A 56,387-nucleotide genomic window follows, 5' to 3' on the forward strand; every position below is an offset into this window, starting at 1 on the left:
GCGGGGGGACAGCGGGGCGTGCCATTCGGGGCGGGCGGCAGAGGCGTCACTGTCCGTGGCGGGGGCTAGTCTCGGCGTATGGCTGTGAACACGTCCGCGGAGGCGCCGATCCCGGTCGGCGAGGTGTCCCGGCTGATCGGCGGCTGGATCGACAAGCTCGGCCCGGTGTGGGTCGAGGGGCAGATCACCCAGTTGTCACGGCGCCCGGGCGCCGGCGTGGTGTTCCTGACGCTGCGCGATCCGTCGCACGACATCTCGCTCAGCGTCACGTGCCGCCGGGCGGTCTTCGACGCCTTCGACGGGGCGGTCGGCGAGGGCGCGCGGGTCGTGGTGCACGCCAAGCCGGAGTGGTACGCGCCGCGCGGCCAGCTCTCGTTGCGCGCGGCGGAGATCCGTCCCATAGGCGTCGGCGACCTGCTGCTGCGACTGGAGCAGCTGAGGAAGCGGCTGGCGGCCGAGGGCCTGTTCGCGCTGGAACGCAAGCGGCCGCTGCCGTTCCTGCCGCAGCTGATCGGGCTGGTCTGCGGCCGGGCCTCGGCCGCCGAGCGGGACGTGCTGGAGAACGCGCGGCTGCGCTGGCCCGCGGTCCGCTTCGAGGTGCGCAACGTGCCCGTCCAGGGTGCGTACGCGGTGCCGCAGGTGATCGAGGCGGTGCGCGGCCTGGACGCCCACCCCGAGGTCGACGTGATCATCGTGGCGCGGGGCGGCGGCAGCGTGGAGGACCTGCTGCCGTTCTCGGACGAGCGCCTGGTGCGGACGGTCGCGCAGTGCCGTACGCCCGTGGTGTCGGCGATCGGGCACGAGCCGGACATCCCGCTGCTGGACCTGGTGGCCGATCTGCGCGCCTCGACACCGACGGACGCGGCCAAGCGCGTCGTCCCGGACGTGGGCGAGGAGCTGGCCCGGGTCGAGCAGTTGCGGCAGCGGTCGCTGCGGGTGATGCGGGGGCTGCTGGACCGGGAGGAGCGGGGGCTGGCCGCCGCGGTGAGCCGGCCGTGCATGGCGCGGCCCCATCTGATGGTGGACGAGCGCGCCGAGCAGGTCGCGGCGCTGCTGGAGCGCTCCCGCCGCCATCTGCGGCACCGGCTGGACCGGGCGGACGACGAGCTCGCGCACACCCGGGCGAGGGTGGTGGCGCTCTCCCCCGCCGCCACGCTGCAGCGCGGGTACGCGGTGCTGCAGCGCGAGGACGGGCAGGTCGTGCGCGCCGCGGACGAGGTGGCCGCGGAGGAGAAGCTGCGCGCCCGGGTGGCCGAGGGCGAGTTCACCGTCCGCGTCACACGCTGACCGCCGGCGCCCGGTCCCGGGAGCGGGTGCCGCGCGCCCGGCCGCCGTGTCGGAGGGCGGCCCTAGGCTGGTGCCATGGCAGATCAGGACACGCTGGGGTACGAGCAGGCCCGCGACGAGCTCGTCGACGTCGTTCGCCGCCTGGAGGCCGGCGGCTCCACACTCGAGGAGTCCCTCGCCCTGTGGGAGCGGGGGGAGCAGCTCGCCAAGGTGTGCCGCGACTGGCTGGAGGGCGCCCGCGCCCGGCTGGACGCGGCCCTGGCGGAGGAGTCCGGCGGCGGGGAGGGGCCGCAGGCCCCGGAGGAGGAGTGACGGGGTGAGCCGGGTGCGGGCGGCGTGAGCCGTCTCACGGCGTAGTAGTTGAAAGTTTAGTTGAAAATTCATCTATACTCAGGGGAGTGTTCCGACGCGCCTCCCCCAGGGCGCGGTTCCGCATCCCCACAGAGGTACCGATGACCCTCCAGCTCGACGCCGCCGCCCAGAACCTCCTGTTCCGCCACGCGCGCACCGCCAACGCCTTCACCGACGAACCGGTGACCGACGAGCAGGTCCAGGCCGTGTACGACCTGGTCAAGTACGCCCCGACCGCCTACAACCAGCAGCCGCTGCGCATCGTGCTGGTCCGCTCCCCCGAGGCCCGTGAGCGCCTGGTGGGCCACATGAACGAGGGCAACCGGGCGAAGACCGCCGCCGCGCCGCTGGTCGCGATCCTGGCCGCCGACAACGAGTTCCACGAGGAGCTGCCGGCCCAGTTCCCGGCCTTCCCGCAGGCCAAGGAGGTGCTCTTCGGCGAGCGTCCGGTGCGTGAGGCGTCCGCGGCCTTCAACGCCGCGCTCCAGGTCGGCTACTTCATCCTGGGCGTGCGGGCCGCGGGCCTGGCCGCCGGCCCGATGACCGGCTTCGACGCCGAGGCCATCGACAAGGAGTTCTTCGGCGACGGCGAGCACTCGGTGCTGGCCGTGGTCAACATCGGCAGGCCGGGCGAGAACGCCTGGCGCGAGCGCGGACCGCGCCTGGCGTACGACGAGGTCGTCACCACCGTCTGACGACGACCGCCACCGCCACGTCACCGCCGCCGGCCCCGGGCCGGCGGCGGTGACGTGCTTCAGCCCTGCGGGCCGCCCCGCTCCTCGAGCGCCGCGGCCAGTTCCGCGAGCCGGGCCATCGGGGCCGTGCCGGTGACCATCGTGGTCACCCCGCCCTCCTCGCGCACCAGCGCGTCGTACTTGTGGCCCTCATAGCGCTGCCAGGTCTCGCCGTCGACGGTGCGGGTGCCCACCCGCCTCGCCTCGTGGCTCTTGACCGCGACGAACTTCTCCGCGGCCTCGTTGCTCTGCTCCACGGCCGCGTACTCGTTCTTCGGGTCGACGAAGCCCAGGTGCCACCGGACGGCCTTCGGGTCGGTGGACTCGTACGTCACCGAGGTCGCCCGCCAGTCCTCGCCGAGCCCCTCCGGGGCCGCCACCCGGTACGGGGCGTCGCGCCGTGCCTGGTCGAGCTCGACCCGGTAGCCGACCACCTTGACGGGGTCGTGGTTCTCGTCGTGCGGGATGAAGAGCCAGATGCCTCCGGCGACGACGCCGATCGCCGCCATCGAGAGCACCATGTCCCGCAGTGTTTCCGTGCCGCGCTTCTTAGCCACGCCCCCTATGGTCCACCATGCCCCGGACCGTCCGGCCGCCCGGGGTCGCACCCGGCGGGACATCCGCTCATGTGACGGGTGCCCTGCTCATCCTGGCAGGGTCCGGATAAGGTCGTAACACCCTCTTATCCCGGCCGTCCTCGTACAGAAAGGTGCGCTGTGATGACCGAGCAGCACGAACACCACAATCTGCCGCCGCAACTCGAAGTGGATCCCGAGGCCCCCGACCGCAACCTCGCCCTGGAACTCGTCCGGGTGACCGAGGCCGCCGCCATGGCGGCCGGCCGCTGGGTCGGCCGCGGCGACAAGAACGGCGCGGACGGCGCGGCCGTCAAGGCCATGCGCACCCTCGTCTCCACCGTGTCGATGAACGGCGTCGTCGTCATCGGCGAGGGGGAGAAGGACGAGGCCCCGATGCTCTTCAACGGAGAGCGCATCGGCGACGGACACGGCGCGGAGTGCGACATCGCCGTGGACCCGATCGACGGCACGACCCTGACGGCCAAGGGCATGCCCAACGCCATCGCGGTGCTCGCCGCGGCCGACCGCGGCGCGATGTACGACCCGTCGGCCGTCTTCTACATGGACAAGCTGGTCACCGGCCCCGAGGCCGCCGACTACGTCGACATCACCGCCCCGCCCTCGGTGAACATCCGCCGGGTCGCCAAGGCGAAGGGCAGCACCCCCGAGGACGTCACGGTCGTCATCCTCGACCGCCCGCGCCACGAGGGCATCGTCAAGGAGATCCGGGAGACCGGCGCGCGGATCAAGTTCATCTCCGACGGCGACGTGGCCGGCGCGATCATGGCCGTCCGCGAGGGCACCGGCGTCGACATGCTGATGGGCGTCGGCGGCACGCCCGAAGGCATCATCGCGGCCTGCGCGATCAAGTGCCTGGGCGGCACCATCCAGGGCAGGCTCTGGCCCAAGGACGAGGCGGAGAAGCAGCGCGCCCTGGACGCGGGCCACGACCTGGAACGCATCCTGCACACCGACGATCTGGTCCAGGGGGACAACGTCTTCTTCGTCGCCACCGGCATCACCGACGGCGAGCTGCTGCGCGGAGTGCGCTACCGCGCCGAGACCGCGATCACCCAGTCGCTGGTCATGCGCTCCAAGTCCGGCACGATCCGCCAGATCGACTCCACGCACCGGCTGTCCAAGCTGCGCGCCTACAGCACCATCGACTTCGACCGCGCGCGCTGAGTCGCCGCGGCAGCCGCCGCGTACCGGCCCACGAGAACCCGGGACCCCGCCGTGACGGCGGGGTCCCGGGTTCTTCCGGTCGTTCAGCCCGCCGCGGCTATCCGCGTCCCGGGGCGCTGCAGTTCCGCCTCCCGGCGGCGCCGCCGGGCCAGGACGACCCGGCGCTCCGCGGCGGTCATCCCGCCCCACACGCCGTACGGCTCGGGCTGGAGCAGCGCGTGTTCGCGGCACTCCAGCATCACCGGGCAGCGCGCGCAGACCCGCTTGGCGGCCTCCTCCCGGGACAGTCGCGCCGCGGTCGGCTCCTTCGACGGCGCGAAGAACAGACCCGCCTCGTCACTGCGGCACGCCGCCTCCGAGTGCCATGGGCCGCCCAGGTCCCGGGGGTGACTCAGGGAGGACCTGGAGGCTGCCGGGGGCTCGATCGGTTGAAGCACGGGATACTCCTGACGACGGCTCGGCTGGTGTCACCCTTGCCCGTCGCTGTGGCGCCTGTGCGTCTCCACGGGTCTGTCGGCGTGAGGAGTGCTACGGCGAGCGACGTGTCTCCTTGCCCTACCCGCTGTGCGCGGGTTCATGCGCACGGTGCCGGGCGCGCGCCGCACGCCGGCCCGGTGATGTGTACCGCCGACCCCCGTGCGCGGCACGCCAGTTGGCCTTCGGGAACGACACGGCGGCGGCCCGGCCGGCGTGCGCCGGGCCCGGGGACGCGGTCAGCCGTCGAGCTCGGCGGGGCCGAGTCCCTTCTTCTTCACGCGCTTGCCGCGGCGCGGCTTGGCCTCGACGCCACCCCAGAAGGCGAAGCCCTGCACCTTGATGACGGGGGCGCCCGGGTCGGGCGCCTCGTACGCCTTCACGTCGGAGCCGCCCATGATGCCCACGACGCCGCCGCCGCGGAGGGTGACGTTCTCGGGGACCTTGATCTCGATGCCGCCCATGATGGCGGTGCAGTTGATGACGAGTTCGGGGCTGGTGAAGGTGGCCTCGGTGAGGTCGATGACGACGCCGCCCATGATGGCGACGGCGTTGATCTTCGAGCCGGCCCGCCAGCGTCCCTTGCGTTCGGCGCCGCCGAGGATGCCGATCAGGTTGGGGTTCTCCCCGGACCCGTCGGGCACCCAGTGGTGCGCCCCCGGCGACGGCGCGGGGGCGCTCGCGGTGCGTCCCGCGGGGAGGTCGCGCACATAAGGCTCCAGTTCGCCGACGGTCTTGGCCGCGTACACCCCGTCGAGCCGCTCGGAGTGCTCCTCGGCGGTCAGGCGGCCCTCCGCGAGGGCATCGCGAAGGATGTCGGCCACCCGGTCGCGGTCCGCGTCGGACGCGCGGATATCGGCTTCGGCCACGGGGCGCACCGGGTGCTGTTCACGCTTCTGGAGCGACGACTCATCCACCCGACTACCGTACACAAACGCGATAGATCGCGACTAGGCCCGGTGAGGGTCACCTCACACATCCGGCAGCCCGCGAACGTTCTACGCTTGGTGGGCTTCTATGACGCAGCGCCAGTGAGGATGTCCACAAATGCCCCCTTCCTCCCACCCGACCGGCCCGGAGTTCGCCTATACCGACTTGCTCCCCCTCGGTGAGGACACCACTCCGTACCGCCTGGTCACCTCCGAGGGCGTCAGCACCTTCGAGGCCGACGGCCGGACCTTCCTCAAGGTGGAGCCGGAGGCGCTGCGCAGGCTCGCCGCCGAGGCGATGCACGACATCTCCCACTACCTGCGTCCCGCGCACCTCGCCCAGCTGCGCCGGATCCTGGACGACCCGCAGGCGTCCCCCAACGACCGCTTCGTCGCGCTGGACCTGCTGAAGAACGCCAACATCGCCGCGGCCGGCGTCCTGCCGATGTGCCAGGACACGGGCACCGCGATCGTGATGGGCAAGCGCGGCCAGAACGTGCTGACCGAGGGCGGCGACGAGGCGGCCCTGTCGCACGGCGTCTTCGACGCGTACACCAAGCTCAACCTGCGCTACTCCCAGATGGCCCCGCTGACCATGTGGGAGGAGAAGAACACCGGTTCCAACCTTCCCGCGCAGATCGAGCTGTACGCGACCGACGGCGGCGCCTACAAGTTCCTGTTCATGGCCAAGGGCGGCGGCTCGGCCAACAAGTCCTTCCTCTACCAGGAGACCAAGGCGGTCCTGAACGAGGCCTCCATGATGAAGTTCCTGGAGGAGAAGATCCGTTCACTCGGCACCGCCGCCTGCCCGCCCTACCACCTGGCGATCGTGGTCGGCGGCACCTCCGCCGAGTTCGCGCTGAAGACCGCCAAGTACGCCTCCGCGCACTACCTGGACGAGCTGCCGGCCGAGGGCTCCCCGGCCGGTCACGGCTTCCGGGACAAGGAGCTGGAGGAGAAGGTCTTCGAGCTGACGCAGAAGATCGGCATCGGCGCGCAGTTCGGCGGCAAGTACTTCTGCCACGACGTGCGCGTGGTGCGGCTGCCCCGGCACGGCGCCTCCCTGCCGGTCGCCATCGCCGTGTCCTGCTCCGCCGACCGCCAGGCCGTAGCGAAGATCACCGCCGAGGGCGTCTTCCTGGAGCAACTGGAGACCGACCCGGCCAAGTACCTGCCGGAGACCACCGACGAGCACCTGTCGGACGAGGACGTCGTGCGCGTCGACCTCAACCGCCCGATGGACGAGGTGCTGGCGGAGCTGTCCAAGTACCCGGTCAGGACCCGGCTGTCGCTGACCGGCCCGCTGGTCGTCGCCCGCGACATCGCGCACGCGAAGATCAAGGAGCGGCTGGACGCGGGCGAGGAGATGCCGCAGTACCTGCGCGACCACCCGGTCTACTACGCGGGCCCGGCCAAGACCCCCGAGGGCTACGCCTCCGGCTCCTTCGGCCCGACCACGGCCGGCCGCATGGACTCCTACGTCGAGCAGTTCCAGGCCGCGGGCGGTTCCAAGGTGATGCTCGCCAAGGGCAACCGCTCCAAGCAGGTCACCGACGCGTGCGCCGCGCACGGCGGCTTCTACCTCGGCTCGATCGGCGGCCCGGCGGCGCGCCTGGCCCAGGACTGCATCAAGAAGGTCGAGGTCGTCGAGTACGCCGAGCTCGGCATGGAGGCGGTCTGGAGGATCGAGGTCGAGGACTTCCCGGCCTTCATCGTCGTCGACGACAAGGGCAACGACTTCTTCAGCGACCCGGCGCCCGCCCCGACGTTCACCAGCATCCCGGTGCGCCCGGGGGCGTGACCCGTCCGGGACGGCCCGGCACCGCTTGCGCGGTGCCGGGCCGTCCCGTTTCCCCGGTCCGTGCGGGCCGCTTCCGGGGGCTGCTCCCGGGGAATGAAACGTGCCGCGCCACTGTCCTAGCGAGGGGTTCTACTGGGAAGTACCCGGTACGCCCGACGATGTCCGCGATGGAAGGGGTTCCGGCCATGCCCGAGCAGGACGCAGGGGAGCAGCGCGAGTACCGCACCGAGCACGACTCGATGGGCGAGGTGCGCGTCCCGGCCCACGCCAAGTGGCGCGCGCAGACCCAGCGCGCGGTGGAGAACTTCCCCATCAGCGGACGCGGGCTGGAGCGCGCGCACATCGAGGCGCTGGCCCGGATCAAGGCGGCCGCGGCCAAGGTCAACGCGGAGCTGGGCGTCCTGGACAAGGACGTGGCGGAGGCGGTCCAGGAGGCCGCCGCCGAGGTGGCCGAGGGGCGCTGGGACGCGCACTTCCCGATCGACGTCTTCCAGACCGGGTCCGGCACCTCGTCCAACATGAACACCAACGAGGTCATCGCGACGCTGGCGAGCGAGCGGCTCGGTCGCGACGTGCACCCCAACGACCACGTCAACGCCAGCCAGTCCTCCAATGACGTCTTCCCCTCCTCCCTGCACATCGCCGCGACGGCCGCGGTGACCGGCGACCTGATCCCGGCGCTGGAGCACCTGGCGGCGTCGCTGGAGCGCAAGGCCGCGCAGTTCGCGGACGTCGTGAAGTCCGGCCGTACGCATCTGATGGACGCCACGCCGGTGACCCTGGGCCAGGAGTTCGGCGGCTACGCGGCCCAGGTCCGGTACGGGGTGGAGCGGCTGCGGGCCTCGCTGCCGCGGCTGGCGGAGTTGCCGCTGGGCGGCACCGCGGTCGGCACGGGGATCAACACCCCGCCCGGCTTCTCGGCGGCGGTGATCGCCGAGGTGGCGCGGACGACCGGGCTGCCGCTGACCGAGGCCCGGGACCACTTCGAGGCGCAGGGCGCCCGTGACGGCGTCGTGGAGACCTCCGGGCAGCTGCGCACGATCGCGGTGGGCCTGACCAAGATCGCCAATGATCTGCGCTGGATGGGCTCCGGCCCGCGCACCGGTCTCGCCGAGATCGCCCTGCCGGACCTGCAGCCCGGTTCGTCGATCATGCCGGGCAAGGTGAACCCCGTGATCCCCGAGGCGGTGCTGATGGTGGCCGCGCAGGTCATCGGGAACGACCTGACGATCACGACGGCCGGCGCCGCGGGCAACTTCGAGCTGAACGTGATGCTCCCGGTGATCGCCAGGAACGTCCTGGAGTCGGTCCGGCTGCTCGCCAACGTCTCCCGGCTGCTGGCGGACCGCACGGTCGACGGGATCACGGCGAACGTGGAGCGCGCCCGTGAGTACGCGGAGTCCTCGCCGTCGGTCGTGACCCCGCTCAACAAGTACATCGGCTACGAGGAGGCGGCCAAGGTCGCCAAGCGGTCGCTGGCCGAGCGCAGGACCATCCGCGAGGTGGTGCTGGACTCCGGCTACGTCGAGCGCGGGCTGCTCACCCTGGAGCAGCTTGACGAGGCGCTGGACGTGCTGCGGATGACCCGGCCCTGACGGCACGCCGCGGCCGCCGTCCCGGCCGTCCCGGTGCCCGGCGTGACGAACGCTCGGCTCAAGGGTGACGCCTCCGTAACACGGGGTCCGTAAGATCCGTTCATGACAGCGGACATCCTTCTTCCCCCGGGGGCGGGCCAGGACGGCGGCGCGGACCACTGGGCCCCCGGCGAGCAGGTGCTGTGGCGCTACCGCGGCAACGGCAGCGCCGCGGTGCACATCTGCCGGCCGGTGACGGTGGTGCGCGACGACCCCGAGTTGCTGGCCGTGTGGATGGCGCCGGGCACCGAGTGCGTCAAGCCGGTCCTGGCCGACGGCTCGCCGATCCACCACGAGCCGCTGGAGACCCGCTATCTCAAGCCCCGCACGACGTCCGTCGACCGCTGGTGGGGTGCGGGCGTGCTGAAGCTGGCCCGCCCGGACGAGCCCTGGTCGGTGTGGCTGTTCTGGGAGCAGGGCTGGCGCTTCAAGAACTGGTACGTGAACCTCGAGGAGCCGCGGCACCGCTGGTCGGGCGGGGTCGACTCGGAGGACCACTTCCTGGACATCCACGTCACCCCCGACCGCGGCTGGCGGTGGCGGGACGAGGACGAGTTCGCGCAGGCCCAGACCGCCGGCCTGATGACGGCGGCGACGGCGGAGCGGGTGCGGGAGGCCGGCCGCCGCGCGGTCGGGGTGATCGGCGCCTGGGGGCATCCCTTCCGGGACGGCTGGGAGCACTGGCGTCCGAATCCGGCGTGGCCGGTACCGGCCCTTCCGGTTGACTGGGATCGTCCGGCAAGGTGACCGCGTGAGCGGCTTGCCGGGGACCCCTGCCCCAATCGTAAGATCGTGGCCCATAGTGCTGCACAGAACACAGGCTCACACTAGAGTTTGACGCTATGTCACCAAGGTCATACGGGAGGCCCGGGCTGTGGGAGTCGGCTACGAGGACATACAGCTGGACCGCACCGGCCAGGCCGAGGGGTTCGACGCCATAGGTGACCGCTACGACGAGGCCTTCCCACACAAGGAGGGTCAGGTCATCGCGGGCGAGTGGCTCCTGGCGCAGCTCCCGGCGGGCTCCCGCGTCCTGGACCTCGGCTGCGGCACGGGGCTGCCGACCGCCCGTCAGCTGGTCGAGGCCGGGCACGAGGTGACGGGTGTGGACCTCTCCGCGGGGATGCTCTCGCTCGCCCGCCGGCACGTGCCCCGGGCAACCTTCCTCCAGGCCGACGTCGCCGACCTGCGGGCCGGCGGCCGCCTCGGACCCGGCGGGCCGGGGGACCTGGGCCGCTTCGACGCCGTCGTGGCCTTCTTCTCACTGCTGATGCTGCCTCGGGCGGAGATCCCGCCGGCCCTGCGCAGCGTCCACGACCTGCTCCTCCCGGGCGGAATGTTCACCCTTTCGATGGTGGAAGCCGACGTGGATGACTTCGGGATTCCGTTCCTTGGTCACACCATCCGGGTATCGGGTTATCTACGGGGCGAATTGCGCCAGGTGGTGGCCGACGCGGGATTCATGGTCCTTGAGGAGGATTCGTACGCGTACGCGCCGCACACCACCGAAGTGCCGCCGGAGGAGCAGCTCTTCCTGCACTGCCGACGACCCGCCTGACGCGGCCGCCCCGTCACGTGCCCGGCATGTGACGCACCCGACCGGATGGAACGACCAGCGTGAGCACGGAGCGCATTTCTGAGCAGGCCGCTGTCCAGGCGACAGCGGCCGGCCCGGCACGTCCGGGCGACACCGAACCGGCCCCGGATCCACGGGCCGGCTTCCGGCTGCCCGCGGAGCCCGCGCCGGGCGGCGAGCCGGGCACGTCCACGCCAGCGGCGCAGGCCCCCGGGCGGTCCCCGGCCCCGTCCGCGGCGGGCGACCGCCCGCGCCGGGGCCGCCGTGGCGGCGGCGCCAAGCGCGGCGCGGCGGCCGGCGAGCCCGGCGGGACGGCCACGCCACCGGCGCAGCGTCAGACCCCGTCCGATCCCCCCGCGTCGGCCCCCGCCCCCGCCAAGCCCGGCCGCGGCGGCCGGCGTGCGCGCGGCGGACGCGCCGCGCGGCAGTCCGCGGAGGTACGGGACCGTCAGGCCGCCCGGGTGGTCGCCGCCGAGGGGGTCGCCGCCGTCCAGCACATGACCGCCGCGCCCGCGGACGGCGGCCGCGGACGGCAGACCGTACGGCTGCGCACCCCGGAAGCCGCCGGCGGCGCCCCGGCGGCCGGGCAGTCCTGGAACCGCTCCGCGGACCGGGACCGGCGGGCCGCCACCGCCATGGCGGCCCCTGTGGAACCCGGCCGCCGAGCCACCTCGGGCGGCGGGACCCCGGGCGCCCCGGGCGTTCCCGGCCCCGCACAGCCGGAGAGCGGCGAGCCGCGCACCCGGCAGCGGACTCCCGACACGACCCTGCCCACGTCCCGCGCGACGGGCCGCCAGGGCGGCCGCGGGGGCCACGCGGGCGGGCACCCCGTCGACGACGACTCCACCGGCGGCCAGCCGCTGAAGAAGATCGGCCCGCAGAACCGCGGCCGCGCGGGGCAGGCGGAGGCCGAGCGCCTGCGCTACGTCGGCGCGGCCACCCGCCGCATCGCCCGCGGCCTGGACCTGGACGAGATCGTGCTGGGCCTGTGCCGCTCCGCGGTGCCCGCCTTCGCCGACGCGATCCTGGTCTACCTGCGCGACCCGCTGCCGGTCGGCGACGAGCGTCCCTCCGGCCCGCTGGTCCTGCGGCTGCGCCGCACCGACCGGGTGCCGGACGAGAACGCGCCGGAGCCGGTCGAGGGCCTGCTGATGCCGGTCGTCCCGTCCACGGAGGGCGCGTACGGGGCGGCCGCCGAGGTCGTGACCGTGCCCATGGACGGCCCGCTGGCCGAGGTGCTGCGCGGGGTGCGCCCGGTGTTCTCCGACAACGCGCAGGCCACGGCGGCCCTCCACGAGCTGGTCGGGGGCTGCCGGCAGGCGGAGTTCGGCGAGACGTTAGACCTGCCGACCGGACGCCGGGCGATCCTGGCACCACTGCGCGGCCGCCGCCGGGTGATCGGCGCGACCGTGCTGCTGCGCCGTCCCGAGCGCGCCCCCTTCGACCCGGACGACCTGCTGATCGCGGCCCAGCTGGCGACCCACACCGCGCTCGGCGTGGACAAGGCGGTGCTCTACGACCGCGAGGCGTCCATCGCCGACTCCCTGCAGCGCGAGATGCTGCCGGACTCCCTGCCGGAGCCCACCGGGGTCCGGCTGGCCAGCCGCTACCTGCCGGCCGCCGAGTCGGCCCGGGTCGGCGGCGACTGGTACGACGCGATCCCGCTGCCCGGCAGCCGGGTGGCGCTGGTGGTCGGCGACGTCATGGGCCACTCCATGACCTCGGCGGCGATCATGGGCCAGCTGCGGACGACCGTGCAGACCCTGGCGGGCCTGGACCTGTCGCCGCAGGAGGTGCTCTACCACCTGGACGAGCAGGCCCAGCGGCTCGGCCAGGACCGCATGGCCACCTGCATCTACGCGGTCTACGACCCGATAGCGCACCGGGTGACGATCGCCAACGCCGGCCATCCGCCGCCGGTGCTGCTGCACGCCGGCGGTCGGGCCGAGGTGCTGCGCGTGCCGCCCGGCGCGCCGATCGGCGTGGGCGGGGTGCCCTTCGAGGCGGTCGAGCTGCCCGCCCCGGCCGGGGCGACGCTGCTGCTCTACACCGACGGCCTGGTGGAGTCCCGCACCCGTGACGTGTGGGGCGGCATCGAGATGCTGCGCGAGCGGCTGCACACGGCGTCGGCTCTGCTGTGCCCGCCGCCGCTGGAGCCGCTGTGCGACGAGGTGCTGGAGATCGTCGGCCCGGGCGACCGGGACGACGACATCGCGCTGCTGGCCGCCCGCTTCGACGGCATCGCGCCGCGCGACGTCGCCTACTGGTTCCTCGAGCCGCGGGCGCAGACGGCCGGCCGGGCCCGGCGCCTGGTGCGCCAGGCACTCGGCCGCTGGGACCTGGAGCCGCTGGCGGAGGCGACCGAGTTGCTGGTCAGCGAGGTCGTCACCAATGCGGTGCGGTACGCCGAACGTCCCATCACGCTGCGGCTGCTCCGCACCGACGTGCTGCGCTGCGAAGTGGGCGACGACGCCCCGACGCTGCCGCGGATGCGCCACGCGCAGCCGCAGGACGAGGGCGGGCGCGGGCTGTACCTCGTCAACCGGATGGCGCAGCGCTGGGGGGCGACCCGGCTGAGCGCCGGGAAGGTGGTCTGGTTCGAGATGGGCATTCCGGGCGGTGCCGACCGGTAGACACTCCGTATCCGTACACGTTTCATTCTTGGACATCGTCCAGAAACCATGGCGTGAAGTCGTTGTCCGGCGTGCCGAGCCGGTGATTCAGTGTTTGTGTGGTCGTTAGCGACCAGGAGCCCCCGACGGACTCTTCCGAAGATCGACGGGAGGACACACTCACATGAGCACCCCCTACACCACCAACAACGCCGGGATCCCGGTGGAGAGCGACGCGCACTCGCTCACGGTGGGCTCGGACGGCCCCATCCTCCTCCAGGACCACTACCTGATCGAGAAGATGGCGCAGTTCAACCGCGAACGGGTCCCGGAGCGCGTGGTGCACGCCAAGGGTTCGGGCGCGTACGGCGTCTTCGAGGTGACGAACGACGTCAGCCAGTTCACCAAGGCCGACCTCTTCCAGCCGGGACGCCGCACGGAGATGCTGGCCCGCTTCTCGACGGTCGCCGGCGAGCTGGGCAGCCCCGACACCTGGCGCGACCCGCGCGGGTTCGCCCTGAAGTTCTACACCGAGTACGGCAACTACGACATGGTCGGCAACAACACACCGGTCTTCTTCGTGCGCGACCCGATGAAGTTCCAGGACTTCATCCGCAGCCAGAAGCGCCGCCGTGACAGCTCGCTGCGTGACAACAACATGCAGTGGGATTTCTGGACGCTCTCCCCCGAGTCGGCGCACATGGTCACCTGGCTGATGGGCGACCGTGGCGTGCCCAAGTCGTACCGCCATATGAACGGCTACAGCTCGCACACCTACATGTGGGTCAACGGCGGCGGCGAGCGGTTCTGGGTCAAATACCACTTCAAGACCGACCAGGGGATCGACTTCCTCACCCAGGAGGAGGCCGACCACTACGCCGGCGCCGACGGCGATCTGCACCGCCGTGACCTGTACCAGGCCATCGAGCGCGGCGAACACCCCTCGTGGACGCTCTACATGCAGATCATGCCGTTCGACGACGCGGCCGACTACCGGTTCAACCCCTTCGACCTCACCAAGGTGTGGCCGCACGGCGACTACCCGCTGATCGAGGTCGGCCGGATGACCCTGAACAAGAACCCCGAGGACTACTTCATCCACATCGAGCAGGCCGCCTTCGAGCCCAGCAACATGGTGCCCGGCATCGGCCCCTCCCCGGACAAGATGCTCCTCGGCCGGCTCTTCTCATACGCCGACACCCACCGCTACCGGATCGGCCCCAACTACGCGCAGCTGCCGCCGAACCGGGCCCACACCGAGGTGCGCTCGTACGCCAAGGACGGCCCCATGCGCTACGAGCCGTCGCGCACCGCAGCGCCGTACGCGCCGAACTCCTTCGGCGGGCCCGAGGCCGACATCCGGCGCTTCGGCGACCCGGCCGGCTGGGAGGTGGCGGGCTCCATGGTGCACGAGCCGTACAAGCTGCACCGCGAGGACGACGACTTCGGCCAGGCCGGGACGATGGTCCGCCAGGTCCTGGACGGCGCCGCCCGCGACCGGCTGGTCTCCAACGTGTCGGGCCACCTGAAGAACGGCGTCAGCGCCCCCGTCCTGGCCCGCGCGGTCGAGTACTGGCGCAACATCGACAAGGAGGTCGGCGACCGTATCGCCGCCAACGTCAACGGCCTGTAGGCCGCACCTCCCCACGGCCGCAGCCCCGGTGCACGTGATGTCCGTCCGTGCCCCGGGGCTGCATCGCGCCGGCCGGTCCGGAACCGGGAAAGGGCCGGTCAGAAGGGTGTCAGATCACCGGCTCGTCACTATGCACAAGATCTATACACCACAGGTATACGCATGGTGTAGAGTCCTCGGTCATGAGTATCGGCCACACCCTGCTCGGACTCCTGGAGTCCGGCCCACGACACGGATACGACCTAAAACGGGCGTTCGACGAGAAGTTCGGTCATGACCGCCCGCTGCACTACGGCCAGGTCTACTCGACGATGGCGCGGCTGCTGAAGCAAGGACTGGTCGAGGTCGACGGCATCGAGCCCGGCGGCGGCCCGGAGCGCAAGCGGTACGCGATCACCGAAGCCGGTATCACCGACGTCGACAAGTGGCTCGGACAGCCGGAGAAGCCCGAGCCCTACCTGCAGAACACCCTCTACACCAAGGTCGTCCTCGCGCTGCTGACCGGTCGCGGCGCCGCCGGCCTGCTCGACACCCAGCGGTCCGAGCACCTGCGGCTGATGCGGGAACTGACCGAACGCAAACGGCACGGCGACCTCGCGGATCAGCTCATCTGCGACCACGCCCTGTTCCACCTGGAGGCGGACCTGCGGTGGCTGGAGCTCACCGCCGCCCGTCTCGACCTACTCGCGGCGGAGGTAGCCGAGTGAGCACCACGGAGAACCTGATGGAGGCCGTCGACCTGCACAAGGCGTACGGCCCGACCCCGGCGCTGGACGGCGCGGACTTCGGCATACGCGCCGGGGAGGTGGTCGCCGTCATGGGGCCGTCCGGCTCCGGCAAGTCGACGCTGCTGCACTGCCTGGCCGGCATCGTCCGGCCGGACTCCGGCAGCGTGCTGTACCGGGGACGGGACCTGACCGCGATGAGCGACGCCGAGCGCAGCGCGCTGCGCCGCGGCGAGTTCGGCTTCGTCTTCCAGTTCGGCCAGCTCGTCCCGGAGCTGACCTGCGTGGAGAACGTGGCGCTGCCGCTGCGGCTGAACGGCACCCGGCGCAAGGAGGCCGAGGCGCGGGCCGGGGAGTGGCTGGCCCGGCTGGAGGTCGACGACCTCGCGGGCAAGCGCCCCGGTGAGATCTCCGGCGGTCAGGGCCAGCGGGTCGCCGTGGCCCGGGCCCTGGTGACCGGCCCGCGGGTGGTCTTCGCCGACGAGCCGACCGGCGCCCTGGACTCCCTGAACGGCGAGCGCGTGATGCGCATGCTGACCGACGCCGCCCGTGACACCAACGCCGCCGTCGTCCTCGTCACGCACGAGGCGCGGGTGGCCGCCTACTCCGACCGCGAGGTCGTCGTCCGCGACGGCAAGTCCCGCGACATGGAGCGCGTCGCGTGAGCACCACGGACAGCGCCCCGGGCGGCGGCGCCCTCGCCACCTGGGTCCGCGACCTCGGCCTCGGCGTCCGCTTCGCGGCCACCGGCGGCCGCGAGGGCTGGACCCGCACCCTGCTCACCGCGGTCGGCGTGGGGCTCGGCGTGGCGCTGCTGCTCGTGGCGGCCGCCGTGCCGGCCATGCTGAGCGCCCGCCACGACCGCGCGTACGACCGGGACTACAGCTGGTTCAAGGAGCCGCCGAAGCAGACCGCGAGCACGGTGCTGTACGCGGAGGCGAACACCACCTTCCACGACGAGGACATCCGCGGCCTGCTGCTCAAGGCGGACGGCGACCGGCCCGTGCTGCCGCCCGGCGTCGACGCGATGCCGGCGCCCGGCGAGATGGTGGTCTCCCCGGCGCTGAAGAAGCTCCTCGCACAGCCCGGCAGCAAACTGCTGCGGGAACGCCTGGACCACCGGATCTCCGGCGTCATCGGGGACAAGGGCCTGCTGGGACCGAGTGAACTGACCTACTACGCGGGAAGCTCGAAGCTCGTCGCCCGCAGTGCGGACGGCACCTCGGGCAACGCCACCCGCATCCCGTACTTCGGCCGCGGGGCCGCCGAGGGGGAGCCGCTGGGCGGGGTGCTGACCGTGCTGGTGCTCATCATCGTCGTGGTGCTGATGATGCCGGTGGCGGTCTTCATCGGCACCGCCGTCCGCTTCGGCGGCGAACGCCGCGACCGGCGGCTGGCCGCGCTGCGGCTGGTCGGCGCGGACAGCCGGATGACACGGCGGATCGCGGCGGGCGAGGCGCTGTTCGGCTCACTGCTCGGCCTCGTGGTGGGCACCGGGCTCTTCCTGTTCGTCCGGCGGTTCGCGGACGACGTGACGATGTACGACCTCACGGTCTTCCCCTCCGACATCACCCCGGGTGCCGGGCTCGCCGCCCTGGTGGCGGTGGGCGTCCCGGGGGCGGCGGTCGCGGTCACGCTGCTGGCGATGCGCGGAATCGCCGTGGAGCCGCTCGGTGTCGTGCGCAACGCCGTACCGCGCAAGCGGCGCCTGTGGTGGCGGCTGCTGATCCCGCTGGCCGGACTCGGCCTGCTGGTCCCGCTGTTCGGAGCCGTCGACAAGCGGTCGGAGGTCAACTCCTACCAGGTGGCCGGCGGCACCGTGCTGCTCCTCGTCGGACTCACGGCCGTGCTGCCCTGGCTGGTGGAGGCGGTGGTCGGCCGCTTCCGGGGCGGTCCGCTGCCCTGGCAGCTGGCCACCCGCCGGATCCAGCTCAACAGCAGCGCCGCGGCGCGGATGGTCAGCGGGGTCACGGTCGCCGTGGCCGGCGCGATCGCCCTGCAGATGCTCTTCACCGGGGTGCAGGGCGACTACGTCAGCTCCACCGGCAAGGACCCGCGCCGGGCCCAGATGGTCGCCGACGCGGAGGTCCGCAGCGGGGCCGACGCGCGCAGGGTCGAGCAGGCCTTCGCCGCGACCCCCGGGGTCCGTGCGGCGCTCGGCCTGGTCTCCTCCTCCGCCGCGCAGGCCGACGCCTCCACCAGGTCCGTCGACGACCTCAGTACCGTGCCGGTCTTGGTGGCCGACTGCGCCACGCTGCGCGAAGTGATCACGGTGGGCCGCGACTGCGCGGACGGCGACGTGTTCCTCGCCGACGACGCGTACGGCTACGGCGACGTCGAGAGCGTCGCCCGGCCGGGCGGGAAGATCGACCTCAACGCGCCGTCGGGCGACTCCTACGTCGGCACCCCGCGGTTGTGGACCGTCCCGGCCGACGCCGAAAAGGTGACGCCCCGCATCGCGCCGGACGGCGACAAGCAGTGGGGTGTGCTGGCCACTCCCCGCGCCCTGGACGTGACGCTGCTGGGTACGCCCTCCGTGCGGGTCATGCTGCGGACCGACCCCGGATCGCCGGACGCCGTCGAGCAGGCCCGCAACACGTCCGTGCGCGTCGATCCGTTCGGCGACATCTACCAGCTCGAGGCGACCCGCGAGGACCCTTACTTCGGCACGATCCGGCGCGGCCTGCTCATCGGCGCCACCGCCACCCTGGCCCTGATCGGTGCGAGCCTGCTCGTCTCCACGCTGGAGCAACTGCGCGAGCGACGGCGGCTGCTGGCCGTCCTGGTCGCCTTCGGCACCCGGCGCTCCGTGCTCGGCCTGTCGGTGCTCTGGCAGACGGCGCTCCCGGTCGCCCTGGGGCTCGCGCTCGCCGTCGTCGGCGGTGTCGGCCTGGGCGCGGCCCTTCTGAAGATGGTGCGTACCCCGTTCCACATCGACTGGGCGAGCCTGGGCACCATGAGCGGGGTGGGCGCCGGGGTGGTCCTGGTGGTCACGGCCCTGACCCTGCCGCCGCTGTGGCGGATGATGCGACCGGACGGCCTGCGGACGGAGTGACCGGGGACGGCCGCGACCGTCAGCGGCCGTCAGCGGCCGTCAGCGGGGGAACCGTACCGGCAGCGGTTTCAGGGCACCGCGCAGCGCGGAGGCGAAGGTCTCGAACTCCTCCGCGCGCGCGGTGCCCGCGCGCATCGCCAGTGCGATCCGCCGCGAGGGCGCCGGGTGGGCGAAGAACCCCGTGGCGAGGTCCGCGCTGCGTCCGGTCTCCACCGGGACCGCCGTCCGCGGCAGCAGCGTCACCCCGAGCCCGCCGGCCACCAGCTGCACCAGCGTGGACAGTCCCGCCGCGGTCGTGGTGGCGGTCGCCCCCTCGGTGCGGCCCGCCTCCCGGCAGACGTCCAGCGCCTGGTCGCGCAGGCAGTGCCCCTCCTCCAGCAGCAGCAGGTCCAGCTGCCGCAAGGCCTCGCGGGGAATGTCCATGCGTCCGGCCAGCCAGTGGTCGCGCGGGGTGACCAGGACGAAGTCCTCGTCGAAGAGCGGCAGTTCGGCGACGGAGGCGACACCCAGGGGGACGGCGAGCAGCAGCAGGTCCAGCCGGCCCGCCGCGAGGCCGTCCAGCAGCGAGGACGTCTGCTCCTCGTGCACCTGGAGGTCGAGTTCCGGGTATGTGTCGTGGACCAGCCGCAGCACGGTCGGCAGCAGATAGGGCGCGACCGTCGGGATCACCCCGAGCCGCAGCACCCCGGTGAAGGGCGCGCGCGCCGCCTCCGCCTCCTCGAGCAGGTCGCCGACCGCCCCCAGCACCGCCCGGGCCCGGACCGCGACGCGCTCGCCCGCCGGGGTCAGCAGCACCTTGCGGGTCGTGCGCTCCACGAGCACCACCCCGAGCGCCTCCTCCAGCGCGGCGACCGCCCCGGACAGCGCGGGCTGGCTCGTGCCGATCGCCGCGGCCGCGTCCCTGAAGTGCAGGTGCTCGGCGACGGCCGCGAAGGCCCGCAACTGGGACAGACTGGGCAGGCGCTGGCTCACGCGCTGACTACTGATAACCGCCTCCGATCAACGATCTCCAGTCTAGTTGCGGGCGCGATCAATGACGTCGGCCCCGAGGGCGGCTCGCCCGCCTCTGTGGTGCCGGTCACTCTGCGCAGCGGGTCGCCCGACCTCATTCGACGACAACTCGACGATAAGTGGTTCCGATCAATGCGACCCGCTGGGGCGATTTCACTGATCAATGGGCTCATGGCAGGGTGATCGGGACCCATTGAGGGACCGCTGCGGCCACCCCGCGCCCGGGTCCCGACCCTGACTAGGAGTGCGCGTGCTCACCGTCGGTGACAAGTTCCCCACGTTCGAACTGACCGCCTGTGTGGACCTCGACCCCGAGAAGGCCTTCACCCAGATCGACCACAAGTCGTACGAGGGCAAGTGGAAGGTGTACTTCGCGTGGCCGAAGGACTTCACCTTCGTCTGCCCGACGGAGATCGCGGCGTTCGGCAAGCTGAACGACGAGTTCGCCGACCGTGACGCGCAGATCCTCGGCTTCTCCGTCGACTCCGAGTTCGTGCACCACGCCTGGCGCAAGGACCACGACGACCTGCGTGACCTGCCCTTCCCGATGCTGTCGGACATCAAGCGCGAGCTGTGCACCGACCTCGGCATCCTCGGCGAGGACGGCGTCGCCCAGCGCGCCACCTTCATCGTCGACCCGAACAACGAGATCCAGTTCGTCATGGTGACCGCCGGCTCCGTCGGCCGTAACCCCAAGGAGGTCCTGCGGGTCCTCGACGCGCTGCAGACGGACGAGCTGTGCCCCTGCAACTGGAAGAAGGGCGACGAGACCCTCGACGTCGTCAAGCTCCTGGCCGGTGAGTGACCGTGGCGCTCGATGAGCTGAAGTCCGCGCTGCCGGACTACGCCAAGGACCTCAAGCTCAACCTGGGCTCCGTGACCGGCAACTCCGAGCTCCCCCGGCAGCAGCTGTGGGGGACGGTGCTGGCGACCGCCATCGCCTCGCGCTCGGCCGTCGTGCTGCGCGCGCTGGAGCCCGAGGCCCGGGAGAACCTCTCGCCGGAGGCGTACCAGGCCGCCAAGGCCGCCGCCGCCATCATGGCGATGAACAACGTCTACTACCGGACCCGGCACCTGCTGTCGGACCCGGAGTACGGCAACCTGCGGGCCGGCCTGCGGATGAACGTCATCGGCAACCCGGGCGTCGAGAAGACCGACTTCGAGCTCTGGTCGCTGGCGGTCTCGGCGATCAACGGCTGCGGTACCTGCCTCGACTCGCACGAGCAGGTGCTGCGCAAGGCGGGCGTCGAGCGCGAGACGGTCCAGGAGGCCTTCAAGATCGCCGCCGTCGTGCAGGCGGTCGCGGCGACCCTGGACGCCGAGGCGGTCCTCGCCGGCGCCTGACGTGTGCTCATCCGGGCCCGGCCACCCTTGCGGGGGCCGGGCCCTTCGGCTGTCCCGCGGCCGCCCGCCCCGGGCCGCCCGGTGCGCGGTGACCCGACGACAGCCCGAGGGCGTGACGCCCGCCCGCCGGACGCGCCGCGGCCGCCCTCCGGGGAGGGCGGCCGCGGGTTCGGGCGTTCGGACCGGCCGGTGTCAGGCCGTCTCCTCCGGCGTGGCGTCCACGAGCCCCGGCGCACCGACCGGCGCCACCTCGGCGGCCGTCGCGCCGTGCGGCGGGGGCTCGTCGGCCATCGCCGACTCCCGCGCGTGGGCGCGCAGGTAGCCGACGACGGTGTTGGTCACCGCGACCAGCGGCACGGCCACCACCGCCCCGCCGATGCCGGCGATGAGCGAACCCGCCGCCACCGACAGGATCACCCCGAGCGGATGCACCCGCACCGCCCGGCCCAGGATGAACGGCTGCAGGATGTGGCCCTCGATCTGCTGCACCAGCAGGACGACCACCAGCACCATCAGCGCCGTGAACGGACCCTCCGTCACCAGCGCCACCACCATCGCGATGGCGCCCGACGCGACCGCGCCGACCAGCGGCACGAACGCGGCGAGGAAGATGATGACGGCCAGCGGCACCGCCATCGGCACACCGAGGAAGAAGATGCCGATGCCGATGAAGATCGCGTCGATCAGGGCCACTATCACCGTGCCGCGCACATAGAGGGTGAGCGTGCGCCAGGCCCGCGGCCCGGCGCCGCCGAGACCGTCACGGGCGGCCACGGGGAAGAGCTTGAGGCACCAGTTCCAGATGTTCCGGCCGTCGTAGAGCAGGAACAGCGTGCTGAACATCGCCAGCAGGATGCCGGTGAGCATCTCCACGACGACGGTGACGCCCTGCAGCCCGGCGTCGGTCAGCGCCTTGGAGTTGGTGCCGATCGCGTCCTGGAGGTTCTTGGCGATCTGGTTGATCTGGTCCTCGGTCACGTGGAACGGGCTGTTGAGCAGCCAGCGCTTCAGTTCGGCGATGCCGTCCTGGAGGCTGTTGGAGAGGTTGTCGACGTTCTCCATGACCTGCCAGACCACGAACCAGCCGACCAGGCCCATCATCACGAAGCCGCCGATGAAGACGATGGCCGTGGCGAAACCGCGCGGCACCCCCATCCGCTTCAGCCGGCCCACAAAGGGCTGCAGCAGCGCGGTGATCAGGAGCGCGGCGACGAAGGCGAGGACGACCAGCTGTATGGTGCCGATCACCCGCATCAGCACCCAGACGGTGCCGGCCAGGACCAGCAGCCGCCAGCCGAGTTCGGCCGCCACCCGCATGCTCCACGGCACCTGGGCGACCGGGTCACCGGGGCCGGAGGCGCGCGGCACGTGCCGGCGCGCGGCCTGCTCCTCCTGCCGGCGGGCCTCCTCGCGGGCGGCCACGGCCGCGGCCCGGCGCTGCTCCTCCAGCCTCCCGGCGAGCTTGGCCAGCTCCGCCGCCAGCCCGGAGCCCCATTGGCGCTTCTCCGACATCTCTTCCCCTGTCCCCCGCCCCCCGCCTGTCCGTCCGCACCACCGTACGCGCAACAAGCCCCCGATCCCTCAAGGGGTCGGGGGCTCGTCGGCGTTTCGTGGAGAGGCGGCCTAGTACCAGTGGTTGGCCTGCCAGAACGACCAGGCACCGCAGGGGCTGCCGTACCGGCTGTTCATGTAGTTGAGGCCCCACTTGATCTGGGTGCCGGGGTTGGTGCGCCAGTCGGCGCCCGCGGTGGCCATCTTGGAGCCGGGCAGGGCCTGGACGAGGCCGTAGGCGCCGGAAGAGGCGTTCGTCGCGGTGTAGTTCCAGCCGCTCTCACGGGTCACGATGTTGGAGAAGCACTGGTACTGCGAGGCGTCACCGATGATCCCCTGCGCCATCGCCTGTACTTCGGCCACGGTGTACGAGGCCTTCACGACCAGCGCGGCGCGCTCGGCGGCACGGGAGGCGGCCTCGGCCTTGCGATCCGCCTCGGCCTTCTCCTCCGCCTTCTTGCGGGCAGAGGCGTCCTTGGCGGCCTGCTTGCGGGCTGCCTCCTCCGCGGCCTTCTTGGCGCTGGCGTCGGCGGCGTCGGACTGCGCCTGCACCTGCTGCGTCAGGGAAGCCTGCTGAACCTGCTGTCCAGCGGGTATGTCCGCGAGGACGGTGGTCGCATCGGCGGCGGCGACGGGCTGTACGGCACCCTCGCTGCCGGAGGCGACACCGACGACGGCGCCCACAGTGGTGACCGCAGTGGCCGAAGCCACCGCGAATCCCCGGACCGAGATCCGGCTCACACGGTTTCCTTCCAGCGTCGCCCGCTTGGTGACCTCGCGGACGCGATCGTGCCCCTTCGCACAGGCTTCCTACTGCACCGGTCACAGAAGCACTGGCCCGGTGGGGCTCCCCCCGACGGGGCGGGGAGTCCGCTGATTCAGCTCGGGCGGCCCACGGCGAACGCTGTTCAGTTCTGAGGTTCCGTACGTTTGCGGGTACGGCTGTGCCGAGGGCGGGGGCCTGACAGAACCGACAGCCTGCCGCAGGCAGACGCGTCAACGCAATTCCCAGTTGCGTGTCAAAGCTCACACGCCGCGTGGGCCACGGAAATTTCCGTTACGCATCCGTAGCCTCCGCACCCAGCGCTAGGCTGCTGCGCCCTTGCGGCGCAGCAGCCTAGCGGAGCGTCGAACTCGCCTGTTACGCCCGGCCGTCCTCCAGCATCTCCGTCACGAGCGCGGCGATCGGCGAGCGCTCGGAGCGGGTCAGGGTGATGTGTGCGAACAGCGGGTGGCCCTTGAGCTTCTCGACGACGGCGACCACGCCGTCGTACCGACCCACCCTCAGATTGTCGCGCTGAGCGACGTCATGAGTCAGAACAACTCGGGAATTCTGCCCGATACGGGACAACACGGTCAGCAGGACGTTGCGCTCGAGGGACTGAGCCTCGTCGACGATCACGAAGGCGTCGTGCAGGGAGCGGCCCCGGATGTGCGTGAGGGGCAGGACCTCCAGCATGCCGCGCGCCACGACCTCCTCGATGACCTCCTTCGACGTCACCGCGCCCAGGGTGTCGAAGACCGCCTGGGCCCACGGGCTCATCTTCTCCGCCTCGGTGCCCGGCAGATAGCCGAGCTCCTGACCGCCCACGGCGTACAGCGGCCGGAAGACCATGACCTTCTGGTGCTGCTGACGCTCCAGCACCGCCTCCAGCCCCGCGCACAGCGCCAGCGCCGACTTGCCGGTGCCGGCCCGGCCGCCCATCGACACGATGCCGACGTTTGGGTCGAGCAGCAGGTCCAACGCGATCCGCTGCTCGGCGCTGCGGCCGTGGATGCCGAAGGCCTCCCGGTCGCCGCGCACCAGCCGGACCCGGCCGTCGGCCGTCACGCGGCCGAGCGCCTTGCCGCGCTCGGACTGCAGGACCAGGCCGGTGTGCACCGGCAGTCCGGCCACGTCGGGCAGGTCGACGGTCTCCGACTGGAAGAGCTCGTCCACCTCCTGGGCCGCGACCTGCAGTTCGTGCATCCCCGTCCAGCCGGAGGTGATCGCCAGCTCGGCCCGGTACTCCTCGGCCAGCAGGCCGACGGAGGAGGCCTTGACGCGCAGCGGCAGGTCCTTGGAGACGACGGTGACGTCGTACCCCTCGGCCTGGAGGTTCCGGGCCACGGCCAGGATCCGCGAGTCGTTGTCGCCCAGCCGGAACCCCGCGGGCAGCACGCCCGGGTCCGAGTGGTTCAGTTCGACGCGCAGGGTGCCGCCCAGCTCGCCGGTCGGGATGGGTGCGTCCAGCCGCCCGTACCGGATCCGGTACTCGTCGAGCAGCCGCAACGCCTGGCGGGCGAAGTAGCCGAGCTCGGGGTGGTGGCGCTTGGCTTCCAACTCGGTCACCACCACGACCGGCAGGACCACCTCGTGCTCGTCGAAGCGGAGGAGGGCATGCGGGTCGGCAAGCAGCACGCTGGTGTCGAGTACGTAAGTGCGCCGGTCGTGCTCACGGCGATTCTTGCTGGTCACCACGTGTGGACGAACCCCCTCGGAAGAGGTGCGGGTGCGACGGCGTCGCGCGGGACAGGGCCGGGACCGACCACGAGGGCCGGACCGCGACCCTTCGAGTCGACGCGGTCAATGCCGTCCGAGTCAAGGGTTGACAACGGCACGTCCGTGAGCAAAGGGCCTCCCGGGCGGACGGGCCAGGTGCCGTCCGCTTCTGTCCGACATCCATGGGCCGGATGTCGGTCTGACGGGTCTATTCCCTCGAAAGTGGAGGCCTATGCGACTGCATATGACAGGTGTTGGCCCGGGCTCTACCCTTGCCGCCCGGCAGCCCGATGTTTCCACGCCCGTCGCCGGGACGTTATCCGGCCACCGGCGCTTCGGCCGTTCGCCGCAACCCCGGTGTGGCGCATCTCTCCCCGGCGGGGCCGTTCGGGTGACCCCGGGAACCGGGGCCCGCGCTCAGGCCCCGTACCGCCGGTGCCGCGCCGCGTAGTCACGCAACGCCCGCAGGAAGTCCACCCGACGGAACGCCGGCCAGAACACCTCGCAGAAGTAGTACTCCGAATGCGCGCTCTGCCACAGCATGAAGCCCGACAGGCGCTGCTCGCCGGAGGTGCGGATGACGAGGTCGGGGTCGGGCTGGCCGCGGGTGTAGAGGTGCTCCGCGATGTGGTCGATGTCGAGGATCTCCGCGAGGTCCTCGATGGAGGTGCCGCGGCCGGCGTGCTCGTGAAGGAGGGAGCGGACCGCGTCGGCGATCTCCTGGCGGCCGCCGTAGCCCACGGCCACGTTGACGAGTATGCCCTCGACGTCCTCCGTGGCCTGTTCGGCCTCCTTGAGGACGGACTGGGTGCGCGCGGGCAGCAGGTCCTTCGCGCCGACGTGGTGGACGCGCCAGCGGCCGGTCGCGGCGAGGCCGCTGACCGCGTCCTCGATGATGCCGAGCAGCGGGACGAGTTCCTTCGCCGGGCGGTCCAGGTTGTCCGTGGAGAGCAGCCAGAGCGTGACGACCCCGACGCCGGTCTCCTCGCACCAGCCGAGGACCTCGGTGATCTTGTCCGCCCCGGCCCGGTGGCCCTGCTCCGTCGTCCGTGCCGCGGCCTTGGCCCAGCGACGGTTGCCGTCGAGGATGACGCCGATGTGCTTCGGAGCCTGGGACAGGTCCAGCCGACGCTCCACCCGGTGGGCGTACAGGTCGGTCAACCTGAGACGTACCAGGTCGCGCAGATTCATTGGCGGGCCCCTCCTGCGGTCGTCACCCCCTCGCCACCCTACTGCGCCTGTCCGCGGGCCGCCGAACCGGGTGCGAAGCTGTGGACCACCGTCGTGATAGGACCGCTTCTGTGGATATTCGTTCTCTCTACCGCGCCGCCGACGAGCGCTACGACGCGATGGCGTACCGCCGTACCGGCCGCAGCGGCCTGAAGCTCCCCGAGATCTCCCTCGGGCTCTGGCACAACTTCGGCGACGACCGCACGCTCGACTCCCAGCGCGCCATCCTGCGCCGCGCCTTCGACCTCGGCGTCACCCACTTCGACCTGGCCAACAACTACGGCCCGCCCTACGGTTCCGCCGAGAGCAACTTCGGGACCATCCTCGCCCAGGACTTCCGGCCCTACCGCGACGAACTGGTCATCTCGACCAAGGCGGGGTACGACATGTGGCCCGGCCCGTACGGCGAGTGGGGCAGCCGCAAGTACCTGCTCTCCTCCCTCGACCAGTCCCTGGGCCGCATGGGCCTGGACTACGTCGACATCTTCTACTCGCACCGCTTCGACCCCGACACGCCGCTGGAGGAGACGATGGGCGCCCTCGCGTCCGCCGTCCACCAGGGCAAGGCACTCTACGTCGGCATCTCCTCCTACAGCGCGCAGCGCACCCGCGAGGCCGCCGGGCTGCTGCGCCAGATGGGTGTGCCGGCGCTGATCCACCAGCCCTCCTACTCCATGATCAACCGCTGGGTCGAGGACGACGGGCTGCTGGACGTCCTGGACGAGGAGGGCATGGGCTGCATCCCCTTCGTCCCCCTGGCCCAGGGCCTGCTGACGGACAAGTACCTGAACGGCATTCCCGAGGGCTCCCGGGCCGCCCAGGGCAAGTCCCTCGACCCCACCCTGATCACCGACGAGGTCGTGCGGCGGCTGCGTGGACTCAACGACATCGCCGCCCGGCGCGGCCAGTCGCTGGCGCAGCTCGCGCTGAGCTGGGTGCTGCGCGACAGGCGGGTCACCTCGGCCCTCATCGGGGCGTCGAGCGTCGCCCAGCTGGAGGCCAACGTCGCGGCGGTGGGCGCCGCCCCGCTGACGGCCGAGGAGCTCGCCGAGATCGACGAGTTCGCCCTCGAGTCGGGCGTCAACCTCTGGTCCCGCAGCAGCGACGCGTGACGACGGCGGGCGCCCCGGTCAGGACGGCAGCAGCGGTCCGGCCAGGGCGCCGGCCAGGATGAACGGCCCGAAGGGCAGCGGCGTTCGGCGCTCGGCACGCCGGGCCGCCAGCAGCACCAGGCCGGTGACCGCGCCCAGCGCGAAGGCCGCGAAGGTGCCGGCGACGAGCGTCCCCCAGCCGTACCAGGCGAGGACCATGCCCGCGGTGGGAGCGAGTTTGACGTCGCCGAAGCCCATGCCGTCGGGGTTGACCAGGTGCAGGGCGAGGTAGAACAGCCCCAGCGCGGCCGCCCCCAGCAGCGCCCGGAGCCACGAGCCCTGGTGGCCCGGGAGCAGCGCGGCCGCCCCCAGCAGCGCCGCCGTCCCCGCGGCGGCGGGCAGCGTCAGCACGTCCGGGAGCCGCAGCACCGTCAGGTCGACGCGGGCGAGCAGCACTCCGAGCGGGACGAGCAGCAGCCACACCGTCAGTTCGGGCCGCGGCCCGGTGCCCGCCGCCACCACCGCGCACACCATCGCGGTCACCAGTGCGCAGCGCCACCCGGCGGCAGGGGTCCCGGCGTTGCGCACCGGCCCCCACCAGCCGCGCCAGCCGGCCGGGTAGGGCAGGTCCGCCGGGCACCGGGTTCGCCAGGGCAGCTCCGGCGCGACGGACAGCCGGTACGCCGCACGCGGCAGGGCGAGCCCCACGGCGGTTCCCCATACGACGGCCGCGGCGATCGGATAGACATGCATCGGGCCCGACCGTACACGGGCGCACCACGCGAAGGGACTTGAGCCGCATGGGTGACCGCCGCCGCGACGGGACCGGCCTGCTCCGCCTCGCCGGCGGCGGAGGCAGGGAGGGTGCCGGGATACCGCTGGAGATCGCGGCCTCCTACCGCGCCCGCGCCCGGGGGCTGCTGGGCCGTACGGGGATCACCGGGGCGCTGCTGCTCACCCCCGCCGCGAGCGTGCACACCCTGGGCATGCGCTTCGCCATCGACGTCGCCTACCTCGACCGACGGCTGCGGGTCCTCGCCGTCCGCACCATGCCGCCCCGCCGGCTGGGCCGCCCGCGGCTGCGGGCCCGCCACGTACTGGAGGCGGAGGCGGGCGCGATGGCGGCCTGGGGCCTGGTCCCGGGTACGACGGTGACCCTGGAGACGCGGGCCTGACGACACGCCCTCGCCGCCGAAGGCGGTCGGATCAGCGACGCCGCCGAAGGCGTCGGCGACCCGCACGCCCCCGGAGACAGCACAACGCGCCCGGACGACCGCGTGCGCCGCGTCCATGCCGACGCCGGCCGGCTCGCGGTCCACTGCGCCCTGTGGCGCGCCTTCGCCTCGCCCGGTTTCGGACTGACCGGGGTCCTGCCCGGGGTCGTCCCGCCCGTCCTGGTGTTGTGGGGCCGCCGCGATCCGCTGCTCCCTGTGCTCACCGACGGCCGCCGGGCCCGCCGTGTGCTGCCGCCCGGCGCCGTGTACGCGACCCTGCCCGCGGCTCACGAGGCGCACAACGAGCGACCGGATCTGTTCCTGGCACGCGTGCGGCCCTCCTGACGGAGTAGGGCGCGGGAAAAAAGACGGGCCGGTCCGCAGGGGGGAGAGCGGACCGGCCCGAGGGGGGGGTTCCAAGGTACCGCGCCGGAAGCGCTCTCCAGGTCCAAGGTCATGAGGGAGATGTGAAGGTTCCCTCGAAGATGTCGCGCGGCCGCCGGTCGATTAGTCCGAACAGCCGCGAATGAGGCGACTTGCTCACCCGTGCCACATCCGCACCGCGCACACTTCGTCACGGAACGCACCAGGCCTTCGGCGCGGAATCGAAGGGCCCTGCCGCCGCGCCTCACCCGGGCGGGTGAGGCGTTCGGTCGACCGTGACAAGGCGCCTCGATTGACGCGTCGGAATTTTCCGACGTATTGTGCGGTGTGGCCACCGACGTCTTCAGCGCACTCGCCAACCCCGTAAGGCGCCGGCTCCTCGAATCCCTGCGGGACGGTCCGCGCGCGGTCAACGACCTCGCCGGCCGCTTCGAGCTGAGCCGGCCCGCGGTCTCCGAGCACCTGCAAGTGCTCCGCCAGGCCGGCCTCGTCCGCGAGGAGCCCCGCGGCCGGCAGCGGTTCTACCACCTGGCACCGGAGCCGCTCGCCGAGGTGGGCGAGTGGCTCCACCCCTTCGAGCACTACTGGCGCGCACGGCTCCACTCGCTGCGCGACCTCCTCGACGAACAACCCACCAAGGAAGACCCGACATGACGACCCCCGAACCCGCCGAGATCCACCTCGACCAGTTCCTCCCCCACTCCCCCGCCACCGTCTGGCAGGCCCTCACCGACCCCCATCTGCACGCCCGGTGGTGGGCAGCCGGCGACGTGCGCCCGGTGGTCGGCCACCGCTTCACCCTCGACATGGGGCACTGGGGCCTGCAGCCCTGCGAGGTGCTCGCCGTCGAGCCGGAACGCCTGCTGCGCTACAGCTTCGCCGAGGGCACGCTCGACACGACCGTCACCTGGCGCCTGGAGCCGGAGGGTGCCGGCACCCGCCTCTTCCTCACCCATGAGGGCTTCGACCTCGACTCCCCGCTCGGCAGGACCGCCCTCGAGGGCATGGGCGAGGGCTGGCCCCACGTCGTCGGCGGCCTGGCGAAGCTGCTGGGCGGCGGCGCTACGACGGACGGAACGTGATCTCCACACGGCGGTTCTGCTTGCGGCCCGCCTCGCTGGAGTTGTCGGCGATCGGGTAGTCCTCGCTGTAGCCGCGCACCTGGAACGAATGACCGGAGTTGCCGAGGGAACCGAGCTCCTCCGCGAGGATCTTGTACACGGCGTCGGCCCGCTTCTTGGACAGCACCTTGCCGTGCTCGTACGAGCCGAGGTCGTCCGTGAAGCCGAACACCCGGATCGGCTGCGTGACGCCCTTGGCATCGATGTCGGCCGCGATGGCCTTGATCCGCGCGGTGGCCGCCGCGTTCAGCTTGGCGCTGTCCTTGCCGAACAGGACGTCCGCCTGGAGGGCGTAGGTGACGGAGGAGTTCGACTCCTCGTGCCGCTCCTCGCCGTCGTCGGCCGAGGCGTCCTCGGAGGACGACGCGTCCGTCACGGAGACGATGTCCAGCACCTTCGGCGGCGCCAGCGTCGCCCCCTCGGGCAGCCGCAGGTCCGGGTCGTCCGCGTCCACCTTCGTGGGCGCGGACGGGGTGGGCTGCGCCGTCGGATCGTCGTCCGCCCGCGCGGTCGCGGCGGTCAGCGGCGTGAGCACGAGCGCGAGGCCGAGCACGGCCGCGACGCCGGGGCGGGGATGCGGACGGGAATGGAGACGGGGATGCGGACGGGGATGCGGACGGGGACGGGGCACGGCTCACCCCTCCGAGATCGTGATCTTGGCCGGGGGCATCGTCGGCAGCTGGAACTCCACCTCGGTGGTGCCTTCCGGCGGCGCCGGGAACTGGGCGAAGAACGGCCTCGTCTCCTCGGGCCGGATGCCGATCAGCTTGGTCGTGCAGAGGCAGATGCCGTCGGTGTCGCGGAGCACGTAGTAGCGCTTCTTGCCGACCGCGTCGACCAATACGGCGCCGGCCACGGACGCTCCGGACTTGGCGACCGCGAGTTCCTGACCGATCCAGTTCGTGGCGTTGAACGAATCCGCCCCGTTGTTCGTGATCGCTCCCTTCACCGTCACAAAGCCTCCCGAGTCCCGGGACGCCTCATTAACCGTGACCGTGATGCCCTTCTCACCCTTCATCTGGGCCAAGACCTGGGTCGACTCGCCCGGAGACGCGGGGGTGGACTTTTCCGAACCGCTCGACGCACTCGTCTTGACGGACGGCGAGGCTGTGGCCTTTCCTTCGTCACCTCCGCCACCGCAGCCCACCAGGACGGCGGCGAGGGCCACGGTGACGGCGATTGCGGCCGGTCCCTGCTTCTGGATACGCATCGGTCCCCCGTTCCTCACTCGCTGAGATGGACGGAGTAGAACTCCGCCAGGTTCAGATCGAAATCGTCGGCCGTCGGGTCCACGGTCACTTCGTCCCCGTCGCAGATGAACGTGATCTCGTCGCCGTCCTTGTCGTCGACAACGCACCGGCTTTCGACGACTGCTGTTGCGGTGGCCCGCGCGTTCATCGACTCGGTGCCCGGCACGACCGACTTGCCGACCGTGCCGGAGGTGTGGAGGGCGACCGCGACGCCACCCGGGCCGCCGATATCGCACTCGTCGACGACCGCTCTGTTCTGACCGGCATAGGTCGCCGCCGCGCTGCACGCGTTGCCGGGTGTCATCCCGTTCAACGCCAGCAGATCCTGTAGTTGGTCCAGGTCCCCCGCCTCCAGGGCATCGAGGAAAGGCTCCCGAACGCTGTCCCTGACCTCCCGCGCTGCCGCCAGGGCCGACGCGTCGGCCGCCGTCTGCGCGATGTTACGTACGGAGGCTGCCTGACCAACGGCGAAGTAGGCAAAGGCGAGGAAGAACAACGCAGCGACGGCCACGATGTAGATGCCGAGCGTCTGACCGCCGTCGCCGCGACCGCGACTGCTCAGCCGGCGTCGATGATGTCCTGGATCTTGTCGAGTATGCCGTTGAGGACCGTGGTGCCGATGTCCGTCGTCCCGGCCAGCACGCCGATGATGACCGCGATCACCACCGCGATGCCCAGGTACTCGAACGACGTCTGCCCCGCCTCGTCGCGGACGCGCATGCGCGTGCGCAGCGCGGTCAGTCGCTTCACAACCCACCTGCTCATCTTCCGTGCCCCAAACCGTAGTCACGTGACGTACGCCGGCCGCGCCCCTTGCGTCGGCCGGGGTCTGGCTATCGCCGCGGGCGGGTGGGGTGCCGGTGAGGTCCACGGCGTACCGCCTCCCATCGGGTCAACCCACTGCGATCCGTGCCTGATTGCAGGTGCAAATATGGTTGCGACTGCAAATGTACTCCGCAACCGTGGGCTCCGCACCCAATATGGCGGCTCCCGTCACTACCCACCACCCGCACCGGACATGCGTTCATGGCCTCGTCACCCCCATCACCCCAGCAGGTCGCCGAAGTTGATGCGCGACCCGAGGATCGTGCCGGTCATCAGCAGGATCATCGTGGCGGGGACGAGGAGCGTGGTGATCACGCCGGTCGCGCGCGGCACGGTGCGGGCCGCGCGGCGGCGGGCGTTCTGGGCCTCGGTGCGCCGCATGTCCGTGGCGATCTGGAGCAGCGTGCGGGCGATGGGCGCGCCCAGTTCCTCGCCCTGCTGCAGGGCCGTGACGAACTGCCCCACCTGCTCGCTGCCGTTGCGCCTGCGCAGTTGGTCGAAGGCGTCACGGCGGCTGACGCCGACGTCCATCTGGCGCAGGGCGATCCGGATCTCGTCGCTCCAGGGGCCTTTGTAGACGGAGGCGACGCGTTCGAGGGCCTGGCGGAACCCGAGGCCGGCGCTCACCACCACCGCGAGGACGTCGAGGAAGTCCGGGAGCGTGCGCTCGATCTCGTCGCGGCGCCTGCGGATGGCGAGCCGGATGCCGAGGTCCGTCCAGCCCAGGCCGTAGGCGACCATCAGGAGGGCGGCGAACCAGTGGCCGGCCTGGAGGAGCACCAGGGCCGCGAGGGCGCCGAGGGCGCCGTAGACGGCGCGGCGGGCGGCGTAGCGGTCGACGGTGAGGCCGTAGGGGTGGCCCGCGTGGTCGATGCGGGTGCGGATCCGGTTGACCCGGGCCGGGCCCATGAGGCGCAGCACCAGGGGCGCCCAGCGCATCCCGAGGCGGTCGACGGCGTTGCCGACCCTGGTGGTGCGGGTCTGCCCGACCTCCAGGGCCAGTTGGAGGTCGCTGGGCAGCTTGACCTCGGAGCGGTAGATACCGATGCCGTAGCAGACACCCACCACTCCGAGGGCGGCGACGGCGGCCAGCGCGACGGTGATCAAAGGTCCCCCACCCCCTCACACGTCGATCCGCGACATGCGGCGGATGAGCGCGAAGCCGACGACGTACAGGCCCAGCGCCACGAGCACGGCGATCCGTCCGGCCCCGGAGCCGGTCATCGCGCCCAGCGAGCCCGGCATGATCCGGTCCAGCAGCAGCAGCGAGCCGACGCCGATGACGGGGACGGCGTACGCGGTGACCGTGACCTGGGACATCTGGGTGCGGATCTCGCGCCGGGTCTCCTTGCGCTCCTCCAGGGTCACCGTCAGGTTCCGCAGCGACTCCACCACCGAGCCGCCGGCCCGGGACGACAGGACGAGCGTGGAGACCAGGACCACCAGTTCCCGGCTGGGCAGCCGCTCCCGCAGTTCGGCCAGGGCGTCCTCGATGGAGTGCCCGAGCGTCATGGCGTCGGCGACCTTCCGCAGTTCCTCGCCGGCCGGGGCCTCCAGTTCCTCCGCCGCCATGCCGACGGCGGTGCGCAGGGCGAGTCCGGCCTGGGTGGCGTTGGCCAGGACGCGGGCAAGTTCGGGCAGCTGGGCGATGAAGCGCTCGGTGCGCACCCGTCGCCGCCAGCCGAGGAAGGAGCTGACCGCCCAGGCCGCCAGGAGCGCGGCGATCGGTCCGAAGAAGGGGGCCAGCACGACGTCGGCGACCAGCCAGGCGCCGCCGACCACCCCGATGGCGGCGGCGGTGAACTGCCCCGGAGTCAGGTCGGTGCCGGTGGCGGCGAGCCGGGTGCCCAGCCGGCGGCCCCAGGCCGTGCGCCGGACCCGCCGGTCCAGGCCGGCGAAGGGCACGGCGCGCCGTTCCGCGGCCGGGACGTCGGCCAGCCGGTCGACGAGCGCGGCACGGTCGGCGCGCCCGCCGCTCCAGGCATGCAGGCCCCAGACGCCCAGCACCAGCGCGAGGCCGGTCACGCCGAGCACGGCCAGGGCCAAGGTTGGCGTGTTCACTTTGCCTCCCTGCTCGACAGCTCCAGCTCGGTCTCGCCGATCCCGAAGGCCGCCGGCACCGACTCCCCCACCAGGTGGAAGCGTTCGGCCAGTTCACGCGGTACGGGCTGGTGGTGGAACCAGCCCCGCACGATCCGGTCGGGCCCCATGGGCTCGGCGCGGAAGCGCGTCGCGGTGGTCAGCCGGAAGGTGTCGCGGCCGCGTGAGGACAGCACGGCGATCTCGGCGATCCTGCGGGTGCCGTCGACGTCGCGGCGCAGCTGGACGATGACGTCGACGGCGCTGTTGATCTGGTCGCGCAGCGCCTCGAAGGGGATCTTCACCTCCGACATTGAGGCCAGCGTCTGCAGCCTGAGCACCGCGTCCTCGGCGGAGTTGGCGTGCACGGTGGCCAGGGAGCCGTCGTGGCCGGTCGACATGGCCTGCAGCATGTCGAGGGTCTCGCCGCCGCGGACCTCACCGACGATGATCCGGTCGGGGCGCATGCGCAGCGAGTTCCGCACGAGGTCGCGGATGGTGATCCGGCCCTGTCCCTCGACGTTGGGGGGCCGGCTCTCCAGACGTACGACGTGCTCCTGCTGGAGCTGGAGTTCGGCGGCGTCCTCGACGGTGATGATGCGCTCGCCGTCCGGGATGAGCCCGGACAGGGCGTTGAGCAGCGTGGTCTTGCCCGAGCCGGTGCCACCGCTGACGATGATGTTGAACCTGGCCCGCACGAGCGCGGAGAGCAGCATCAGCATGTGCTCGTCGAGGGTGCCGAGGCCGATCAGCTCGTGCAGGGCGTACGCGCGGGGGAAGCGGCGGATGGTGAGGACGGGGCCGGTCAGCGACAGCGGCGGGATGATGACGTTGACGCGCTCGCCGGAGGGCAGGCGGGCGTCCACCATCGGATTCGACTCGTCCACCCGGCGGTTGACGGTGGAGACGATCCGCTCGATGGTCTGCAGCAGCTGCTCGGGGCTGCTGAAGCGGGCGGCGACGGGCTCCACCCGGCCGGCGCGCTCGATGTAGATCCGGTCCGGGCCGTTGACCATGATCTCGGTGATGGAGGCGTCCTCCAGCAGCGGTTCGAGGATGCCCAGGCCCAGGGCCTCGTCCACGACCCGGCGGATGATGCCGGTGCGCTCCTGGGTGGAGAGCACCGGGCCCTCGCGGCTGATGATGTGGCCGAGGACGCGTTCCAGACGCACCCGGCGCTCGGCTGCGGCGAGCGCCGACATCTCGGCGAGGTCGATCTCCTGGAGGAGCTTGGCCCGGTAGACGGCGACGAGGTGGCCCTCCTGCGTCTGCGGGGCGTTGTCCTCGTTCGCGGCGATGCGGTCGCGCAGGCTCATTCGTCGGCCCCTTCGTCGTCCTCCCTGGGCATCGTGGCGGTCCGGGTGACGGAGCCGGGGCGCAGGCCCGGGAGCACCGACGGGATCTCCACGGTCGCCGTCGCCCGCACCGAGTCCCCCGTGTCGCCGGTGGTGCTCACCCGCGTACCGTCCCGCAGCCAGGAACTCACCGCCTCCGTGCCCGCGGCGGAGCCGGTGACCGGAGGGTCGTGCAGCGCCGCCATGCGCGCGGCGGCACGGGCGGCCGTGCCGGCCTGGGCGGCGGTGTAGGCGGCGAGGCCCAACTGCACGCCGGCGAGGGCGACCAGTAGCAGGATCGGCAGCATCCCCAGGAACTCCAGGGAGGCGCTGCCCCGGTCGCGTGACCGCCGGGTCCGGGCCGTCACGGCGTGCCCGCCTCTTCGTCGACGGCCGAGGCGTGGCCGTGGACGGTCAACGGGAAGTCGATCGCGCCGGGGAAGAGGACGGGGACCTTGAGCCCGACGTCCACCGTGACCATCCCGTCGGATCCGGTGGTGCCGAAGCCGTCGATCGTCCACGCGCCCGGCAGGTCGCCGGCCGCCGCCGCCCGGGCGTCCTCCCCGACCGCCGCCGCGCGGGCGGCCCGGTCGGCGGCGTGACCGGCGAGGGTGAAGGTGTAGCCGGTGAGCACCGCCTGCCAGACCAGGACGAGCACCAGCAGGATCAGCGGTGTCATGCCCAGTGTCTCCAGGGTGACCTGGCCCTGTTCACCGCGGCCGCGGCGGCCCTTGCGGGGTGTCACGGCGTGCCCCGGCCCGGTGAGGCCGATCTCCGCGGCGAGCGTCCACACGCCCTGCTTGACGCTGGAGCGGTTGTCCAGGTCCTGGAGCCGTCCGGCGTCCACCACCGCCTGCAGTTCGCGGAAGGCGGCGGGGACCACGGCGGAGGCGATCCGGGTGCCGGTGATGCGGGCGATCAGCGAGGGCTGGATCTCGCTGCCGCGGGTGTGCCGGTTGACGGCGACGACGACGTCCTGGGGCTTGCGGATCTGCAGCCGGTCCCACATGCGCACCATGCGCTTGGCGGCGCGCACGGCGACCACGTCGGGCGTGGTGACCAGCAGCGCGGTGTCGGCGGTCTCCACGGCGGCCGCGTTGGCGCCGGTCATCTGGGTGCCGCAGTCGACGACCACGACCTCGTACCGCTGCCGCAGGGCGTGCAGCACATGGCGGGCGGCGCGGTCGGTGACCTCCTCGCCGCGTTCGCCCTCGCCGGGCGCGAGCAGCAGCGCGGGCCCGGACTCGTGGAGGTACATGGCGTCCTGCAGCACGCGGGTGGTCACGTCGGCGATGTCCGCGAGGTCGGCGACGGAGCGGCGGAACTGGACGTCGAGGTAGGAGGCGACATCACCGCCCTGGAGGTCGAGGTCGACCAGGGCGGTGGACCTGCCGGCGGCCCGCGCGGCGAGGGCGAGCTGGACGGCGACGACGGTGGTGCCGACCCCGCCCTTCGCTCCGGCGACGGCGACCAGCCGGCCCCCTGGCACGGCGGGCAGCGCGGGCTGCTGGGGGCTGAGGTGGCGCCGTACACCGACCGCCCAGGCGGCCGCCGCCTCGACGCGGGCGCCGAGTTCGTCGTACGACAGCGGAACCCCGGCGACGCCGCGCGCGCCCGCGTCCATGGCGCCGGACAGGACGGCGGGGCTCGGGTCGGCGGTGAGCAGGATGACGCCGACCGCGGGGAAGCGCAGCGCGATCTCGCGGATGACCTCGAGCGCGGGCACCGGTGTGATGCGGTCGTGGACGACGACGACCTCGGGCAGTTCGTCGACCCCGGTCTCGGCGGCACGCGCGAGGACGTCCAGCAGGGTGGTGGAGTCCGGCAGCGCGGGCCCGGGTTCGGCTCCCGGCAGCTGGTGGAGGACCCCGGTCAGGGCGCGGGCGGTGTCGGGGTCGGGGGTGCCCGACACGATGCGGACGCCGGTCACGAGGCGGCTCCGTCACGGCCGAGGGTGTAGGTGCGGTCGCGTTCGGAGGGGGCGGTCGCGTCCCCCGGGGCGACGAGCGCGAGGCGTACGTGCCGGGCGAAGGACTCGGCGAAGGCGACCCGCTGGGCGTCGGCGGCGCCGAGGGCGAAGGTGATGGGGACTCCCTGGCTGCTGACGCGGCGGTTGTCGCTCCCGGTGTCGAAGGCCTTGATCTCGCCGACGTCGATGACCCGGGCGCCCGCGACGATGATCTTCGAGACCTCGGGGTCGGTGTCCCTGCGCGGTGCGAAGGTGGCGAAGATGTTGACCCGCGCCCCCGGGGTGATCTTCCCGGCGACGCCGGTCTCCGCGTCGATCATGATCGCGATCTCCATCTGCCCGGCCCGCAGCGCGGGCCGCTCGGCGACCATGTCCGTCTGCAGCAGGGAGCCGCGGTGCAGCGGGACGGCGGCTATCTTGCCGTCCAGCCTGCCGAGGTCACGGACGGCGGTGGCGGGCAGCCAGCGCTCGGGTATCCGGACCTCCTGCAGTTGGGAGCGGCCTACGGCCTCGTACGCCGGCACGTCCGAGGCCAGCCGGTACGCGGTCACCTTCGGCCCGACCTGGGAACGGGCGTCCCCGATGACGGTGACGACCCCGGCGAAGGCGGCGAGCGCGCACAGCGCGGAGACCACGAGGAGGACGACGCCGCGACGCTGACGTGAGTTCATAGAGGTGGGGCCCTATCGCTCAAGTGCCGAGTGCTGGTGGGGGGAGACCTGCGGGGCGGGGGACGCCCTGGGCGCCGGCGACGGCGCGCGGGGTCCGGAGTGCACGACCTGGCGTGGCCGCTCGGGGGGCCGGATGCGCTGCTGCCCGTCCACCGGGGCCGAGCAGAACAGGCAGCGGTCGCCGATGACCGCCAGGCCGCACCAGCCGCAGGTGTCCCGGCGGACCGAGGTGACCAGTTGGTAGAGCACGCCGACGTCGGCGATGTAGGCGGTGAACTCCACGAGCCTGCCGGTGCCCCACCAGCGCGCGGAGTCCGCCGGCAGCGGCACCTCCCGCACTGCCTGGCTCCGCCAGGCGCGGGCCAGCGGCCCGGTGACCCAGCCGGGGTCGACGCCGTGGCCGTGCGCGACGGCCAGCTGGGTGAGGAACGCCGGCCCGGCCGGCACGGCGTCGGGCCGGGCCTCGGACAGGTGCGGTTCGGGGTGGGCGAGGACGGCGAAGTGCCGTCCGGGCACGAGGGACTTCAGGTGGGCGCCGACGGGCACGTCCACCCGGTCGAGCCGGGAGACCGAGCCGAGCAGGGCACCGGAGTGGAGGTAGTACGACAGCAGCCGGGCGGCACCGGCGAGCACACCGGGCCCGAGGTCGGTGGCGGCGAGCTGACGCAGCTGCTCGGCCAGGAGGAGGGCGGCCAGCGGCGGCAGGCCGACCGGGACGATCGCCACCCGGTCCGCCTCCAGGGCCGCGCGCACGGTGTGGACGCGGCGGCGCAACGGGTCGGTGGTCTCCGGCGGGACGAGCACGACGAGGTGGCCGTGCGCCTCCAGGGCGGCGGCGGTGCGCATCACGTGCTGCTCCAGCGGGAGCGCGAGATCGTCCGCCGTGACCGCTATGACGCTCGACACCCGCGACCTCCCGGAACTCCCGCCCAGTCCCTGCCCGGAGAGCTTATCCCTGCGTAGCCGGAGCAGCGCGGAAAGTCGCCGAACAGTTGATGAAGTCGGTGGTACCCGCCGGGCGCCGGACTACGCACGCCGACAGAGGTCTTGACCAGAGGATTGGTCTGGACCAAACTGCGTCCACGCAAGAGTGGCCCTTCGCGTACCCGCCCAACTCCTCGCCCCCAGGAGGCAGTAGTGGAACACGCACGCGCACGGCGCACCGCCCTCAGAGCCGCGGCGGTTGTCGGCGCCGCCGCCCTGTCGGTGGCGGGACTCGTCGCCACGTCCGGCAGCGCCGGCGCCGCGGACCCCGACCTCGTGACCAACGGCGGCTTCGAGAGCGGCCTGACCGGCTGGACGTGCACCGCCTCCAGCGGCACCGCCGTGAGCAGCCCCGTGCACGGCGGCGGCAAGGCCCTGCAGGCCACCCCGTCCTCCTCGGACAACGCCCGTTGTTCGCAGACGATCAGCGTCCGGCCCAACTCCACGTACCAGCTGAGCGCCTTCGTCCAGGGCAGTTACGTCTACCTCGGCGCGACCGGCGCCGGGATGACCGAGGCCTCCACCTGGATCCCGTCCGCGTCCTCCTACCAGCGGCTGTCCACCGGCTTCACCACCGGCGCCACGACCACCTCGGTCACGGTCTACGTGCACGGCTGGTACGCCCAGCCCGCGTTCCTCGCCGACGACGTGAGCCTGCTGGGCGCGGCCGGCACCGGAACGCCCACCCCGACCCCGACCCCGACCCCCACGCCGACTCCCACGCCCACGCCCACCCCGACCCCCACACCCACGGGTGGCGGCTCGCTGCCCAAGCACGTGCTGACCGGCTACTGGCAGAACTTCGACAACGGAGCGACCGTCCAGACCCTCGCGCAGGTCCCGGCCCAGTACGACATCATCGCCGTCAGCTTCGCCGACGCCACGACCACGCCCGGCGCGGTCTCCTTCACGCTCGACCCGGCCCTCGACTACTCCGTGAGCCAGTTCAAGGCCGACATCGCGGCGAAGAAGGCGGCGGGCAAGAGGGTCGTCGTCTCGGTCGGCGGGCAGAACGGCACGATCAGCGTCAGCGACTCCACCTCGGCGAACAACTTCGCGGGCAGCGTCTTCTCGCTGATGCAGACGTACGGCTTCGACGGCGTCGACATCGACCTGGAGAACGGGATCAACGCGACCTACATGACGCAGGCGCTGCGCTCCCTGTCGGCCAAGGCCGGCTCCGGGCTGGTCATCACGATGGCCCCGCAGACCATCGACATGCAGTCGACGTCCTTCGGATACTTCCAGACCGCGCTGAACATCAAGGACATCCTGACCGTCGTCAACACCCAGTACTACAACAGCGGCACCATGAACGGATGCGACGGCAAGGTGTACGCGCAGGGCACGGTCGACTTCATCACCGCGCTGGCCTGCATCCAGTTGCAGAGCGGTCTCGCCCCCTCCCAGGTCGGCATCGGCCTGCCGGCCTCCAGCCGGGCGGCGGGCAGCGGCTACGTGTCGCCGACCGTCGTCAACAACGCCCTGGACTGCCTCACCAAGGGCACCAACTGCGGTTCCTTCAAGCCCCCGACCACCTGGCCCGGGCTGCGCGGCGCGATGACCTGGTCCACCAACTGGGACGCGACGAACGGCAACGCCTTCTCGGGCACCGTCGGCCCGCACGTGCACGGGCTGCCGTAGCCGGCGGAACCGTCACCGACGCACCGCGCCCCCGGGAGAGGTCCCGTCCCCCGGGGGCGCGGTGTCACGTCGGACCGCCGGGCCCACCGCGCGAGGCACTGCCCGGGCTGCGGAGGGGACGAAGTCGACCACGGATTCGCCCACGCACACGACGTCCACGGCCACGGCCACGGTCACTTCCGCCCCTCTCCGCGCACCTTTGACCCGGTGTCCGCCGGGATGTTAGACAGCGGGGAACACGGCACGCAACGGTCGTCGCACATACTGCAACGACGCTGGACGGAGGCGGGATGGACCAGGTCACGGGCATCGACGCGCTGCAGCGGGAGCGCGTGGACCACCGCTTCAAGGGACTCCCGCCGGACGCCGACGGCCTGACCTTGGGCGAACTCGCCGCCGAGCGCCGCTCCGTCTTCGACGGCGGCTTCACGACCCCGCTGCTCACGCTCTCCGAGCCCGCCCTGGAGCACAACCTCGACCAGCTCGCCGGCTGGGCCGGCGAGCACGGCCTCGCCTTCGCACCGCACGGCAAGACCTCCATGGCCCCGCAGCTCTTCGCCCGCCAGCTCGGCCACGGCGCGTGGGGCATCACCGCCGCGACCCCGCACCAGGTGCGGGTCTACCGGGCGTTCGGCGTGCGGCGCGTCTTCCTCGCCAACGAGCTGGTCGACGCGGCGGCACTGCGCTGGGTCTCCCGCGAGCTGGCCGGCGACCCGGAGTTCCGCTTCCTCTGCTACGTGGACTCCGTACGCGGGGTGGAGCTGATGGACGCGGCCCTCACGGAGGTCGTGGACGTCGTCGTCGAACTCGGCGCGGAGGCGGGCCGCGCCGGCGTGCGCGGCCCCGCGGAGGCGGCGCGCGTCGCCGACGCGGTCGCCACGGCGCGGCACCTGCGGCTGGTCGGCGTCGCGGGCTACGAGGCGGCGGCACCGGACCCACGCGGGTGGCTCGGCGAACTGGTGGCGCTCGCACGGGACTTCGACGCGGCCGGGCGGTTCGCCGGAGCCGGGGAGATCGTGGTGAGCGCGGGCGGCAGCGAGTGGTTCGACGCGGTGGCGGACGCCTTCGGCACGCTCGGGGACCTGTCCCTGCCGGTACTGCGGCTCCTGCGGTCCGGGGCGTACGTCACCCACGACGACGTCCATTACCGCGATCTGACACCGTTCCACGACCGCATCCCCGCGGAGGGAGCGCTCGAACCGGCCTTCCGCCTCTGGACGCAGGTGCTCTCCCGGCCCGAGCCGGGCCTCGCCCTCCTCAACGCGGGCAAGCGCGACGCGCCGTACGACCTCGGCCTCCCGGTGCCGCAGGTCGTGCGCCGCCCCGACGGTTCCGCCGTCCCGGCGGCCGGGCTCACGGTCACGAAGCTCGCCGACCAGCACGCGTTCGTGGACGTCGCCCCCGGGGCGCGGGGCCTGGCGGTCGGCGACTGGGTGGGGCTGGGGGTGTCGCATCCGTGCACGGCGTTCGACAAGTGGCAGCTCATTCCCGTGGTCGGGGAGGGTGGGGTCGTCAAGGACTTCGTCCGCACGTTCTTCTGATGACGGCCGGTTGTCGTGTGCGGGTCGTCCGCGCCCGCGGCGGGTGTGCCGGACGTCGACGCCTCGGCACTGCTGCCGGGTGCGGACGGCGCGCTCGCGGTTCACCCTCATGTCATCCGGTGCCGGCGTCGGCGAGTACCTGGACCGCCTGGACCGGGGCATCGCCGTGAACGCCGCGTACCTGGTCCCGCAGGGCACTGTGCGGATGCTGGCCGTCGGGTGGGAGGACCGCCCGGCGACCTCGGCGGAGCTGGACCGGATGAGGGAACTGGTCGCCGAGGGGCTGGCGCAGGGCGCCGTGGGGATGTCGTCCGGGCTGACGTACACCCCGGGGATGTACACCTCGGGCGCCGAACTGACCGAGCTGTGCCGGGTCGTGGCCGCCCACGGCGGCTACTACTGCCCGCACCACCGCAGTTATGGCTCCGGTGCGCTCGACGCCTACGCGGAGATGATCGCGGTGACCCGGGAGGCGGGCTGCGCCCTGCACCTGGCGCACGCCACGATGAACTTCGGTGTGAACGCGGGCCGCGCGCCGGAGCTGCTCGCGCTGCTGGACGAGGCGCTCGCCGCGGGGGCGGACATCACCCTCGACACGTATCCCTACCTGCCGGGATGCACGACGCTCGCGGCGGCCGGGCTGGGCGACGGAGGGCGGCCCGGAGGCGACCCTGGCCCGGCTGCGGGACGACGCACAGGCGGAGCGCATCCGGCACGCGATGGAGGTGGAGGGGTCGGACGGCTGCCACGGCGTGCCCGTGGAGTGGCCGACGCTCGAGATCTCCGGGGTGCGCGAGCCCGCGCTGGCCGGTCATGGCCCTGTTCTCGTATAGCTACGGCGAACGGACATGTAGCGCTGCGTGATTGCCCTGGTCCTCGTTTCCGCTGGCTGGCCACCTCGTTGAGCTGAACGAGTGATCTCGGTCGGGGTGGAGGGGCGCGGGTGCGGCAGGACTGGAAGCCGGAGGACCTGATCGAGGTCTGGACGCTGCTCGAAGACGACATGAAGCGGGTGCGGAACAAGTCCGGGGCGACCCGGCTCGGGTTCGCGTTGTTGCTGAAGTTCTTCGAGGTGGAGGCCCGGTTCCCGGAGTCGGCCAAGGAGGTGCCGGCCGCCGCGGTGGAGTACGTAGCCCAGCAGGTGAAGGTCCCGGCGGGGGCTTGGGCGGAGCACGACTGGCAGAGCAAGGCGATCCAGCGGCATCGGGGGAAGATCCGGGCGGCGTACGGGTTCCGGGCGAACACCGAGGCCGACCAGCACGTGATCGTGGTCGGCGGCGGCAACTCCGGCGCCCAGATCGCCGCCGACCTCGCCCTGGACGGCCACGTCGAGGTGACGTGGGTGACGCAGCGCCCACCGCGGTTCCTGGCCGACGACATCGACGGCCGCGCCCTCTTCGACGTCGCCACCGCCCGCCGCCGCGCCCTCAAAGAAGACCGCAGCGACACCGGCGGTGTGGCCTCGCTCGGCGACATCGTCGCTGTGCCGCCCGTCCGTGCCGCCCGCGATGCCGGACTCCTGCACGCGCAGCCGATGTTCGCCCAGCTCACCGCCGAAGGCGTCCGGTGGGCCGACGGCAGCCAGCACGGCGCCGACGCGGTGATCTGGTGCACCGGCTTCCGCCCGGCCCTGGCCCACCTCGCCCCGCTGAACCTGCGCGGCCCACGTGGACATATCCCCACCGACGGCACGCGCGCCCTCTGCGAACCACGGCTGCACCTGCTCGGCTACGGCGACTGGACCGGTCCGGCCTCCGCCACCCTCATCGGCGTCGGCCGCCCGACCCGTGACGCCGCCCGCGCTGTCGCACAGCTCCTGTGACGGTCAGGTCACACACAGAGTGACCCACCGCGGCGCTCTCCGCTCGAATACGCGACACATAGACATGCGAGCCCACCAGTCCCACGGCCGCTTGATGCCATCACTGACAAGTTGCGTGCGCCGACTGCCGGGTTTCGAATATTGATGGTGCGACCGCACCGGCGTCGCCCGCGAAGCCCATGGCCACAAGCGGCGAGCCTGGGCTGTGCTTGCTTCTCGCTGTCTGGTACACCGCCCGACCTCTTCCTCGGAGGACGCCATGACCACGCTCCCCAGCAGTGGAAAGGCCCCCATTGTCGTCGGTACTGACGGCTCCGCATCCGCTGACCGGGCACTGCGCTGGGCGGCGCAGGAAGCCCGTGTCCACGAAGCTCCTCTGGAGGTCATCCACGCGTGGGAGGGCATCGTGGGCCAGGTGGTTTCGCCCGACGCGGAGCTCGAACGCCGGGCCAGGGCGGTCGTCGAGGCAGCCGTGGCCCGCCTGCCCGCCGAGGAACGCCCCGCCGGCATGGGCAGCAAGGCGGTCAAGGGACATGCCGCGGCCGTCCTGATCGAGGCATCCGCGGGGGCGGCCATGGTCGTCGTGAGTTCTCACGGCCACGGCGGCTTCGCCGGCACGCTGCTCGGCTCCGTCAGCCAGCGCGTCGCCACCCACGCCCACTGCCCGGTCGTCATCGTCCGCACCTCTCCCACTGACTGACTCGGACCGCTGCTCGGGGAGGCCGTCAGGACGCGTGGGGAGCGCGGTGGCACGCGGCGGCTGATGACCTGGTGCGGGCCGGTCAGCAAGCGGTTCAGGGCCCGTCCGGCTCGCTGGGGTAGAAGCGGCGGCGGGCCCACAGCGCGACGTAGACCAGGCCGACGAGCACGGGCACCTCGATGAGCGGTCCGACGACGCCGGCGAGGGCCTGCCCGCTGGTGGCCCCGAACACGCCGATCGCGACCGCGATGGCCAGTTCGAAGTCGTTGCTGGCTGCGGAGAACGCCAGAGCGGCGGTGCGGGGGTAGGAGAGGTGCAGTCGGCGGCTGACCGCGAACCCGGTGGACCACATGATCGCGAAGTAGGCGAGAAGCGGCAGCGCGATGCGGGCGACGTCCAGCGGCTCGGAGGTGATCTTCTTGCCCTGCAGGGCGAAGAGGATGACAACGGTGAACAGCAGGCCCCACAGGGCGATGGGCCCGATCCTGGGCAGGAGACGGCTTTCGTACCAGTCCCGGCCGCGGCGTCGTTCGCCGAGGGTGCGGGTGAGGTAGCCGGCGGCGAGCGGGATGCCGAGGAAGATCGCGACGGTGCCGGCGATGTCGATCAGGGAGGCGTGCAGGCTGGTGGTCGGCAGGTGCAGCCAGCCGGGCAGCACCCGCAGGTAGAAGTAGCCCAGTGCGGCGTAGGCGAGGACCTGGAAGACGGCGTTGAGGGCGACCAGCACAGTGGCCATCTCCCTGTCGCCGCCGGCCAGGTCGTTCCAGATGAGGACCATCGCGATGCAGCGGGCCAGTCCCACCAGGATCACGCCGGTGCGGTAGGCGGGCTGGTCGGCGAGCAGCAGCCAGGCGAGCGTGAACATCACGACCGGGCCGATGATCCAGTTCAGGGCCAGGGAGGCGGCCATCATCCGCCGGTCTGCGGTGATCCTTCGGATCTCGGTGTAGCGGACCTTGGCCAGCACCGGGTACATCATCAGCAGCAGTCCGAGCGCGATTGGCAGGCTGGTGCCGTGGATGGCGACCTTGTTCAGCACGGTGTTCAGCCCGGGGACGGCCCGGCCCAGCAGCAGCCCGGCGGCCATCGCGGCCGCGATCCACAGCGGCAGGAACCGGTCCAGTCTCGGCATCTGGGCCAGCACGGCCCGCTCGCCGGGTGTGCCCGTCTTGTCGGTTGTTTTGGGTTCGGCCATGAGAGTCACCTCCTCGTCATCGGCTCCGGCCGACCCCAACCGGAGCAGCCTCCCCCGATTTCGCAGAGCGCACGCGTGCCGCCCGTTGCGGGGTGGTGCTGGAGGCTCAGCGGCCGAACACTGCGAAGCACGCCTACAGCTCAACCGTAGACGGCGTGATCGCGGCGGAGCCATGAGCCATGCGTGCCGTGCCGAGATTCCCCGGCTCCTCACGATCGGCATGTTCGGAGCCACAGCGGGCAGGCCCTCGTCGGCGTCGTCGGACGGCTCATCGAGGTGCCCGTGCTTGTCGCCCTGGTCTACGTCGCGCTGTGGGCCCGCCGCCGCTTCTACCCCAGCGAGCCGGACCGCAGGCCGTCGGCTGACAGGCCTGTGCCCAGGTGATCAATCGCCGCGTGGGCCCCGGACCGAAGCGGCCTGGCACCGCCTGTCAGCGGCGGGCCGCCCGGCCGGGTCGGTGGTGGACAGGTGCACCTCGTGCCCGCGCTGTACCAGTCCCGTGGCGATCGCAGCCGCGATGGTCGTCTTGCCCACGCCGCCCTTGCCCACGACCAGGACGGCTCCCGGCTCACCGGCCGCCAGCTCGTCCACGAGGGCTTCCAGCGCGGACAGTGACATGCCTTCTTCCGCGCCCTTGGCCGCAGCGGCGGCCCGGCCGGTGGGGCGGCCGCCGTCCGGGGGTCCGGCACGCAGGGCCCGCAGGGCGGGCACCTCCGTCAGGTCTGCCGCGGACAGCTCGACCGAGGCCGCCGGGACCTCGCGCAGCTGCTGGGGCAGGGCGGCCAAGGCCGATTGCTGCCGCGCAGCCAGGGCTTGTGCGACGCCGTCCCCGGCGAGCGGGCGGGTGAACAGGCCGTTGACGATCAGGCGCTGGTTACGGATGCCCTGGGCCGCCAGCTCCGCTCCCGCGCGCGCCGCCTCCGCCAGGGCCCCGGACTCGGGACGGCTGACCAGCACCATGGTCGTACGGGCAGGGTCGCCGAGTCCCTCCACGGTTTGGTGATACTGGTCCCGTTGTGACGCCAGTCCCGAACGCGGTCCCACACAGCTCGCCGCGGCGGCATCGCTGGTTTCGATGTACTGCGACCAGGCGCTGGGCAGGTTCAGCAGCCGCAGCGTGTGACCGGTGGGCGCGGTGTCGAACAGCACGTGGATGGGCGATCAGCTGGGTGAAGCGGTCGAAGGCCGCCACCTCGACCGTGCACTCTCCCGCCATCTGCTCCTCGATGCCGCGCAACTCCTCAGCGGTCACGACTCCGCGATAGGGCCCGAGCACACGCTCGCGGTAGGCGGCCGCCGCCTGTTCGGGGTCGAGATTCATCAAAGCGAGACCGGACACCCCCGGCACGGTGCCAGGTTCGGGGCCAACGGCTGTACCGAGCAGATCACCCAGGTTGGACGCCGGGTCGGTGCTGACGAGCAGGACCCGCCTGCCTGCGTCGGCCAGGGCCACGGCAACGGCGCCCGCGATGGTGGTCTTACCAACCCCTCCCTTGCCGGTGAACAACACGAACGGAGTCGGCCAGGACATCCAGTCGAGCGCCGGCAGGACAGCGGCCGGAACGGCGGTTTCCCGGCCGGTGCTGCCGGCATGAGTGTTCATGGCGTACGACTCCCGTCACCTGCCGACGCGGCCCGCGGCACCGGACCGTTTCTGTTCTCATTCTCCCGCCCGGCGCATGCCGGCGGGCACTGTGGCGCTTCCTGGTCACAAGGACCACGGCGGCATGGGACCCCACGTCTTGCTCATGCGGCCGACGGGATGGTCAGCAGCCTGCCCATCGCGGCCAGCACGGACGGCTCGACCCGGTAGTAGACCCAGGTACCGCGCCGCTCGGAGGCGAGCAGCCCGGCCTCCTTGAGCTTCTTCAGGTGATGGGAGACCGTGGGCTGGGAGACACCGACATCGGAGATGTCGCACACGCACGCCTCGCCGCCTTCATGCGAGGCCACCGCGGAGAACAGCCGCAGGCGGACCGGGTCGCTAAGCGCCTTGAACATCCGCGCGGCCGTCTCGGCCTCCTCGGCGGTCATCGGGCGCTCGGTCAGCGGCGGGCAGCATGGCGCCACGCCCTGGCCGTCGGCGGGCTCCAGCAGCGGCAGCACCTTCGCATTCGACATACGTCTATGTTGACCCATGTCGAACCAGAGCGGGGTGGTGCGAGACTCCGGACCTATGACGGGCCCTCAGCCCGCACTCGCGTCCGACGCGGACGACATCGAACGCCACCCGTGCCCGCGCTGCGGCGCTGATCCCGGATCACCCCGCCGCTCGCGCAGTGGTGCGGTCGCCGGCACCTATCACACCGGCCGCTTCACCAAGGTGCCTCGGCTGGCGAAGCTGCTGCGGGTGGCCACCCCGGCCGACCGCGGACCGGGGCAGCCGTGGCGGCCCGGCACCCCACCCCCGGCGCCCATCGCCCCCGACACCCCGACCGCCGACATTCGGATCGGCTACGCCCGATAGCCGGGCATGAGACGTGTTCATGTGAAAGTGTCCCGCTCTTGAACGGATGACTCGCCTCGTAAGTCGGTCTGTTTGTCGGGGCCGTGTCTCATCCGGCCTCGGGGGCGTCTGGCCCTTGCTCATCCGCGCCTTCGGTAGTGGCGAGAGCATCAATAGCCCGTGCGATCGTCTCGTCGAACTCTCTCTGGCGTCCTGCGGCTGCCCCAGCGAGGACGTTGAGCTCGCCGGAGCGGCCCACGGTGACCTCGGCGGGGGGTGCGGACCGAAAGGCGGGCAGGTCTCGGTCCTAGCGGTCGGCCGTCGGCGTGGCCGTCGGGTGCCACTCGCGGCGGAGGAGGCCGAAGACCCAGGAGTCGGAGACGTCGCCGTTGACGACGCAGTCCTCGCGGAGGGTGCCTTCGCGGACGAAGCCGAGCTTTTCCAGGACCCGGGCGGACGCCATGTTGCGGGTGTCGGTCTCGGCCTGGACGCGGTTCAGGTCCAGGGTGTCGAACGCCCACCGTAGGACGGCGTGCGCGGTCTCCGTGGCGTAGCCATGGCCCCACGCGGCGGCGTCGAAGACGTAGCCCAGGGATGCGCTGCGGAAGTCCGGGTTCCAGCTGGTCAGGCCGCACCAGCCGATGAACGCGCCGTCGGAGACGCGGTCGACGGCCACCCGCGCTCCCGTGCCTTCCTCCTCGATCGTCCGGCAGGTCGCAATGAAGCGCTGGGCGCGGGCCGGTTCGATCCACGGCGGGGAGTCCCAGTAACGCAGCACGTGGGCGCTGCTGTGCAGCGCGTAGAGCGGCGCCGCGTCGGCGTCGGTGAACGGCCGCAGTCGCAGGCGGGCGGTGTGCAGCTCGGGGGTGGGCAATGTCATGCGGAGCATCCTGCCGCGTCACGCTCGCCCCCGACCATCCGTCAGGCCCTGAAGTCACGCTGAGCTACTTGTCCCCTCGCCGCAGCTATACGAGAACAGGGCCGTCATGTGGGGCGCCGGCTGACGGACTTCGCGACGGCGCGCCGGCTGCTGCTGGAGGACCGCCTGGGCACGACGGTCCTCCAGCACGTCGGCCACGAGGAGAACGTCCGGGCGATCATGCGCCACCGCGTCCACACCGGCGGCAGCGACGGCCTGCTCGTCGGCGACAAGCCGCATCCGCGGGCGTACGGCACCTTCCCGCACTACCTCGGCCACTACGTGCGCGAGCTCGGCGTGCTGGGCCTCAAGGAGTGCGTCGCGCACCTCACCGGCCGCCCCGCGGCCCGGCTGGGCCTGTCCGACCGCGGCCTGGTCCGCGAGGGCCACCGCGCGGACCTGGTGCTGTTCGACCCGCGGACGGTCGCCGCGGGCGCGACGTACGAGGCGCCGCGCACGCTTCCCACGGGCATCCCGTACGTGCTCGTCGACGGCCGGTTCGTCATCGAGGACGGCCGCCGGACGGACGTCCTCGCCGGTCGTTCGGTGCGCAACGAACGCGGGCCGGGAAGGCAGCGGCACGTCACCATTCGGCGCATACGTGGCCAAGAACACGGGGCGGTCCGCGGTACGTGGCCGTAAGCTCACGGGCATGCAGGTGATCCAGTCCACGAAGCTCTCCAACGTCTGCTACGACATCCGCGGCCCGGTGCTGGAGGAGGCCATGCGGCTGGAGTCGGCAGGTCACCGCATCCTGAAGCTGAACACCGGCAATCCGGCCGCCTTCGGTTTCGAGTGCCCGCCGGAGATCCTGGAGGACATGCTGCGCTCCCTCGGCGGGGCGCACGGCTACGGGGACTCCAAGGGCATCCTCCCGGCTCGGCGCGCGGTCATGCAGCACTACCAGACCAAGGGCATCGAGCTGGACGTCGAGGACATCTACCTCGGCAACGGCGTCTCCGAGCTGATCCAGATGGCGATGCAGGCGCTGCTGGACGACGGTGACGAGGTGCTGATCCCGGCGCCCGACTACCCGCTGTGGACGGCCGCGGTCTCGCTGTCCGGCGGCACCCCGGTGCACTACCGCTGCGACGAGCAGGCGGACTGGTTCCCCGACCTCGCCGACATCGAGCGCAAGATCACCGACCGCACCAAGGCGCTGGTGATCATCAACCCGAACAACCCGACGGGCGCCGTCTACGACGACGAGCTGCTGCGGCAGCTGACCGACATCGCCCGCCGGCACAACCTGATCGTCTGCTCGGACGAGATCTACGACAAGATCCTCTACGACGACGTGACCCACACCCCGACCGCGGCGATCGCCCCCGACCTGCTGACGCTCACCTTCAACGGGCTGTCGAAGGCGTACCGGGTGGCCGGCTACCGCAGCGGCTGGCTCGCGGTGTGCGGCCCGAAGGAGCACGCGACCAGCTACCTGGAGGGCCTGACGATCCTGGCGAACATGCGCCTGTGCGCGAACGTCCCGGCGCAGCACGCGGTGGCCACCGCGCTCGGCGGCCGGCAGTCGATCAAGGACCTGGTGCTGCCGGGCGGCCGGCTGGCCGAGCAGCGGGACATGGCCTACGAGCTGCTGACGCAGATCCCCGGGGTCAGCTGCGTGCGGCCGAAGGGCGCGCTGTACGCGTTCCCGCGGCTGGACCCGAAGGTCTACAAGGTCAAGGACGACCAGCAGATGGTGCTGGACCTGCTGCGGGCCGAGCGGATCCTGGTGGTGCAGGGCACCGGCTTCAACTGGCCGGAGCCGGACCACTTCCGCCTGGTCACGCTGCCGGCGAAGGAGGACCTGGCGGACGCGGTGGGGCGGATCGCGCGCTTCCTGGACGGCTACGGGCAGCCCTGACCCGGGGCCGGCGGCCCAATACGTCCGAACACTCCCTCCTTGGACTGAGTCCAAGGTAGGATGTACTCCTTATTGCAGGAGGAGTGCACCCATGTACGAGCCGATCCGCACCAAATCGGTCCATACGACGGCGGCGCCCACCCTTCCGCGACGCAGTCGTGACGAGGAACTGGACCTCCAGCTCGCCGGACACCTCGCCGCCCTGCTGACCGTCACCGACGAACTGCGGGCGCTGGAGTCCAGCCCGGAGCTCGACCGTGCCGCGGAGCAGCTCGCCCAGGCCGTGGCGGGCCTGCACCAAGGGCGCCCCCCGCTGCGGCTCTCCCCGGCTCCGGCCGGGCGGGGGCGGGCTGAGGCAGCCGTGGTGGCGGCCCTGCACCGCAGGGCCCGCGCGCTCGCCGGCCGGGCGCTTGTGGTCGCCGAGTCACGCCAGAACGCGGAGGCCGCGGCGCTCGCCGAGCGCCACATCGCGGTCCACACCACAGCCGCCTAGGAACCGCCCGAGGGCCGGGACCACAGGTCGTGACCTCCGGTCCCGGCCCTCGGTGTGAGGGTCGGCGCGGCCCGCCCGCGGGGCGACGGTCAGGGTCGGGGATCCCGCGGCCGGGCCATGCCTACCGCCGGGCCGCCCGCCAGCGCCGCACGCACGAGGAGGGTCGGGCCGCCCGGAATCGGCGGGGCACAGGCCGTGTCCTCCTAGCCCAGGCGCTCGACCAGGGCCCGGTACTCGTCCCACAGCTCCTTCGGCGTGTGGTCGCCGAAGGTCTCCAGGTGGGACGGGATGAGGGAGGCCTCGTGCCGCCAGGTGTCGACGTCGACCGAGAGCAGCAGGTCGAGGTCCGCCTGGGAGATGTCCAGACCGGTGGTGTCCAGTGAGCCCGCGGCCGGCAGTACGCCGATCGGGGTCTCGACGCCCTCGGCCTGGCCGTTCAGACGCTCGACGATCCACTTCAGCACGCGGCTGTTCTCGCCGAAGCCCGGCCACACGAACCGGCCGTCAGCGTCCTTGCGGAACCAGTTCACGTAGTAGATCTTCGGGAGCTTGCCGGGGTCGTGCTTCTGGCCGAGCCCGATCCAGTGGCCGAAGTAGTCGCCCATGTTGTATCCGCAGAACGGCAGCATGGCGAACGGGTCGCGGCGCAGTTCGCCGACCTTGCCCTCGGCGGCGGCGGTCTTCTCGGAGGCGACGTTGGCGCCGAGGAAGACGCCGTGCTGCCAGTCGAAGGACTCGGTCACCAGCGGCACGGCCGAGGCGCGGCGGCCACCGAAGAGGATCGCCGAGATCGGCACACCCTTGGGGTCCTCCCACTCCGGGGCGATCGTCGGGCACTGCGCGGCGGGGACGGTGAAGCGGGCGTTGGGGTGGGCGGCCGGGGTCGCGGACTCCGGCGTCCAGGAGTTGCCCTTCCAGTCCGTGAGGTGGGCCGGGGGCTCCTCGGTCATTCCCTCCCACCAGACGTCGTTGTCGTCGGTGAGGGCGACGTTGGTGAAGACCGAGTTGCCCCACAGGGTCTTCATCGCGTTGGCGTTGGTGTGCTCGCCGGTGCCCGGCGCGACGCCGAAGAATCCCGCCTCGGGGTTGATCGCGTAGAGGCGGCCGTCCTCGCCGAAGCGCATCCAGGCGATGTCGTCGCCGATGGTCTCCACGGTCCAGCCGGGGATGGTCGGCTCCAGCATGGCGAGGTTGGTCTTGCCGCAGGCGCTCGGGAAGGCCGCGGCGACGTACTTGGCCTCCCCGCGCGGCGGCGTGAGCTTGAGGACGAGCATGTGCTCGGCCAGCCAGCCCTCGTCCCGGGCCATGACCGAGGCTATGCGCAGCGCGTAGCACTTCTTGCCGAGCAGGGCGTTGCCGCCGTACCCGGAGCCGTAGGACCAGATCTCACGGCTCTCGGGGAAGTGCGAGATGTACTTGGTGGAGTTGCACGGCCACGGGACGTCCTCCTGGCCGGGCTCCAGCGGGGCGCCGACGGAGTGCACGGCCTTGACGAAGAAGCCGTCCTCGCCGAGCTCGTCGAGCACGTCCTGGCCCATGCGCGTCATGGTCCGCATGGCGGTGGCGACGTACGCGGAGTCGGTGATCTCCACGCCGATCGCGGACAGCTCCGAGCCGAGCGGGCCCATGCAGAACGGGACGACGTACATGGTGCGGCCGCGCATGGCGCCGCGGAAAAGGCCCCCGGAGCCTTCGGCCCGGGAGGTACCCCCGTTGTGGCCGGTGAAGATCTCCCGCATCTCCGCGGGGGCCTTCCAGTGGTTGGTCGGGCCGGCGTCCTGCTCCTTCTCCGAGCAGATGAAGGTGCGGTCCTCGACGCGAGCGACGTCGGTCGGGTCGGAGGCGGCGTAGTACGAGTTGGGGCGCTTGATCGGGTCGAGCTTCTTGAAGGTGCCCTTCGAGACGAGCTCGTCCGCGAGGCGCTGGTACTCCTCCTCGGAGCCGTCGCACCACACGATCTCGTCCGGCTGGGTCAGCTCGGCTATCTCGCCGACCCATGCGATCAGATCCTGGTGATTGGTGGGAGCCGCATTGACGCGCGCCACGATCGCTCCGTTCCGCCCGGTGTGCACTCACCTGGCGTCAGATTCCGAGGGTGTGTTGTCGGCCCCTTGGGGGCTGCGACCCGGATGCTGCTGTCGTGGGATGCTCATCCGGTGCCGTCCGCACTCATATGAGTATCAGGACAGGAAACGCGATCTGTCCAGGGCGCGTGAGGTGAGCATCGCCACTCCCAACGCCCGGCGACACCGCGTACTACGGATCGGTAACCTACGCAACCGTAGCTAGCATTGATTTCATGAGCTCCGTGGACGAGACTCCCGTTGTGCCCGCCGCCCTTGAAGAACTCGCATCCGCCGCCGCCCCTTTGAAGCCCAAGCTGAGGGGGTGGCTCCATGCCGGGATGTTCCCCGCCGCCCTTGTCGCGGGCGTCGCCCTGACCGCCTTCGCCGAGAGCACCCGCGGGCGGATCGCCTGCGCCGTGTTCACCCTCACCGCCTGCGCGCTGTTCGGCGTGAGCGCGCTCTACCACCGCGGCGACTGGGGCCCCCGGGCCTCGGCGGTGCTGCGCCGGCTGGACCACGCGAACATCTTCCTGATCATCGCGGGGACCTACACGCCCTTCACGCTCCTACTGCTGCCGGACGGCAAGCAGGAGGTGCTGCTCTGGCTGGTCTGGGCCGGCGCCCTGGCGGGCATCGCGTTCCGGGTCTTCTGGGTGGGCGCGCCGCGCTGGCTCTACACCCCCTGCTACATCGCGCTCGGCTGGGCGGCGGTCTTCTTCCTGCCCGACTTCATGCGGCGCGGCGGCATCGCCGTGCTCGTCCTGATCGTCGTGGGGGGCCTGCTCTACAGCATCGGAGCGGTGATCTACGGGACCAAGCGCCCCAACCCCTCGCCGCGCTTCTTCGGCTTCCACGAGGTCTTCCACTCGTTCACGCTGGCCGCGTTCATCGTCCACTACGTCGGCATCTCGCTGGTGGCCTACAACCACGCGTAGCCCTTCCGCGGCCGCCCGAAGGCCCCGCGGACCGCGACGGCGGTCCGCGGGGCCTTTCGCATGCCCGGAGTGACAGCTACTCTTTTTTGAAAGTCACTGCCATTTGATGGTGGCTTTCTACTTCGCATGCTGCCCGGGTGCCCGGGCCCGTGCCCTCCGGAGGAGACCCGGCATGACGACGACGGCCGATCCAAGGCGCTGGTGGGCCCTCGGGGCCCTGGTGGCGAGCATGCTCGTGCTCGGCTTCGACATGACGATCCTCAACGTCGCGCTGCCGACGATGGCCGCCGAGCTGGGCGCGGACACCGGCGACCAGCAGTGGATCGTCGACGGCTACACGGTGGTCTTCGCCGCCGCGATGCTCCCCGCGGGGCTGCTGGGCGACCGCTGGGGGCGGCGCCGGATGCTCGTCGCCGGGCTCGGGATCTTCCTCGCCGGCTCGGTGCTCGGCGCCCTGGTGGGCAGTCCCGGACCGGTCGTCGCCGCCCGCACGGTGATGGGCCTGGGCGCGGCACTCGTCATGCCGCTGGCCCTGTCCGTCCTGCCCTCGCTGTTCGGGCCCGAGGAACGCCCCAAGGCCGTCGGCGCGGTCACCGCCTCGATGGCGCTGGGGATGCCGCTCGGGCCGATCATCGGCGGCACCCTGCTCGACCACTTCTGGTGGGGCTCGGTGTTCGTGGTCAACATCCCGCTCGTCCTCCTCGGTATCGCCGCCTGCCTCTTCCTGCTGCCCGAGACCAGCGACCCCGCCACGCCCCGCGTCGACCCGCCGAGCGGTGTCCTGGCGGTGGCCGGGCTCGGCGCCCTGGTCTTCGGCATCATCGAGGCGCCCCGCCGGGGATGGGCCGACCCGCTCGTGCTGCTGACACTGTTCTCCTCCGTCGCGCTGCTGACCGGGCTGGTGCTGCGCGAACGCCGGCTGGAGCGGCCCATGCTCGACCTCGGCCTGCTGCGGCAGCGGGGCTTCCTGTGGAACGCGGTCGCCGCGACGCTGGTGACCTTCATCCTCACCGGCCTGCTCTTCGTCCTTCCGCAGTACCTGCAGGCCGTCCTCGGCAACGACGCCCTCGGCACCGGCGTACGGCTGCTGCCGATGATGGGCGGCCTGCTCGTCGCCGCCCGGGGCAGCGCGCCGCTGGTCGCACGGTTCGGGTCGCGGCCGGTCGTCACGGCGGGGCTGCTCCTGCTCGCCGCGGCGGCGGTGCTCGGCAGCCGTACGGACGTACAGGACGGTTACGGGGCGACCGCGCTGTGGCTGTCCGTCACCGGCTTCGCCTTCGGCTTCGCGATGGTCCCCGCCATGGACGCGGCGCTGGGCGCGCTGCCGCGGGACCGCGCGGGCAGCGGCTCCGGACTGCTGATGACCCTGCGGCAGACCGGCGGCGCCATCGGCGTCGCCCTCCTGGGCAGCCTGCTGGCGGGCGCCTACGGCGACCGCGTCGACACCACGGGCCTGCCCGCGGCGGCCGCCGACGCGGCCTCGGGCTCCGTGGGCGCCGCGCACGCCATCGCGGCCGCCCTCGGCGACCCGGCGCTCGCCGCCTCGGCCGACGCGGCGTACGTGCACGGGATGGACCTCGCCCTGCTCGCCGGCGCGGCCGCCTCGCTCGTGGCGGCCGTGCTGACCGCGCTCTTCCTCCCCGACGCC

General features: G+C 72.0%; 54 protein-coding genes and 4 pseudogenes (1 of these 58 running past the window's edge). 32 read left to right on the forward strand and 26 right to left on the reverse strand.

Annotated elements, in window-relative coordinates:
• Positions 1–78 precede the first annotated feature (78 nt).
• From xseA to AC3EUJ_RS06675, 3 genes are all read left to right on the forward strand, one after another.
• The gene (gene xseA, locus AC3EUJ_RS06665) at positions 79–1,287 is read left to right on the forward strand and encodes an exodeoxyribonuclease VII large subunit (protein WP_431960044.1); all 1,209 of its coding nucleotides are present in this window, start codon (positions 79–81) and stop codon (positions 1,285–1,287) included.
• 75 nt (positions 1,288–1,362) lie between these two features.
• The gene (locus tag AC3EUJ_RS06670) at positions 1,363–1,599 is read left to right on the forward strand and encodes an exodeoxyribonuclease VII small subunit (RefSeq protein WP_431960045.1); all 237 of its coding nucleotides are present in this window, start codon (positions 1,363–1,365) and stop codon (positions 1,597–1,599) included.
• 140 nt (positions 1,600–1,739) lie between these two features.
• Positions 1,740–2,333, forward strand: a complete 594-nt coding sequence (locus tag AC3EUJ_RS06675) for a malonic semialdehyde reductase (RefSeq protein WP_431960046.1) — start codon at positions 1,740–1,742, stop codon at positions 2,331–2,333.
• Between the two features lie 59 nt (positions 2,334–2,392).
• Here the strand turns inward: AC3EUJ_RS06675 and AC3EUJ_RS06680 are convergent, their stop codons facing one another.
• Positions 2,393–2,929 carry a DUF4245 domain-containing protein gene (locus AC3EUJ_RS06680; RefSeq protein WP_431960047.1) on the reverse strand — a complete coding sequence of 179 codons (537 nt, stop codon included), beginning with the start codon at positions 2,927–2,929 and terminating at the stop codon, positions 2,393–2,395.
• Between the two features lie 162 nt (positions 2,930–3,091).
• Between AC3EUJ_RS06680 and glpX the strand changes: the two genes are divergently transcribed.
• Entirely contained in the window at positions 3,092–4,135 is a 1,044-nt protein-coding gene (gene glpX / locus AC3EUJ_RS06685) for a class II fructose-bisphosphatase (protein ID WP_431960048.1), read from the forward strand.
• Between the two features lie 83 nt (positions 4,136–4,218).
• Here the strand turns inward: glpX and AC3EUJ_RS06690 are convergent, their stop codons facing one another.
• Complete coding sequence (locus AC3EUJ_RS06690; RefSeq protein WP_018561404.1) at positions 4,219–4,572, reverse strand: WhiB family transcriptional regulator; 354 nt, start codon at positions 4,570–4,572, stop codon at positions 4,219–4,221.
• Between the two features lie 276 nt (positions 4,573–4,848).
• Positions 4,849–5,526: a DUF1707 SHOCT-like domain-containing protein gene (locus AC3EUJ_RS06695; protein ID WP_431960049.1), complete on the reverse strand. Its 678-nt coding sequence runs from the start codon at positions 5,524–5,526 to the stop codon at positions 4,849–4,851.
• Positions 5,527–5,656: 130 nt separating this feature from the next.
• Here AC3EUJ_RS06695 and AC3EUJ_RS06700 point away from each other — a divergent pair, with 130 nt between their 5' ends.
• The 9 genes from AC3EUJ_RS06700 (at position 5,657) to AC3EUJ_RS06740 (ending at position 18,574) form a co-directional block, all read left to right on the forward strand.
• Positions 5,657–7,339 carry a fumarate hydratase gene (locus AC3EUJ_RS06700; protein WP_431960050.1) on the forward strand — a complete coding sequence of 561 codons (1,683 nt, stop codon included), beginning with the start codon at positions 5,657–5,659 and terminating at the stop codon, positions 7,337–7,339.
• 185 nt (positions 7,340–7,524) lie between these two features.
• Entirely contained in the window at positions 7,525–8,934 is a 1,410-nt protein-coding gene (locus AC3EUJ_RS06705) for a class II fumarate hydratase (RefSeq protein WP_431960051.1), read from the forward strand.
• 102 nt (positions 8,935–9,036) lie between these two features.
• Positions 9,037–9,720: a cytidylyl-2-hydroxypropylphosphonate hydrolase gene (gene fomD, locus AC3EUJ_RS06710; protein WP_431960052.1), complete on the forward strand. Its 684-nt coding sequence runs from the start codon at positions 9,037–9,039 to the stop codon at positions 9,718–9,720.
• Between the two features lie 127 nt (positions 9,721–9,847).
• A complete protein-coding gene (locus AC3EUJ_RS06715; RefSeq protein WP_431960054.1) occupies positions 9,848–10,531 on the forward strand; it encodes a class I SAM-dependent DNA methyltransferase in 684 nt (227 codons plus the stop codon).
• A 59-nt stretch (positions 10,532–10,590) separates the two neighbouring features.
• Positions 10,591–13,182: a SpoIIE family protein phosphatase gene (locus AC3EUJ_RS06720; RefSeq protein ID WP_431960055.1), complete on the forward strand. Its 2,592-nt coding sequence runs from the start codon at positions 10,591–10,593 to the stop codon at positions 13,180–13,182.
• Between the two features lie 163 nt (positions 13,183–13,345).
• Entirely contained in the window at positions 13,346–14,794 is a 1,449-nt protein-coding gene (locus AC3EUJ_RS06725) for a catalase (protein ID WP_431960056.1), read from the forward strand.
• A 182-nt stretch (positions 14,795–14,976) separates the two neighbouring features.
• The gene (locus AC3EUJ_RS06730) at positions 14,977–15,501 is read left to right on the forward strand and encodes a PadR family transcriptional regulator (protein WP_431960057.1); all 525 of its coding nucleotides are present in this window, start codon (positions 14,977–14,979) and stop codon (positions 15,499–15,501) included.
• Positions 15,502–15,518: 17 nt separating this feature from the next.
• Complete coding sequence (locus AC3EUJ_RS06735) at positions 15,519–16,184, forward strand: ABC transporter ATP-binding protein (protein WP_431960243.1); 666 nt, start codon at positions 15,519–15,521, stop codon at positions 16,182–16,184.
• Entirely contained in the window at positions 16,181–18,574 is a 2,394-nt protein-coding gene (locus AC3EUJ_RS06740) for an ABC transporter permease (RefSeq protein WP_431960059.1), read from the forward strand. Before AC3EUJ_RS06735 ends, AC3EUJ_RS06740 begins: the two co-directional genes overlap by 4 nt.
• A gap of 39 nt (positions 18,575–18,613) precedes the next feature.
• On the opposite strand, the gene AC3EUJ_RS06745 is transcribed toward AC3EUJ_RS06740, so the two are convergent.
• The gene (locus AC3EUJ_RS06745; protein WP_431960060.1) at positions 18,614–19,546 is read right to left on the reverse strand and encodes a LysR substrate-binding domain-containing protein; all 933 of its coding nucleotides are present in this window, start codon (positions 19,544–19,546) and stop codon (positions 18,614–18,616) included.
• Between the two features lie 289 nt (positions 19,547–19,835).
• Between AC3EUJ_RS06745 and AC3EUJ_RS06750 the strand changes: the two genes are divergently transcribed.
• On the forward strand, positions 19,836–20,390 hold the full coding sequence (locus AC3EUJ_RS06750; protein WP_431960061.1) for a peroxiredoxin: 555 nt from the start codon (positions 19,836–19,838) through the stop codon (positions 20,388–20,390).
• 2 nt (positions 20,391–20,392) lie between these two features.
• On the forward strand, positions 20,393–20,929 hold the full coding sequence (locus AC3EUJ_RS06755) for an alkyl hydroperoxide reductase (protein ID WP_431960062.1): 537 nt from the start codon (positions 20,393–20,395) through the stop codon (positions 20,927–20,929).
• Between the two features lie 192 nt (positions 20,930–21,121).
• Here AC3EUJ_RS06755 and AC3EUJ_RS06760 read toward each other — a convergent pair whose 3' ends face one another.
• The 4 genes from AC3EUJ_RS06760 to AC3EUJ_RS06775 form a co-directional block, all read right to left on the reverse strand.
• Positions 21,122–22,441, reverse strand: a complete 1,320-nt coding sequence (locus tag AC3EUJ_RS06760) for an AI-2E family transporter (RefSeq protein ID WP_431960063.1) — start codon at positions 22,439–22,441, stop codon at positions 21,122–21,124.
• Between the two features lie 111 nt (positions 22,442–22,552).
• Entirely contained in the window at positions 22,553–23,221 is a 669-nt protein-coding gene (locus AC3EUJ_RS06765) for an aggregation-promoting factor C-terminal-like domain-containing protein (protein ID WP_431960065.1), read from the reverse strand.
• Positions 23,222–23,621: 400 nt separating this feature from the next.
• Positions 23,622–24,941 carry an RNA 5'-3' helicase PhoH2 gene (phoH2, locus tag AC3EUJ_RS06770; RefSeq protein WP_431960066.1) on the reverse strand — a complete coding sequence of 440 codons (1,320 nt, stop codon included), beginning with the start codon at positions 24,939–24,941 and terminating at the stop codon, positions 23,622–23,624.
• A gap of 438 nt (positions 24,942–25,379) precedes the next feature.
• Positions 25,380–26,153, reverse strand: coding sequence for an isoprenyl transferase (locus AC3EUJ_RS06775; protein WP_431960067.1), 774 nt, complete (start codon positions 26,151–26,153; stop codon positions 25,380–25,382).
• 110 nt (positions 26,154–26,263) lie between these two features.
• Here AC3EUJ_RS06775 and mgrA point away from each other — a divergent pair, with 110 nt between their 5' ends.
• Positions 26,264–27,304, forward strand: coding sequence for an L-glyceraldehyde 3-phosphate reductase (gene mgrA, locus AC3EUJ_RS06780; RefSeq protein ID WP_431960068.1), 1,041 nt, complete (start codon positions 26,264–26,266; stop codon positions 27,302–27,304).
• Between the two features lie 18 nt (positions 27,305–27,322).
• Here mgrA and AC3EUJ_RS06785 read toward each other — a convergent pair whose 3' ends face one another.
• The gene (locus AC3EUJ_RS06785; protein WP_431960069.1) at positions 27,323–28,036 is read right to left on the reverse strand and encodes a prepilin peptidase; all 714 of its coding nucleotides are present in this window, start codon (positions 28,034–28,036) and stop codon (positions 27,323–27,325) included.
• 47 nt (positions 28,037–28,083) lie between these two features.
• Here AC3EUJ_RS06785 and AC3EUJ_RS06790 point away from each other — a divergent pair, with 47 nt between their 5' ends.
• The 4 genes from AC3EUJ_RS06790 to AC3EUJ_RS06805 all read left to right on the forward strand — a co-directional run bounded on the left by AC3EUJ_RS06790 (position 28,084) and on the right by AC3EUJ_RS06805 (position 29,963).
• Entirely contained in the window at positions 28,084–28,458 is a 375-nt protein-coding gene (locus tag AC3EUJ_RS06790) for a DUF192 domain-containing protein (protein WP_431960070.1), read from the forward strand.
• A gap of 102 nt (positions 28,459–28,560) precedes the next feature.
• A complete protein-coding gene (locus AC3EUJ_RS06795) occupies positions 28,561–28,842 on the forward strand; it encodes a hypothetical protein (RefSeq protein ID WP_431960071.1) in 282 nt (93 codons plus the stop codon).
• 366 nt (positions 28,843–29,208) lie between these two features.
• Positions 29,209–29,535, forward strand: coding sequence for an ArsR/SmtB family transcription factor (locus AC3EUJ_RS06800; protein WP_431960072.1), 327 nt, complete (start codon positions 29,209–29,211; stop codon positions 29,533–29,535).
• A complete protein-coding gene (locus tag AC3EUJ_RS06805) occupies positions 29,532–29,963 on the forward strand; it encodes an SRPBCC family protein (RefSeq protein WP_431960073.1) in 432 nt (143 codons plus the stop codon). The genes AC3EUJ_RS06800 and AC3EUJ_RS06805 overlap by 4 nt, the downstream gene beginning before the upstream one ends.
• Here the strand turns inward: AC3EUJ_RS06805 and AC3EUJ_RS06810 are convergent.
• The 11 genes from AC3EUJ_RS06810 to AC3EUJ_RS06860 all read right to left on the reverse strand — a co-directional run bounded on the left by AC3EUJ_RS06810 (position 29,944) and on the right by AC3EUJ_RS06860 (position 39,036).
• The gene (locus tag AC3EUJ_RS06810) at positions 29,944–30,555 is read right to left on the reverse strand and encodes an OmpA family protein (protein WP_431960074.1); all 612 of its coding nucleotides are present in this window, start codon (positions 30,553–30,555) and stop codon (positions 29,944–29,946) included. The two genes, AC3EUJ_RS06805 and AC3EUJ_RS06810, sit on opposite strands and share 20 nt — an antisense overlap.
• A gap of 81 nt (positions 30,556–30,636) precedes the next feature.
• Positions 30,637–31,212, reverse strand: coding sequence for a hypothetical protein (locus tag AC3EUJ_RS06815; RefSeq protein ID WP_431960075.1), 576 nt, complete (start codon positions 31,210–31,212; stop codon positions 30,637–30,639).
• A gap of 14 nt (positions 31,213–31,226) precedes the next feature.
• Entirely contained in the window at positions 31,227–31,814 is a 588-nt protein-coding gene (locus AC3EUJ_RS06820; protein WP_431960244.1) for a pilus assembly protein TadG-related protein, read from the reverse strand.
• Complete coding sequence (locus tag AC3EUJ_RS06825) at positions 31,811–32,017, reverse strand: hypothetical protein (RefSeq protein WP_488180946.1); 207 nt, start codon at positions 32,015–32,017, stop codon at positions 31,811–31,813. Before AC3EUJ_RS06825 ends, AC3EUJ_RS06820 begins: the two co-directional genes overlap by 4 nt.
• A 279-nt stretch (positions 32,018–32,296) precedes the next feature.
• Positions 32,297–33,181 (reverse strand): DUF5936 domain-containing protein, encoded by an 885-nt coding sequence (locus AC3EUJ_RS06830; RefSeq protein WP_431960246.1) that lies wholly within the window; start codon positions 33,179–33,181, stop codon positions 32,297–32,299.
• An 18-nt stretch (positions 33,182–33,199) separates the two neighbouring features.
• The gene (locus AC3EUJ_RS06835) at positions 33,200–34,138 is read right to left on the reverse strand and encodes a type II secretion system F family protein (protein WP_431960076.1); all 939 of its coding nucleotides are present in this window, start codon (positions 34,136–34,138) and stop codon (positions 33,200–33,202) included.
• Entirely contained in the window at positions 34,135–35,472 is a 1,338-nt protein-coding gene (locus AC3EUJ_RS06840) for a TadA family conjugal transfer-associated ATPase (RefSeq protein ID WP_431960077.1), read from the reverse strand. Before AC3EUJ_RS06840 ends, AC3EUJ_RS06835 begins: the two co-directional genes overlap by 4 nt.
• Positions 35,469–35,858: a TadE/TadG family type IV pilus assembly protein gene (locus AC3EUJ_RS06845; protein ID WP_431960078.1), complete on the reverse strand. Its 390-nt coding sequence runs from the start codon at positions 35,856–35,858 to the stop codon at positions 35,469–35,471. The genes AC3EUJ_RS06840 and AC3EUJ_RS06845 overlap by 4 nt, the downstream gene beginning before the upstream one ends.
• Positions 35,855–37,420 (reverse strand): CpaE/TadZ family protein, encoded by a 1,566-nt coding sequence (locus AC3EUJ_RS06850; RefSeq protein WP_431960079.1) that lies wholly within the window; start codon positions 37,418–37,420, stop codon positions 35,855–35,857. Before AC3EUJ_RS06850 ends, AC3EUJ_RS06845 begins: the two co-directional genes overlap by 4 nt.
• Positions 37,417–38,130, reverse strand: a complete 714-nt coding sequence (cpaB, locus tag AC3EUJ_RS06855; RefSeq protein ID WP_431960080.1) for a Flp pilus assembly protein CpaB — start codon at positions 38,128–38,130, stop codon at positions 37,417–37,419. Before cpaB ends, AC3EUJ_RS06850 begins: the two co-directional genes overlap by 4 nt.
• Positions 38,131–38,142: 12 nt before the next feature.
• The gene (locus AC3EUJ_RS06860; RefSeq protein ID WP_431960081.1) at positions 38,143–39,036 is read right to left on the reverse strand and encodes a hypothetical protein; all 894 of its coding nucleotides are present in this window, start codon (positions 39,034–39,036) and stop codon (positions 38,143–38,145) included.
• Between the two features lie 231 nt (positions 39,037–39,267).
• Between AC3EUJ_RS06860 and AC3EUJ_RS06865 the strand changes: the two genes are divergently transcribed.
• The 5 genes and pseudogenes from AC3EUJ_RS06865 to AC3EUJ_RS06885 all read left to right on the forward strand — a co-directional run bounded on the left by AC3EUJ_RS06865 (position 39,268) and on the right by AC3EUJ_RS06885 (position 44,821).
• The gene (locus AC3EUJ_RS06865) at positions 39,268–40,758 is read left to right on the forward strand and encodes a chitinase (RefSeq protein ID WP_431960082.1); all 1,491 of its coding nucleotides are present in this window, start codon (positions 39,268–39,270) and stop codon (positions 40,756–40,758) included.
• 290 nt (positions 40,759–41,048) lie between these two features.
• The gene (locus AC3EUJ_RS06870) at positions 41,049–42,299 is read left to right on the forward strand and encodes a type III PLP-dependent enzyme domain-containing protein (protein ID WP_431960084.1); all 1,251 of its coding nucleotides are present in this window, start codon (positions 41,049–41,051) and stop codon (positions 42,297–42,299) included.
• 127 nt (positions 42,300–42,426) lie between these two features.
• A pseudogene (locus AC3EUJ_RS06875) lies at positions 42,427–43,114 on the forward strand (amidohydrolase family protein); the annotation flags it as partial.
• Between the two features lie 128 nt (positions 43,115–43,242).
• A complete protein-coding gene (locus AC3EUJ_RS06880) occupies positions 43,243–44,121 on the forward strand; it encodes a DUF4158 domain-containing protein (protein ID WP_431960085.1) in 879 nt (292 codons plus the stop codon).
• Positions 44,122–44,380: 259 nt separating this feature from the next.
• On the forward strand, positions 44,381–44,821 hold the full coding sequence (locus AC3EUJ_RS06885; protein ID WP_431960087.1) for a universal stress protein: 441 nt from the start codon (positions 44,381–44,383) through the stop codon (positions 44,819–44,821).
• Between the two features lie 94 nt (positions 44,822–44,915).
• Here AC3EUJ_RS06885 and arsB read toward each other — a convergent pair whose 3' ends face one another.
• Entirely contained in the window at positions 44,916–46,016 is a 1,101-nt protein-coding gene (gene arsB / locus AC3EUJ_RS06890; protein WP_431960088.1) for an ACR3 family arsenite efflux transporter, read from the reverse strand.
• Between the two features lie 234 nt (positions 46,017–46,250).
• On the opposite strand from arsB, the pseudogene AC3EUJ_RS06895 reads away from it, so the two are divergent.
• Positions 46,251–46,400 (forward strand): annotated as a pseudogene (locus tag AC3EUJ_RS06895) (ACR3 family arsenite efflux transporter); the annotation flags it as partial.
• On the opposite strand, the gene AC3EUJ_RS06900 reads toward AC3EUJ_RS06895, so the two are convergent.
• The 3 genes and pseudogenes from AC3EUJ_RS06900 to AC3EUJ_RS06910 all read right to left on the reverse strand — a co-directional run bounded on the left by AC3EUJ_RS06900 (position 46,401) and on the right by AC3EUJ_RS06910 (position 48,137).
• A complete protein-coding gene (locus AC3EUJ_RS06900) occupies positions 46,401–47,165 on the reverse strand; it encodes an ArsA-related P-loop ATPase (RefSeq protein ID WP_431960089.1) in 765 nt (254 codons plus the stop codon). It lies immediately after the preceding pseudogene.
• 19 nt (positions 47,166–47,184) lie between these two features.
• A pseudogene (locus AC3EUJ_RS06905) lies at positions 47,185–47,619 on the reverse strand (ArsA-related P-loop ATPase); the annotation flags it as partial.
• Positions 47,620–47,762: 143 nt separating this feature from the next.
• Positions 47,763–48,137 (reverse strand): ArsR/SmtB family transcription factor, encoded by a 375-nt coding sequence (locus tag AC3EUJ_RS06910; protein ID WP_431960090.1) that lies wholly within the window; start codon positions 48,135–48,137, stop codon positions 47,763–47,765.
• A gap of 55 nt (positions 48,138–48,192) precedes the next feature.
• Between AC3EUJ_RS06910 and AC3EUJ_RS06915 the strand changes: the two genes are divergently transcribed.
• Entirely contained in the window at positions 48,193–48,483 is a 291-nt protein-coding gene (locus AC3EUJ_RS06915; RefSeq protein ID WP_431960091.1) for a zinc finger domain-containing protein, read from the forward strand.
• 286 nt (positions 48,484–48,769) lie between these two features.
• On the opposite strand, the gene AC3EUJ_RS06920 is transcribed toward AC3EUJ_RS06915, so the two are convergent.
• On the reverse strand, positions 48,770–49,342 hold the full coding sequence (locus AC3EUJ_RS06920) for a GNAT family N-acetyltransferase (protein WP_431960092.1): 573 nt from the start codon (positions 49,340–49,342) through the stop codon (positions 48,770–48,772).
• Positions 49,343–49,471: 129 nt separating this feature from the next.
• Between AC3EUJ_RS06920 and AC3EUJ_RS06925 the strand changes: the two are divergent.
• The 3 genes and pseudogenes from AC3EUJ_RS06925 to AC3EUJ_RS06935 form a co-directional block, all read left to right on the forward strand.
• A pseudogene (locus tag AC3EUJ_RS06925) lies at positions 49,472–49,936 on the forward strand (amidohydrolase family protein); the annotation flags it as partial.
• A 97-nt stretch (positions 49,937–50,033) separates the two neighbouring features.
• On the forward strand, positions 50,034–51,245 hold the full coding sequence (locus AC3EUJ_RS06930) for a pyridoxal phosphate-dependent aminotransferase (protein ID WP_431960093.1): 1,212 nt from the start codon (positions 50,034–50,036) through the stop codon (positions 51,243–51,245).
• A gap of 91 nt (positions 51,246–51,336) precedes the next feature.
• Positions 51,337–51,738: an SCO4983 family protein gene (locus AC3EUJ_RS06935; protein WP_431960094.1), complete on the forward strand. Its 402-nt coding sequence runs from the start codon at positions 51,337–51,339 to the stop codon at positions 51,736–51,738.
• 203 nt (positions 51,739–51,941) lie between these two features.
• Here AC3EUJ_RS06935 and AC3EUJ_RS06940 read toward each other — a convergent pair whose 3' ends face one another.
• Positions 51,942–53,783, reverse strand: coding sequence for a phosphoenolpyruvate carboxykinase (GTP) (locus AC3EUJ_RS06940; RefSeq protein WP_431960095.1), 1,842 nt, complete (start codon positions 53,781–53,783; stop codon positions 51,942–51,944).
• 254 nt (positions 53,784–54,037) lie between these two features.
• Between AC3EUJ_RS06940 and trhA the strand changes: the two genes are divergently transcribed.
• Complete coding sequence (trhA, locus tag AC3EUJ_RS06945; protein ID WP_431960096.1) at positions 54,038–54,739, forward strand: PAQR family membrane homeostasis protein TrhA; 702 nt, start codon at positions 54,038–54,040, stop codon at positions 54,737–54,739.
• Positions 54,740–54,911: 172 nt separating this feature from the next.
• On the forward strand, positions 54,912–56,387 hold the 5' portion of the coding sequence (locus AC3EUJ_RS06950; RefSeq protein ID WP_431960097.1) for an MFS transporter. Its footprint extends 66 nt past the window's final position; 1,476 of the gene's 1,542 nt are visible here — the first part of the coding sequence; the start codon lies at positions 54,912–54,914; its stop codon lies beyond the right edge, outside the window.

The sequence above is a fragment of the Actinacidiphila sp. bgisy160 genome, assembly GCF_057707815.1.

What these genes read in the sequence shown, in the direction of transcription:
- xseA (WP_431960044.1), top strand. Translation starts at nt 79, where the DNA reads ATGGCTGTGAACACGTCCGCGGAGGCGCCGATCCCGGTCGGCGAGGTG.
- AC3EUJ_RS06670 (WP_431960045.1), top strand. Translation starts at nt 1,363, where the DNA reads ATGGCAGATCAGGACACGCTGGGGTACGAGCAGGCCCGCGACGAGCTC.
- AC3EUJ_RS06675 (WP_431960046.1), top strand. Translation starts at nt 1,740, where the DNA reads ATGACCCTCCAGCTCGACGCCGCCGCCCAGAACCTCCTGTTCCGCCAC.
- glpX (WP_431960048.1), top strand. Translation starts at nt 3,092, where the DNA reads ATGACCGAGCAGCACGAACACCACAATCTGCCGCCGCAACTCGAAGTG.
- AC3EUJ_RS06700 (WP_431960050.1), top strand. Translation starts at nt 5,657, where the DNA reads ATGCCCCCTTCCTCCCACCCGACCGGCCCGGAGTTCGCCTATACCGAC.
- AC3EUJ_RS06705 (WP_431960051.1), top strand. Translation starts at nt 7,525, where the DNA reads ATGCCCGAGCAGGACGCAGGGGAGCAGCGCGAGTACCGCACCGAGCAC.
- fomD (WP_431960052.1), top strand. Translation starts at nt 9,037, where the DNA reads ATGACAGCGGACATCCTTCTTCCCCCGGGGGCGGGCCAGGACGGCGGC.
- AC3EUJ_RS06725 (WP_431960056.1), top strand. Translation starts at nt 13,346, where the DNA reads ATGAGCACCCCCTACACCACCAACAACGCCGGGATCCCGGTGGAGAGC.
- AC3EUJ_RS06730 (WP_431960057.1), top strand. Translation starts at nt 14,977, where the DNA reads ATGAGTATCGGCCACACCCTGCTCGGACTCCTGGAGTCCGGCCCACGA.
- AC3EUJ_RS06735 (WP_431960243.1), top strand. Translation starts at nt 15,519, where the DNA reads ATGGAGGCCGTCGACCTGCACAAGGCGTACGGCCCGACCCCGGCGCTG.
- AC3EUJ_RS06760 (WP_431960063.1), bottom strand. Translation starts at nt 22,441, where the DNA reads ATGTCGGAGAAGCGCCAATGGGGCTCCGGGCTGGCGGCGGAGCTGGCC.
- AC3EUJ_RS06775 (WP_431960067.1), bottom strand. Translation starts at nt 26,153, where the DNA reads ATGAATCTGCGCGACCTGGTACGTCTCAGGTTGACCGACCTGTACGCC.
- AC3EUJ_RS06785 (WP_431960069.1), bottom strand. Translation starts at nt 28,036, where the DNA reads ATGCATGTCTATCCGATCGCCGCGGCCGTCGTATGGGGAACCGCCGTG.
- AC3EUJ_RS06790 (WP_431960070.1), top strand. Translation starts at nt 28,084, where the DNA reads ATGGGTGACCGCCGCCGCGACGGGACCGGCCTGCTCCGCCTCGCCGGC.
- AC3EUJ_RS06805 (WP_431960073.1), top strand. Translation starts at nt 29,532, where the DNA reads ATGACGACCCCCGAACCCGCCGAGATCCACCTCGACCAGTTCCTCCCC.
- AC3EUJ_RS06815 (WP_431960075.1), bottom strand. Translation starts at nt 31,212, where the DNA reads ATGCGTATCCAGAAGCAGGGACCGGCCGCAATCGCCGTCACCGTGGCC.
- AC3EUJ_RS06825 (WP_488180946.1), bottom strand. Translation starts at nt 32,017, where the DNA reads ATGAGCAGGTGGGTTGTGAAGCGACTGACCGCGCTGCGCACGCGCATG.
- AC3EUJ_RS06840 (WP_431960077.1), bottom strand. Translation starts at nt 35,472, where the DNA reads ATGAGCCTGCGCGACCGCATCGCCGCGAACGAGGACAACGCCCCGCAG.
- cpaB (WP_431960080.1), bottom strand. Translation starts at nt 38,130, where the DNA reads ATGAACTCACGTCAGCGTCGCGGCGTCGTCCTCCTCGTGGTCTCCGCG.
- AC3EUJ_RS06870 (WP_431960084.1), top strand. Translation starts at nt 41,049, where the DNA reads ATGGACCAGGTCACGGGCATCGACGCGCTGCAGCGGGAGCGCGTGGAC.
- AC3EUJ_RS06885 (WP_431960087.1), top strand. Translation starts at nt 44,381, where the DNA reads ATGACCACGCTCCCCAGCAGTGGAAAGGCCCCCATTGTCGTCGGTACT.
- arsB (WP_431960088.1), bottom strand. Translation starts at nt 46,016, where the DNA reads ATGGCCGAACCCAAAACAACCGACAAGACGGGCACACCCGGCGAGCGG.
- AC3EUJ_RS06910 (WP_431960090.1), bottom strand. Translation starts at nt 48,137, where the DNA reads ATGTCGAATGCGAAGGTGCTGCCGCTGCTGGAGCCCGCCGACGGCCAG.
- AC3EUJ_RS06915 (WP_431960091.1), top strand. Translation starts at nt 48,193, where the DNA reads ATGACGGGCCCTCAGCCCGCACTCGCGTCCGACGCGGACGACATCGAA.
- AC3EUJ_RS06920 (WP_431960092.1), bottom strand. Translation starts at nt 49,342, where the DNA reads ATGACATTGCCCACCCCCGAGCTGCACACCGCCCGCCTGCGACTGCGG.
- AC3EUJ_RS06930 (WP_431960093.1), top strand. Translation starts at nt 50,034, where the DNA reads ATGCAGGTGATCCAGTCCACGAAGCTCTCCAACGTCTGCTACGACATC.
- AC3EUJ_RS06935 (WP_431960094.1), top strand. Translation starts at nt 51,337, where the DNA reads ATGTACGAGCCGATCCGCACCAAATCGGTCCATACGACGGCGGCGCCC.
- trhA (WP_431960096.1), top strand. Translation starts at nt 54,038, where the DNA reads ATGAGCTCCGTGGACGAGACTCCCGTTGTGCCCGCCGCCCTTGAAGAA.